General features: G+C 61.0%; 49 protein-coding genes, 1 other RNA gene, 1 pseudogene and 1 other annotated feature. Of the genes and pseudogenes, 28 read left to right on the top strand and 23 right to left on the bottom strand.

Annotated elements, in window-relative coordinates; all coding sequences use genetic code 11:
- Nucleotides 1-2635 (bottom strand): transglycosylase domain-containing protein (locus H6B51_RS07675; protein ID WP_204883124.1); only part of this gene is annotated, 2635 nt, incomplete at its 3' end.
- 226 nt (nucleotides 2636-2861) lie between these two features.
- On the opposite strand from H6B51_RS07675, the gene H6B51_RS07670 reads away from it, so the two are divergent.
- From H6B51_RS07670 to H6B51_RS07645, 6 genes are all read left to right on the top strand, one after another.
- Nucleotides 2862-3179 carry a DUF1292 domain-containing protein gene (locus tag H6B51_RS07670; RefSeq protein ID WP_243421184.1) on the top strand — a complete coding sequence of 106 codons (318 nt, stop codon included), beginning with the start codon at nucleotides 2862-2864 and terminating at the stop codon, nucleotides 3177-3179.
- Between the two features lie 9 nt (nucleotides 3180-3188).
- Nucleotides 3189-3390, top strand: a non-coding RNA gene (ssrS, locus tag H6B51_RS07665) — 6S RNA.
- A 172-nt stretch (nucleotides 3391-3562) separates the two neighbouring features.
- On the top strand, nucleotides 3563-5164 hold the full coding sequence (locus tag H6B51_RS07660) for a peptidylprolyl isomerase (RefSeq protein WP_204883122.1): 1602 nt from the start codon (nucleotides 3563-3565) through the stop codon (nucleotides 5162-5164).
- Between the two features lie 60 nt (nucleotides 5165-5224).
- Nucleotides 5225-5941: a tRNA threonylcarbamoyladenosine dehydratase gene (locus tag H6B51_RS07655; RefSeq protein WP_204883121.1), complete on the top strand. Its 717-nt coding sequence runs from the start codon at nucleotides 5225-5227 to the stop codon at nucleotides 5939-5941.
- 53 nt (nucleotides 5942-5994) lie between these two features.
- Nucleotides 5995-6363, top strand: coding sequence for a TSUP family transporter (locus H6B51_RS07650; protein ID WP_204883120.1), 369 nt, complete (start codon nucleotides 5995-5997; stop codon nucleotides 6361-6363).
- Nucleotides 6360-6728 (top strand): sulfite exporter TauE/SafE family protein, encoded by a 369-nt coding sequence (locus H6B51_RS07645; RefSeq protein ID WP_204883119.1) that lies wholly within the window; start codon nucleotides 6360-6362, stop codon nucleotides 6726-6728. The genes H6B51_RS07650 and H6B51_RS07645 overlap by 4 nt, the downstream gene beginning before the upstream one ends.
- Here H6B51_RS07645 and H6B51_RS07640 read toward each other — a convergent pair.
- The 3 genes from H6B51_RS07640 to ruvX all read right to left on the bottom strand — a co-directional run bounded on the left by H6B51_RS07640 (nucleotide 6679) and on the right by ruvX (nucleotide 8947).
- Nucleotides 6679-8067: a DUF5808 domain-containing protein gene (locus tag H6B51_RS07640; protein ID WP_204883118.1), complete on the bottom strand. Its 1389-nt coding sequence runs from the start codon at nucleotides 8065-8067 to the stop codon at nucleotides 6679-6681. The two genes, H6B51_RS07645 and H6B51_RS07640, sit on opposite strands and share 50 nt — an antisense overlap.
- The gene (locus tag H6B51_RS07635) at nucleotides 8064-8435 is read right to left on the bottom strand and encodes a GntR family transcriptional regulator (protein ID WP_204883117.1); all 372 of its coding nucleotides are present in this window, start codon (nucleotides 8433-8435) and stop codon (nucleotides 8064-8066) included. The genes H6B51_RS07640 and H6B51_RS07635 overlap by 4 nt, the downstream gene beginning before the upstream one ends.
- Before the next feature lie 92 nt (nucleotides 8436-8527).
- A complete protein-coding gene (gene ruvX, locus H6B51_RS07630) occupies nucleotides 8528-8947 on the bottom strand; it encodes a Holliday junction resolvase RuvX (RefSeq protein WP_204883116.1) in 420 nt (139 codons plus the stop codon).
- A 312-nt stretch (nucleotides 8948-9259) separates the two neighbouring features.
- On the opposite strand from ruvX, the gene rpmG reads away from it, so the two are divergent.
- From rpmG to rplL, 7 genes are all read left to right on the top strand, one after another.
- Nucleotides 9260-9424 carry a 50S ribosomal protein L33 gene (gene rpmG, locus H6B51_RS07625; RefSeq protein ID WP_087188137.1) on the top strand — a complete coding sequence of 55 codons (165 nt, stop codon included), beginning with the start codon at nucleotides 9260-9262 and terminating at the stop codon, nucleotides 9422-9424.
- 42 nt (nucleotides 9425-9466) lie between these two features.
- Nucleotides 9467-9754 (top strand): preprotein translocase subunit SecE, encoded by a 288-nt coding sequence (secE, locus tag H6B51_RS07620; protein WP_204883115.1) that lies wholly within the window; start codon nucleotides 9467-9469, stop codon nucleotides 9752-9754.
- Nucleotides 9755-9764: 10 nt separating this feature from the next.
- Nucleotides 9765-10286, top strand: a complete 522-nt coding sequence (gene nusG / locus H6B51_RS07615; RefSeq protein ID WP_204883114.1) for a transcription termination/antitermination protein NusG — start codon at nucleotides 9765-9767, stop codon at nucleotides 10284-10286.
- 94 nt (nucleotides 10287-10380) lie between these two features.
- On the top strand, nucleotides 10381-10806 hold the full coding sequence (gene rplK / locus H6B51_RS07610) for a 50S ribosomal protein L11 (protein ID WP_204883113.1): 426 nt from the start codon (nucleotides 10381-10383) through the stop codon (nucleotides 10804-10806).
- Between the two features lie 19 nt (nucleotides 10807-10825).
- Entirely contained in the window at nucleotides 10826-11518 is a 693-nt protein-coding gene (gene rplA / locus H6B51_RS07605; protein WP_204883112.1) for a 50S ribosomal protein L1, read from the top strand.
- Nucleotides 11519-11634: 116 nt separating this feature from the next.
- Nucleotides 11635-11770, top strand: a sequence feature (ribosomal protein L10 leader region).
- Nucleotides 11771-11815: 45 nt separating this feature from the next.
- Nucleotides 11816-12349: a 50S ribosomal protein L10 gene (rplJ, locus tag H6B51_RS07600; RefSeq protein WP_204883111.1), complete on the top strand. Its 534-nt coding sequence runs from the start codon at nucleotides 11816-11818 to the stop codon at nucleotides 12347-12349.
- A gap of 51 nt (nucleotides 12350-12400) precedes the next feature.
- The gene (gene rplL / locus H6B51_RS07595) at nucleotides 12401-12775 is read left to right on the top strand and encodes a 50S ribosomal protein L7/L12 (RefSeq protein WP_204883110.1); all 375 of its coding nucleotides are present in this window, start codon (nucleotides 12401-12403) and stop codon (nucleotides 12773-12775) included.
- A gap of 591 nt (nucleotides 12776-13366) precedes the next feature.
- On the opposite strand, the gene H6B51_RS07590 is transcribed toward rplL, so the two are convergent.
- Both H6B51_RS07590 and H6B51_RS07585 read right to left on the bottom strand, forming a co-directional pair.
- Nucleotides 13367-13687, bottom strand: a complete 321-nt coding sequence (locus H6B51_RS07590) for an HNH endonuclease (protein ID WP_204883109.1) — start codon at nucleotides 13685-13687, stop codon at nucleotides 13367-13369.
- A gap of 391 nt (nucleotides 13688-14078) precedes the next feature.
- Complete coding sequence (locus H6B51_RS07585) at nucleotides 14079-14471, bottom strand: hypothetical protein (RefSeq protein ID WP_204883108.1); 393 nt, start codon at nucleotides 14469-14471, stop codon at nucleotides 14079-14081.
- 107 nt (nucleotides 14472-14578) lie between these two features.
- Here H6B51_RS07585 and H6B51_RS07580 point away from each other — a divergent pair.
- Nucleotides 14579-14692: pseudogene (locus tag H6B51_RS07580) on the top strand (ribosomal protein L7/L12); the annotation flags it as partial.
- A gap of 122 nt (nucleotides 14693-14814) precedes the next feature.
- Here the strand turns inward: H6B51_RS07580 and H6B51_RS07575 are convergent.
- The 3 genes from H6B51_RS07575 to spoIVB form a co-directional block, all read right to left on the bottom strand.
- Complete coding sequence (locus H6B51_RS07575) at nucleotides 14815-15144, bottom strand: hypothetical protein (protein WP_207753878.1); 330 nt, start codon at nucleotides 15142-15144, stop codon at nucleotides 14815-14817.
- Between the two features lie 16 nt (nucleotides 15145-15160).
- The gene (locus tag H6B51_RS07570) at nucleotides 15161-15931 is read right to left on the bottom strand and encodes an SDR family oxidoreductase (protein ID WP_204883107.1); all 771 of its coding nucleotides are present in this window, start codon (nucleotides 15929-15931) and stop codon (nucleotides 15161-15163) included.
- 256 nt (nucleotides 15932-16187) lie between these two features.
- The gene (gene spoIVB, locus H6B51_RS07565) at nucleotides 16188-17231 is read right to left on the bottom strand and encodes a SpoIVB peptidase (protein WP_204883106.1); all 1044 of its coding nucleotides are present in this window, start codon (nucleotides 17229-17231) and stop codon (nucleotides 16188-16190) included.
- Between the two features lie 265 nt (nucleotides 17232-17496).
- Here spoIVB and H6B51_RS07560 point away from each other — a divergent pair, with 265 nt between their 5' ends.
- Entirely contained in the window at nucleotides 17497-18012 is a 516-nt protein-coding gene (locus tag H6B51_RS07560; protein ID WP_204883105.1) for a DUF6512 family protein, read from the top strand.
- Between the two features lie 171 nt (nucleotides 18013-18183).
- Nucleotides 18184-20400: a bifunctional metallophosphatase/5'-nucleotidase gene (locus H6B51_RS07555; RefSeq protein WP_204883104.1), complete on the top strand. Its 2217-nt coding sequence runs from the start codon at nucleotides 18184-18186 to the stop codon at nucleotides 20398-20400.
- A 64-nt stretch (nucleotides 20401-20464) separates the two neighbouring features.
- Here H6B51_RS07555 and H6B51_RS07550 read toward each other — a convergent pair whose 3' ends face one another.
- A complete protein-coding gene (locus H6B51_RS07550; RefSeq protein ID WP_470382112.1) occupies nucleotides 20465-20794 on the bottom strand; it encodes a TIGR03905 family TSCPD domain-containing protein in 330 nt (109 codons plus the stop codon).
- A gap of 66 nt (nucleotides 20795-20860) precedes the next feature.
- Between H6B51_RS07550 and H6B51_RS07545 the strand changes: the two genes are divergently transcribed.
- Both H6B51_RS07545 and H6B51_RS07540 read left to right on the top strand, forming a co-directional pair.
- Nucleotides 20861-21436, top strand: coding sequence for a TetR/AcrR family transcriptional regulator (locus H6B51_RS07545; protein ID WP_243421183.1), 576 nt, complete (start codon nucleotides 20861-20863; stop codon nucleotides 21434-21436).
- Nucleotides 21437-21626: 190 nt separating this feature from the next.
- Nucleotides 21627-22928 carry a cation:proton antiporter gene (locus H6B51_RS07540; protein ID WP_204883101.1) on the top strand — a complete coding sequence of 434 codons (1302 nt, stop codon included), beginning with the start codon at nucleotides 21627-21629 and terminating at the stop codon, nucleotides 22926-22928.
- Nucleotides 22929-22968: 40 nt separating this feature from the next.
- On the opposite strand, the gene H6B51_RS07535 is transcribed toward H6B51_RS07540, so the two are convergent.
- The 9 genes from H6B51_RS07535 to spoVAC form a co-directional block, all read right to left on the bottom strand.
- Nucleotides 22969-23445, bottom strand: coding sequence for a DUF4358 domain-containing protein (locus H6B51_RS07535; RefSeq protein WP_204883100.1), 477 nt, complete (start codon nucleotides 23443-23445; stop codon nucleotides 22969-22971).
- A gap of 238 nt (nucleotides 23446-23683) precedes the next feature.
- Nucleotides 23684-24139: a phage holin family protein gene (locus H6B51_RS07530; protein ID WP_204883099.1), complete on the bottom strand. Its 456-nt coding sequence runs from the start codon at nucleotides 24137-24139 to the stop codon at nucleotides 23684-23686.
- A 1-nt stretch (nucleotide 24140) separates the two neighbouring features.
- On the bottom strand, nucleotides 24141-24827 hold the full coding sequence (locus tag H6B51_RS07525) for a peptidoglycan recognition protein family protein (protein WP_204883098.1): 687 nt from the start codon (nucleotides 24825-24827) through the stop codon (nucleotides 24141-24143).
- Nucleotides 24828-24842: 15 nt separating this feature from the next.
- Nucleotides 24843-26825, bottom strand: coding sequence for a collagen-like domain-containing protein (locus tag H6B51_RS07520; protein ID WP_243421186.1), 1983 nt, complete (start codon nucleotides 26823-26825; stop codon nucleotides 24843-24845).
- On the bottom strand, nucleotides 26822-27250 hold the full coding sequence (locus H6B51_RS07515; RefSeq protein WP_204883097.1) for a carbohydrate-binding protein: 429 nt from the start codon (nucleotides 27248-27250) through the stop codon (nucleotides 26822-26824). Before H6B51_RS07515 ends, H6B51_RS07520 begins: the two co-directional genes overlap by 4 nt.
- Nucleotides 27247-27513 carry a toxin-antitoxin system toxin subunit gene (locus tag H6B51_RS07510; RefSeq protein ID WP_243421182.1) on the bottom strand — a complete coding sequence of 89 codons (267 nt, stop codon included), beginning with the start codon at nucleotides 27511-27513 and terminating at the stop codon, nucleotides 27247-27249. Before H6B51_RS07510 ends, H6B51_RS07515 begins: the two co-directional genes overlap by 4 nt.
- Nucleotides 27497-28573 (bottom strand): RNA polymerase sigma factor sigma-70 region 4 domain-containing protein, encoded by a 1077-nt coding sequence (locus H6B51_RS07505; RefSeq protein WP_204883096.1) that lies wholly within the window; start codon nucleotides 28571-28573, stop codon nucleotides 27497-27499. The genes H6B51_RS07510 and H6B51_RS07505 overlap by 17 nt, the downstream gene beginning before the upstream one ends.
- Nucleotides 28570-28824 (bottom strand): hypothetical protein, encoded by a 255-nt coding sequence (locus H6B51_RS07500; protein WP_204883095.1) that lies wholly within the window; start codon nucleotides 28822-28824, stop codon nucleotides 28570-28572. The genes H6B51_RS07505 and H6B51_RS07500 overlap by 4 nt, the downstream gene beginning before the upstream one ends.
- Before the next feature lie 704 nt (nucleotides 28825-29528).
- Entirely contained in the window at nucleotides 29529-29972 is a 444-nt protein-coding gene (gene spoVAC / locus H6B51_RS07495) for a stage V sporulation protein AC (RefSeq protein WP_204883094.1), read from the bottom strand.
- A 184-nt stretch (nucleotides 29973-30156) separates the two neighbouring features.
- On the opposite strand from spoVAC, the gene H6B51_RS07490 reads away from it, so the two are divergent.
- From H6B51_RS07490 to H6B51_RS07460, 7 genes are all read left to right on the top strand, one after another.
- Nucleotides 30157-30474, top strand: coding sequence for a YbjQ family protein (locus H6B51_RS07490; protein ID WP_204883093.1), 318 nt, complete (start codon nucleotides 30157-30159; stop codon nucleotides 30472-30474).
- A 2-nt stretch (nucleotides 30475-30476) separates the two neighbouring features.
- Nucleotides 30477-31196 (top strand): ABC transporter ATP-binding protein, encoded by a 720-nt coding sequence (locus H6B51_RS07485; protein ID WP_204883092.1) that lies wholly within the window; start codon nucleotides 30477-30479, stop codon nucleotides 31194-31196.
- On the top strand, nucleotides 31189-32838 hold the full coding sequence (locus tag H6B51_RS07480) for an ABC transporter permease (protein ID WP_204883091.1): 1650 nt from the start codon (nucleotides 31189-31191) through the stop codon (nucleotides 32836-32838). Before H6B51_RS07485 ends, H6B51_RS07480 begins: the two co-directional genes overlap by 8 nt.
- A gap of 37 nt (nucleotides 32839-32875) precedes the next feature.
- Complete coding sequence (locus H6B51_RS07475) at nucleotides 32876-34789, top strand: S41 family peptidase (RefSeq protein WP_204883090.1); 1914 nt, start codon at nucleotides 32876-32878, stop codon at nucleotides 34787-34789.
- Nucleotides 34790-34966: 177 nt separating this feature from the next.
- Complete coding sequence (locus tag H6B51_RS07470) at nucleotides 34967-35689, top strand: WecB/TagA/CpsF family glycosyltransferase (RefSeq protein ID WP_204883089.1); 723 nt, start codon at nucleotides 34967-34969, stop codon at nucleotides 35687-35689.
- A gap of 73 nt (nucleotides 35690-35762) precedes the next feature.
- Nucleotides 35763-36308, top strand: coding sequence for a DJ-1 family glyoxalase III (locus H6B51_RS07465; protein WP_204883088.1), 546 nt, complete (start codon nucleotides 35763-35765; stop codon nucleotides 36306-36308).
- Nucleotides 36286-36888 (top strand): 5-formyltetrahydrofolate cyclo-ligase, encoded by a 603-nt coding sequence (locus H6B51_RS07460; protein WP_204883087.1) that lies wholly within the window; start codon nucleotides 36286-36288, stop codon nucleotides 36886-36888. The genes H6B51_RS07465 and H6B51_RS07460 overlap by 23 nt, the downstream gene beginning before the upstream one ends.
- Nucleotides 36889-36914: 26 nt before the next feature.
- Here H6B51_RS07460 and H6B51_RS07455 read toward each other — a convergent pair whose 3' ends face one another.
- Nucleotides 36915-37076, bottom strand: a complete 162-nt coding sequence (locus H6B51_RS07455; RefSeq protein WP_204883086.1) for a hypothetical protein — start codon at nucleotides 37074-37076, stop codon at nucleotides 36915-36917.
- A 97-nt stretch (nucleotides 37077-37173) separates the two neighbouring features.
- On the opposite strand from H6B51_RS07455, the gene mltG reads away from it, so the two are divergent.
- From mltG to H6B51_RS07440, 3 genes are all read left to right on the top strand, one after another.
- The gene (gene mltG, locus H6B51_RS07450) at nucleotides 37174-38370 is read left to right on the top strand and encodes an endolytic transglycosylase MltG (RefSeq protein WP_204883085.1); all 1197 of its coding nucleotides are present in this window, start codon (nucleotides 37174-37176) and stop codon (nucleotides 38368-38370) included.
- A complete protein-coding gene (locus H6B51_RS07445; RefSeq protein WP_204883084.1) occupies nucleotides 38363-39577 on the top strand; it encodes a peptidase U32 family protein in 1215 nt (404 codons plus the stop codon). The genes mltG and H6B51_RS07445 overlap by 8 nt, the downstream gene beginning before the upstream one ends.
- A gap of 414 nt (nucleotides 39578-39991) precedes the next feature.
- Nucleotides 39992-41149 (top strand): iron-containing alcohol dehydrogenase, encoded by a 1158-nt coding sequence (locus tag H6B51_RS07440; protein WP_204883083.1) that lies wholly within the window; start codon nucleotides 39992-39994, stop codon nucleotides 41147-41149.
- A 118-nt stretch (nucleotides 41150-41267) separates the two neighbouring features.
- Here the strand turns inward: H6B51_RS07440 and H6B51_RS07435 are convergent, their stop codons facing one another.
- From H6B51_RS07435 to H6B51_RS07425, 3 genes are all read right to left on the bottom strand, one after another.
- Nucleotides 41268-42833, bottom strand: coding sequence for an S-layer homology domain-containing protein (locus H6B51_RS07435; RefSeq protein ID WP_204883082.1), 1566 nt, complete (start codon nucleotides 42831-42833; stop codon nucleotides 41268-41270).
- A 155-nt stretch (nucleotides 42834-42988) separates the two neighbouring features.
- Nucleotides 42989-43525, bottom strand: coding sequence for an S-layer homology domain-containing protein (locus H6B51_RS07430; protein WP_204883081.1), 537 nt, complete (start codon nucleotides 43523-43525; stop codon nucleotides 42989-42991).
- A gap of 127 nt (nucleotides 43526-43652) precedes the next feature.
- The coding region (locus tag H6B51_RS07425) for an IS256 family transposase (protein WP_204883080.1) at nucleotides 43653-44239 on the bottom strand (587 nt) is incomplete at its 5' end.

Below are 44239 nucleotides of genomic sequence, written 5' to 3'. Positions count from 1 at the left end.
GCTCAGGCTCGGGCGATGTGGTGGGACTGGGCGTGGGGGTGGGCTCCTCCCCGCCGCCGCTATTGCTGGGAGAGGGCGGCGGCGTGGTGGTTACCTCCGGGGGCACCGTGGGCCAGGTGGCCGGATCGTCCTTGTTGAACCCGGGCCACTGCTCCTCGGTGGGCCAGGTCTCCGGATTATCCGGGTCAAAGATGGCCGGGTCATAGACCTCCGGCTCCACCGGCTCGGGGGCGGAGGTGTGGACGGTACACTTGCCCAAAGCCTCCAGGTACTGCTTGGAATACACTGTGTCACTGGTGGAACCGGTAACCACACCGATGGAGATAACAGTCCCCTTCTCGATGCCCAGCTCCTCATTGGCTTCTGTGGGGCAATACTCCCCAGCCAGGTGATACAGGCCCTCCACAGGCTCCCCATTGGAGTCCAGCACAGGGCACTCGGTGCACACATCCACCATTACGTGGCTGCCACAGCTCTCCACCGGCGCGTCCTCCTGGAAGAGGTACATCTGAATCACCCGGTTGCCTCTGGGATCGCTGGAACAGGCAGAGGTCGCCTTCTGGCCGCTGTCCATGCAGATATTCACCGACACCAGACCGCTAGCCTGGGTAAAGTCCTTGTTCGCCAGTCCCTCGTGGACCTGGCTCATTACCTTCTGCCACATGACGGCGGCGGGGTTGTCGTTGGCATAGATCCGCTCAGGCGTGGGATAGCCCACCCACACAGCGGCAGTATAGTAGGGAGTATAGCCCACAAACCACCGGTCGTTGTTGGCGCTGGTGGAGCCGGTCTTGCCGGCCACCGTCATGCCGGAGATCCGGGCGGCGGTACCGGTACCGCTGGACACCACGTCCTTGAGCATGTCGTTGATATACCATGTGGTCTTGGTGGAGAGGATCACTTCCTCCTCGGAATCGGTGTTATCAAGGAGCACATTATCCACTCCATCCACCTCCTGGGTGACCTTGGTATAGGTGCGGGGCTCGATATACACCCCGTCCCGGGGAAACACGGAGTAGGCCGCCGCCATATCCATGACGCTGACGCCGTGGGTCAGACCGCCCAGGGCCAGCTGACTGGAGCCGTAGTCGTTCTTGATCTCCCCGTTGGACAGGTAGCCGTCCTCCAGATCGATGTGGTACTTCTCCTCCATGAAGCTGAAGGAGGTCTCCGCTCCCATCTCCTCCAGGATGCGTACCGCCACCGGGTTGGAGGAGACCTTCAGGGCCTCAGCCACGGTGATATCGCCCCGGTAGGTCTGGGGATTGTTCAGGGGCCAGTTGTAGCCGTTGAGCACCCGCACCGGCTCGTCGGCGTACACCGAGGCAGGGGTGATCATCCCCAGCTCCAGGGCCACAGAGTACACCGCCAGGGGCTTGATGGAGGAGCCGGGCTGCCGCACGGTGCCGCTGGCCATGTTGAGCACCCGGTTGGCGGTCTTCTCCCCCAAAGCCCCCGCCAGGCCCACCACGTTGCCCTGTGGATCGATGATGACGATGGAGGACTGGATGTCCTGCCCCTTGCTGGAGGTGAGCTGGAGACTGCTGCTGTCGTAATACACCGACTCCACGATCTCCTGAATGCGAGTGTCCACGCAGGCGTAGATCTTCAGGCCGCCGGAATACACCATGTTCTCCGCCAGCTGCTTGGAATAGCCGTATTCCTCCACCAGGTCGTTGATCACGTCGGTAATGACCTGCTCATCATACCAATTATAGATGGTGGAAGGCTTCTCCTCATCCTGCTCCCGGACAAAATGGAGCTCCTCGGCCACAGCGGCGTCATACTCCGCCTGGCTGATCATCCCCAGATCCAGCATTTTCCATAGCACCAGCTCCTGCCGGGCCTTGTTCCGCTCCCGGCCAGTGGTCACCTCGCCGGTCTCGGTGTTGGTGACCCGCACGGTGGAGTTGGGGCCGTACAGGGTGGGGTTGTTGGTGATGCTGATGAGGCTGGCGCACTCGGCCAGGCTCAGCTCGGACACGCTTTTGCCGAAATAGTTCTCGGCAGCGGTGGCCACGCCGTAGCAGTTATCCCCCAGATAGATCAGGTTGAGATACCATTCCATAATCTGGTTTTTGGAATAGGTGGCGTCAAAGTCCAGGGCGGTAAAGATCTCCAGGATCTTCCGCTTGACGGTGACGTCGTCATACTGGGTGGCATTCTTGATGAGCTGCTGGGTAATGGTGGAGCCGCCCTGGATGTCCTGGCCGGTGAACATGAGCAGCACACCGTTGAGGGTGCGCTTCCAGTCCACCCCGTGGTGGGTGAGGAACCGCTCGTCCTCGATGGCGATGGTGGCATTGACCAGGTTCTCGGGGATCTGGTCATAGGTCACCAGCTCCCGGTTCTCCACCCCGTGGAGGGAAAGATGTTCCACGTATTCTCCCGTGTCCGGGTCCATATAGTAGATGGTGCTGGTCAGGTTCATGTCAAAATTGGCCTCCAGATGGGACTGGGGCAGGATGACCGTCTTGATGTAGGCCATGGCAAAGCACGCCAGGATGATCCCGGTGATGAGCATGACCAGCAGGAGCGTCCCAAGCACCTTGCCGGTGATGGCCAGGACGTGGAGCACCGGGTTGCGCCGCCGCTCCCCCTCGGGCCTGGGATTCTGATTGGATCTCTCCGCCAAAAAAGACACCTCCGTGATGATACGCGCATAGATACGGGTATGGCCCGCAATGCAGTATACAAAGAACCGATCATATTATATCACGTTCTGCCCCCTTGTCTACCCCGTTTTCCCCTGTCTTTTCCGCGGGAACGCCGGGTTGCAAAATTTTGACCCTGTGGCTCTTGCATTTTGGCCGCGCTCAGGCTACAATATAGACGAAGAAACGGAAGGTATGGTGCCCGATATGAGCGAAGAATTTGGCCCCGATTTTATCACCGTCACCGATGAGGACGGCAACGAATTTGAGTTGGAGCACATCGACACCCTGGAATTCAACGGCCAGACCTATATGGCTTTCTTCCCCGCCGTTCAGGGGGAGGAAAAGGGGGACGACGTGGAGGAGCTGGACCTGGACGACGAGGAAAGCGGTCTCATCATCCTCAAGGTCGTAGAAGCCGACGGCGAGGAGCAGTTGTCCACCCTGGACAGCGATGAGGAGCTGGAGTTGGTCTACCAGCAGTTCATGGAAGCCCTGTTTGCCGACGAAGAGGACGGCAACTAAATATGGTATGGATTCCTGCTCGGTGCGTGATGGGTCTTATTTAAACCCACATCTCTAAAACGGGACGCCCCCTCATGGCGTGGACTGCAGGCCTCCCGGCGCCCCTTGAGGGACGGCTGGAAGTTGGAAGCAACGAAGCGTCATGGAGGTGACCCACCCTGCCATTACGTGCAGGTTTTAAATGGATCCGCACGGCCAGAGCGGGACCCCCACGAAACTCCGGTTTCGTGGGGTTTCTTTTTTCAAATCCAAACAAAATATGAACACGGGTTTTATGCTTGAAAATACCCCAGCTTTCCTGTATAATACGAATTTGTCTATATGATGGAAACTTCTCCATCCCTGCCACGGCAGGAATATTGACGAGAGGACTGAAACGACACATGAGCGCATCCAGAGAAAAAAAGCAGCGCCGGGGAGACCCCGAACAGGGCCTGACCCAGAAGCAGCGGGCCCAGCGCAAGGAGCAGCAGGCCACCAAGCAGAAGGCAGTGCTGTACACCGCCATCGGCGTGGTGGTGGCCATTCTGGTGGTCATCCTGCTGGTGTGGGATTCCGGCATCTTCCAGCGGGGCGCCACCGCCCTCACCGTAGACGGCCAGCAGTACAGCGTCAACGATGTGAGCTTCTACTACCACACCGCCCTGAACACGGCCTACTCCGAAAGCTACGGCACCGCCTTTGACACCACCCAGGACCTGCGGGAACAGTATGTGGACGAGGAGCAGACCCAGAGCTATCACGACTACTTCATGGAGCAGGCCATCCAGGAGCTGACCCGGGTCACCGCCCTGGAGCGGGCCGCCAACGAGGCCGGCTACACCCTCTCCGAGGAGGACGAGGCTACCCTGGATCAGGATCTGGCCGACCTGAAGAGTTACGCCGACCAGAACTACAATGGCTTTTCCACCTATCTGAGAGCCAACTATGGCAAGTATATGACCGAGGGCGCCTTTACGGCCTGCGTCCAGCGGGATACCCTGGTCAACGCATATGAGCAGGATCACTCCGACAGCTTGGATATCACTGACGAGCAGATCCAGTCCTACTACGACGAGCACAAGGACGAACTTGACAGCTTTACCTTCCGTTCCATCCTCATTGACGGCTCCGCTCCCAGCAGCACTGACGAGGAGGGCAACACTGTAGAGCCCACCGAGGCCGAGTCCGCTGCCGCCATGCAGGCCGCCAAGGCCAAGGCCGATCAGTTCGCCGCCGCCATTGAGGAGGCTGAGGATAAGGAGGCCACTTTTGCCGAGTTGGCTCCAGACTACGTGTCCGAAACCAGCAAGGAGAGCTATGAGAACGATCCCGACTACTCTCTGAACACCGGTCTGTCCGGTTCCAGCATCAGCAGCCGCACCTACGGCGAGTGGATGCTGGACGCGAGCCGGACCGCCGGCGACGTGGGCGTGGTGGAGTACTCCAGCGGCTACTATGTGGTCCTTTTCCTGGACCGCTACCTGGACCAGACCCCCACCGCCGATGTCCGGCACATCCTCATTAAGGCTGAGCTGGACCAGGAGGACGACTTCTCCACCTCCGATGTAGACGAGTCCACCATCCCCTCCGACGCCGCCATGGACGCCGCCAAGGCGGAGGCCGAGGACCTGCTGGCCCAGTGGGAGGCTGGCGATAAGACCGCCGAGTCCTTCGGCGCTCTGGCGGAGGAGTATTCCGATGATACCGGCTCCAGCACCAACGGCGGCCTGTACGAGGCCGTGAAGCCCGGCGAAATGGTGGAAAGCTTCAACGACTGGGTCTTTGCCGAGGGCCGCAAGGCGGGCGACACCGGCCTGGTGGAGAACACCAACACCAACCAGTACGGCTGGCATGTGATCTACTACCAGGGGGACAACGAGCCTGAGTGGAAGCTCACCGCCGACGACGCCCTGCGGGAGGAGGAGACCACCAGCTGGGTGGACGGCCTTACCGAAGGCCTGGAGGTCACCCAGGGTGACGGCATCAAGTACGTCAATTCCTAAAAATCCAACAGACATACGCGGACGGGGCTGGACTCCGTCCGCGTTTTTACAGGAGGCGCTATGGACGAAAAATTCCTGCGGACAGAGATGCTGCTTGGCCCCCAGGCCATGGAACAGCTGGCCGCCAGCCATGTGGCGGTGTTCGGCCTGGGGGGCGTGGGCAGCTGGTGCGCTGAGGCCCTGGCCCGGTCCGGGGTGGGGGCCCTTACCCTTATCGACCATGACGAAGTGGGCCTCACCAACCTGAACCGCCAGGTGGAGGCCACCCTGTCCACCCTGGGCAAGCCCAAGGCCCTGGCCATGGCGGAGCGGATCGCCGACATCAATCCGGACTGCAAGCTCACCGTTCGGGCGGAAAAGTATGAGGCAGCGCGGAGGGAGGCCTTTTTCTCCACTCGGTACGACTATATTGTGGACTGCATCGACCTGGTATCCTGTAAGCTGGACCTGATCGAGACCGCCCTTACCCGGGGCATCCCCATCCTCTCCGCCCTGGGCACCGGCAATAAGCTGGATCCCAGCCAGTTCCGCATCGGGGACATCTCCAAGACCGAGGGCTGTCCCCTGGCCCGGGTGGTGCGTAAGGAGCTGCGGGCCAGGGGCATCCACCGCCATCGGGTACTCTGGTCCCCGGAGGAGCCCAAGTCGGCCATCCAGCACGAGGCCCCGCCACCCGGCCGCCGCTCGGTGCCTGGCAGCGTGGCCTGGGTGCCCCCGGTGGCCGGGCTGATGATGGCAGGGGACGTGATCTGTTCCCTGATCAATACCCAGAGATAGCGCATAAAACATACCCCCCGCCGGCACACTAAGGCCGACGGGGGGTATGTTGTTTGAAGCAAGCAGAACGCAGCTGGCTCCGCCCCGCCCTGGCAGGGGCGGCAGCGGGGGTGGTCAACGGCTTTTTCGGGGGCGGCGGCGGCATGGTGCTGGTGCCCCTGCTGGCGGGCTGGTGCGGTCTGGGACAACGGAAGGCCTTTGCCACCTCGGTGGCCATCATCCTGCCCCTGTGCGTCCTCTCCGCCGCCATCTACCTGTTCCGGGGCGGGGTGGATTTTACTGCCGCCCTACCCTACCTGGCCGGGGGACTGCTGGGAGGGCTGCTGGGAGGCCGGCTGTTCAAGGGGCTGAACATGACCTGGCTCCGCCGGGGATTCGCCCTGCTCATCCTCTACGGCGGCGTGAGGGCCCTGCTGGGATGAGCGGCTGGCTGTTTCCCCTGCTGGCCGGGGCCGCCACTGGCATCCTGTCCGGCTTCGGGGTGGGCGGCGGCACTCTGCTGCTCATCTACCTCACTGCCTTTGCCGGCCTGCCCCAGCAGGAAGCCCAGGGCATCAACCTGCTCTACTTTCTCCCCGCCGCCGGAGCTTCCCTCCCCGCTCACATGAAAAACGGCTATGTGGAAAAGTCTATCCTCCTGCCCGCCATCCTGGCGGGGCTGGCCGCAGCGTCCCTGGCCGCCTGGGGGGCCACCGGCCTGGACACCGGCCTGCTGCGACGATTTTTTGGCGGGTTTCTCATCCTGATTGGCCTGCGGGAGCTATTTGCCCGGCCAAAAGAGCCCTGAGGGCCGCATAGACCTTCCCGGCGCCTCCGTCGCTGCTCCCCACCAACCAGGTGGTCTCCCCGGCCCGTACCAGCAGCCAGGGCCCGGTGCGGGGGTCCAGGCAGGCGGTGAGGGCACCGTACTCGTCACAGCGCCAGCGGCCTTTGTTCACCGTCTCCATAGCGGTGCCCGCCACCCGGCGGATGTGGGGCAGCTCCTCCAGCAGCTCCACGCTGTCCATCTCTTCCAGAGGGATCTCATACCGGGTGCCCGAGTGGGAAGCCACCAGGGCGGTGTCCGTCAAGGCAAGGGTCACCGGGGCTCGCTCCTCCCCCATGAGCCACACCCCCACCAGAGGCATGAACAGCAGCAGGGCTGCGGTAAGTGCCATAATGACTTTGCCCGCCGGTCTGGCCATATTGACGGTGGCGTTCAGTCCCACCCGGGCGTTGACCATCAGGTGGCTGTCATTGGGGTCATAGTAGAACATGCCCCAGAGCCACTTGTCGTCCTCATCCACATAGAAGTCCCGGCCACTTTGAGCCGTGAGTCTTTCCTGAAGCTTTCGCAGCCGGAACTCCAGGCCCACCAGAAACCCCGTCAGCAGCACCGCCAGCAGGAGCAGCAGCAGCAGTCCCGCCAGAGGATGCACAAAGCTGAGGGCCAGGGCCAGGTTGAACAGCGCCATGAACCAGGCCCCCCATACCCAGCACCGCCGCCAGGCCCGGCGGCGCAGACGGGTGAGGGCGGCGGTCAGGTCCTCGTTTTCGTCCACCACCTCCGCCTTCCGGCGGAAGGCCCAGCGGTAGCAGGCCCAGAACAGGAGCACACAGGCGGGACCAGTAAGAAGGATTAACCCCTCCAGGGTATCTCCCCAGCCCAGGGCCCACCAGACAGGTAGGGCGCTCACCACCAGGGCCAGCACAAAGATAACTGGAGAGGCCCGTTTCTCCGGCTGGGCCGCCACGGTCAGGTCGGCCACCGTCTGCTGCCGCCGGGGATCGCTCCATCCCCGCTCCCGTTTCAGGGCCTTCAAGGCCCGGTTGCACCTGACGTAGGGCACCACCGGCAGTACCACACACAAGTCCACCCAGACGAGCCAAATGGTCAGCATCAGACCGAAGGACACCGGTAGGAGCATCAGCGCCACCGCCAGAATCAGCAAGGCCAGGCAGACCCGGCCCAGCTCCTTTTTGAACCGGACAAGCAGGGCCAGAATATCCGGGTGGGTACGGCCCTCATAGGGGAAGGTTACCCCCACGGCGATGTTTTTCTTGAACTTGGCCTCGTTTTTCAGGAAGAAATACATCAGCGGAACCAGCCAGATGACGCTCAACCATAAAATCAGCTTGCCGATCATACGCTCCCCTCCTCGTCGTACAGCCTGGCGCAAAGCGCCAGGGCCTTCTCCTTGTCCAGCCCCGCCAGCCGCAGCTCGGACAGGCTCACCCGCAGCGCCCGCAGGGTGGCTCCTGATGGACCGGTCGTCTGGCCTGGGCAAACCACTGTGCCGCTCCGCCGGTCAGTCTGGATATACCCCTCCTGTTTCAGCAGCTGATAGGCCTTGCTCACCGTCATGGTGTTGACCCCGCTCTCCTCCGCCAGAGCCCGGACGGTGGCCAGCCGCGCTCCGGGAGACAGCCGCCCGTCGGCGATACCCACCACGATCTGGTCCCGGATCTGCTGGTAAATGGGGATATCGCTGCCAAAGTCCAAGCGCAGAAGCATGGTCCCGCCTCCTTGTATTGTTTGTATTATATATTATAATACAAATTTCATAAAAAGCAAGAGCCGAAGGAAATTCCCCTCCGGCTCCGGCCTCAGCTTCTGGCCCTTTTAAAGGTCAGATAGCCCTCCAGGATCAGGGTGGCGGCTACCGCGTCCACAGTTTTTTTATGGTTTTTCATTTTCTTCCCCGAAGCGTGGAGGATATTGTGTGCCTCCACGGTGGTGCGCCGCTCGTCCCACAGCACCGGACGCAGGCCGCAGGCCTCCTCCACCCGGGCGGCAAAGGCTTTGTACAGCTCGGCCCGGGGACCCTCGGTGCCGTCCATGTTCCGGGGAAAGCCCATCACCAGCTCCTCCACCTGGTGCTCCTCCACCAGCCGGGCCAGCTCGGCCGCCACCTGCTCCGGCTTGCGGCTGTGGATCACAGTGGTGAATCCGGCCAGCAGGCCGGTGGGGTCGGAAATGGCCACCCCTGTCCGGGCGTCGCCATAGTCAATGGCCATGATACGCAAGCAGATCCCTCCTTCCGGTCCACTATACAGAAGTTTCCCCCAAAAAACAAGAGAAAAGTTCTTGACTTGGGCGGCCACCTGTGGTATAGTTCAATTACCTATGAAAAAGGGCTCTTTTTTTGTGCGCATTTTTACGGTGTGATGACGCGCGAAACCCTTTCCTCCGCGCGAGACATAGGGAGGCAAATGTGCCGAATCCCCCACCGTGACGATGAAACGCGCGCTTACGCGCCGGTACGTTGCTGGATTCGGCCTGCGGCCGTGTCCAGCATTTTTGCTGTTCACGGTCAAACATTGAAGGAGGTGCCGAACATGGCGAAGGCCGGCAACCGGGTGAAGATCACCCTGCGCTGCTCCGAGTGTAAGCAGCGGAACTATAACACCAACAAGAACAAGAAGAATACTCCCGACCGTCTGGAATTGAAGAAGTACTGCCCCTTCTGCAGAAAGCACACGGTCCACAACGAGACCAAGTAATGAGTGCTGCATTAGGCTCAGAAGAAAGAAGGGTTGAACGGAATGTCTGAAAACGAGAAGCTCGAGCAGACCAAGCCCGCCAAAGCGGACAAGAAGAAGGACGCCGCCAAGGCCGACAAGAAGCCCGGCTTCTTCGCCCGCATCGGCAAGTGGTTCAAGGAACTCAAGAGCGAGCTGAAGAAGGTCCAGTGGCCCACCAAGAAACAGACCATCAACAACACCGTGATCGTCATCCTCTGCTGCATCGTCGTTGGGATCTGCATCTGTGTGTTCGACGCCCTCGCCGGCTCCGTGATCCGCGCCCTGTTGGACCTGTTTGGCAAGGGTTAAGGTGTAGCAAATGGCTGAAAACGCGAAATGGTATGTGGTGCATACCTATTCCGGCTATGAAAACACCGTGGCCGCCAGCATCGAGAAGGCAGTGGAAAACCGCGGCCTGCGGGAGCTGATCCACGAGGTCAGCATTCCCCTGGAGACCGTCACCGAGATCACCGACAACGGCCCCAAGACTGTGGAGCGCAAGGTTTTCCCCGGCTACGTTCTGGTCAAGATGGTTTTGACCGATGAGACCTGGCATCTGGTGCGCAACGTGCGCGGCGTCACCGGGTTCGTAGGCTCGGGCAACAAGCCCATCCCCCTCACCGACGAGGAGATCTCCGCCCTGGGCGTGGAAAAGCGCGAGGTGGTGGTCAACTACCAGGTGGGCGACAACGTCAAGATCATCAACGGCGCTCTGGAGTCCTTCCTGGGCACCGTGGAGGAGATCGACCTGGACCGCAGCAAGGTCCGTGTGGTGGTCTCCATGTTTGGCCGCGAGACTCCCGTGGAGCTGGAGCTGGACGAGATCGAGCCAGTGGAATAAGCTCCGGGTCCCGGCCCCCTTTCCCCCGCACGTGGGAGGGACTGCAAAGCAGTTCCGCTTCCAACCACATTTATCGTAGGAGGTGCTGTTTCAAATGGCACAGAAAATTACTGGTTATGTGAAACTTCAGATCCCCGCGGGCAAGGCGACTCCCGCCCCCCCTGTGGGTCCCGCCCTTGGTCAGCACGGCATCAACATCGCCGCCTTCACCAAGGAGTTCAATGAGCGCACCAAGAACGACGTGGGCCTGATCATCCCCGTGGTGATCACCGTCTACGCCGACCGTTCCTTCTCCTTCATCACCAAAACTCCCCCCGCCGCCGTCCTCATCAAGAAGGCCTGCAACATCGAGTCCGGCTCCGGTGTGCCCAACAAGACCAAGGTGGCCACCATCAGCAAGGAAGATGTGCGCAAGATCGCCGAGACCAAGATGCCTGACCTGAACGCGGCCAGCGTCGAGGCGGCCATGAGCATGATCGCCGGCACCGCCCGCTCCATGGGCGTCGTGGTGGGCGACTGAGCGAAGGAGGGAATAGAGCATGTTTAGAGGCAAGAAATATCAGGAGAGCGCCAAGCTGGTCGACAAGGCCGCTCTGTACGATACCGCTGAGGCCATGGAGCTGGTGGTCAAGACCGCTCCCGCCAAGTTCGACGAGACCGTGGAGCTCCACGTGAAGCTGGGCGTCGACTCCCGTCACGCTGACCAGCAGGTCCGCGGCGCCATCGTCCTGCCCCACGGCACCGGCCGCACCCAGCGGGTGCTGGTCTTCGCCAAGGGCGACAAGGCCGAGGCCGCCCGCGCCGCCGGCGCCGACTTCGTGGGCGAGATGGACCTGGTGGAGAAGATCCAGAAGGAGAACTGGTTCGACTACGACGTGGTGGTCGCTTCTCCCGACATGATGGGCGTTGTGGGCCGTCTGGGTAAGGTTCTGGGCCCCAAGGGCCTGATGCCCTCCCCCAAGGCCGGCACCGTCACCCCCGACGTGGCCAAGGCCGTCACCGAGATCAAAGCCGGTAAGGTGGAGTATCGTCTGGACAAGACCAACATCATCCACTGCCCCATCGGCAAGGTCTCCTTCGGCGCTGAGAAGCTGACCGAGAACTTCAACGCTCTGATCGGCGCCATCATCAAGGCCAAGCCCGCTGCCGCCAAGGGCCAGTACATTCGCTCCTGCGTTTGTGCTTCCACCATGGGCCCCGGCGTGAAGATCAACGGCGCTAAGCTCATGTAACTGTTCATGCGGAGCAGGATATCCTGCTCCGCATGTTTTTTCTTCCTGATTTTACGGTATTTCTTTCAAAATAGCAATTTTCTTTGAAATACACTTGACAACTTTCACCTTGTACGGTATACTATCTGTCGTGTTCAAAGACAGCAGGGGGCGCAAGCCGTAAATCCTGCCGAGAATGCAGCCACAACGGAATGTGATTGTTTGTGCTGTTTTCGCTGCTTTGAATGCGGAAACAGCTTTTTTGTTGCGTGACTGCATCGGAAAAGTTGAACTCAAATTCAACGGAGGTGAATCCAAATGCCTAACGCAAAGGTTCTCAGCGAGAAGCAGGCCATCGTGGCTGAGCTGACCGAGAAGCTGCAGACCGCCGCCAGCGGCGTGCTTGTGGACTACAAGGGCATCACCGTGGCCGAGGACACCGCTCTGCGTGCCGAGTGCCGCAAGAACGAGCTGGACTACGCCGTGGTGAAGAACACCCTGGTGCGTTTTGCCATCAACAACGTTGGTCTGAATGAGATGGATGACGTGCTCAACGGCACCACTTCTCTGGCCCTGTCCCACGGCGACCCCATTGCTCCCATGCGGGTGATCAACAAGTTCGCCAAGCAGTTCAACGGCGCCAAGTTTACCATCAAGGCCGGCTTCATGGACGGCAAGGTGCTGTCCATGGACGAGATCATGGCTCTGGCCGAGCTGCCCTCCAAGGAGGTCCTGCAGGCTCAGGTCCTGGGCACCATGCTGGCTCCCATCACCAGCCTGGCCATCGTCATCAAGGCCATCTGCGAGCAGAAGGGCGGCTCTGTGGAGAGCACCGAAGCTGCCGCCGAGTAATTCCCCGCATCACTCTATATCAATCATAATTTATTTAGGAGGTTACCTATCATGGCTTCTGAGAAAATCACTGCCCTCATTGAAGAGGTTAAGGGTCTGACTGTTCTGGAGCTCTCCGAGCTCGTCCACGCTCTGGAGGAGGAGTTTGGTGTTTCCGCCGCCGCTATGGCCGCTCCCGCCGCTGGTGGCGCTGCCGCTCCTGCCGCTGAGGAGAAGACCGAGTTCGACGTCGTTCTGGCTGAGATCGGCGCCGAGAAGATCAAGGTCATCAAGGCTGTCCGTGAGATCACCGGCCTGGGCCTGGCTGAGGCTAAGGCTGCCGTCGAGGCTGCCCCCAAGGCCATCAAGGAGGGCGTGTCCAAGGACGAGGCCGAGGAGCTCAAGAAGAAGCTGGAGGAAGTCGGCGCCAAGGTGGAGCTGAAGTAAGTTCTCCTGCCAACTACCGAAACCACAAGATAAGGCCCTCCGGCGCAAGCCGGGGGGCCTTATCTTGTGTTCCTCCGTCTCCCGCCCGGCGGCACCGCTCTGGCAAAAAGTACCACGCCTACCCGGGCGGAACCACCAACCCACCGAGGGGCGGGGGGATGCCTCGGGCCGGGGGGTGCGGATAGCGAGCCTGCGAAGCGTGGCCCCCCGGCGCCGGGGCGCCCACCCGACCGGGCACCACCCATTGCGCAACGATCACCGCCCCGCCACAGCATATGGCGCCAGGCCACGACACCACCTGGCAGCCGGGAACGAAAAGGGGGGGCCGAGGGGCCGCCGATAGGCCAAGGGGGCCAGCCCCACCGGCCCCCGCAGCCCGGACGCACGGCGGGGCGGCGCCGCAGCCGGGGCCGCCGACCCCCGCAAGGCGAGACCCGGACCGGCGGCGGGCCGACGGGCGGGCCGGGGCGCCCCGGGCGGCCACGGGCAGACCACGGAACACAACCACCCCCCGACGAGGGGCGGGCACCACTAAACCCCCGTATCGTTCCCGGCGGCCTCCCCCCTCCCCGGATATGGGAAGGGGGGTCCTTACGGCTCCCCCCTCCATGGCTCCTCTCCCTTCCTCCAGGGGTTCCAGTCCGGGGCGTAGTAGTCCGCCAGGTACTCCACCACCGCCTGCTCCACGTCCTTCTGAGTGGCGTCCCAGCCGTTTAGGTTGGTGCCGTGGGCCAGGGCGTGGCAGTCTGCGCAGAGGGTGATCAGGTTCTCCGGGCTGCTGGTGCCCCCCTTGCTGCGCTTGATGCAGTGATGGATCTGGAGGTACTTTGTGCTGTCGCACAGGGCGCACCGGTATCCGTCCCGGCGGTAAACCGCCTTCCTGGTCTCGTTGCTGATGTTGGCGCTGATCATGTGTGGCGCCCTCCTTTCCGGCCGCTCGGGCCACCTGGCGGCGCACCAGGGCTGTCAAGGGCGGCCGTCCCCCGCAAGGCCGCTTGCCTTGCCCTTGACGGGCCTGGTACACAATGAGAGGGTCGAGCGGCCGCTTGCACCCACGCTTCGATTACGGCGCTGGCGCCCACCTCCCCCTCTCCCGCCGCCGGGCAATGGTACGCCCGGTGGCCGGGGCTCTTCGACCCGCTCCAGGGCACCCTATCCGGCGGGCCAGCCAGTACGCCCGCCGGATCGGTACCCGGGCACTTTTCCGCCCTCCACCCGGGCGCTTTTCGACCCCCCACCCGGGCGCTTTTCCGCCCACTAACCAACTGAGGAAACCAACTGACACAACCACCTCCTTCAGCTGCTACCGGAAATTGAGTAGAACATCCGTTTCATTGCAGGCCGCCTCCACGGCTTCCATGACGAAGGCATAGACGCTGAGGCCCTGGGCCTGGGCGCACCGCCGCACCCTGTCCGCCATGCCGATGGGCATCTGCGCCCCCACCAGCCTGCGGCGCCTGCCCTCGTAGTCTGCGTTTGTATGGCGCCGCCTGGCCGCCCTGGCGCCCGCCTGGGCCACTTTCTCCAGGGCCTCCATGATCCTGGCCCGCTCCGGCTCCGGCAGGCTCCTGGCCGCCTCCAGGGCCTGGGCCATGGCCTCCCGCTCGTAACTGCGGATTTCCGGCATTTGGGCGTATTCCCTGATGTTTTCCACCATTCCCCGGGCTTTCCCCAGGTTTTCCACTGTGTTTTCCACTTGGTTCACCTCCAGCCGTATGTTATACCAGAACGTTTGTTCTAGTCAACCAGGTAACACCTCGCCTCCCAGCCACCGATTGGTGATGGCCGTCTCTGTGGCCCTATGCGAAGCATATGCCGCATGGGGCCAAGGCCATCAAGGAGGGCGTGTCCAAGGACGAGGCCGAGGAGCTCAAGAAGAAGCTGGAGGAAGTCGGCGCCAAGGTGGAGCTGAAGTAAGCTTCTTTTATCAACACGACAAGAGTGCCCGGGATGTTTATCCCGGGCACTTTTTGTATAAGGAAACCGCCGCGGAAATGCTATTCCGCGGCGGTTTTTTTACTAAACAGATCGGTGGCAGATCAGGCCGGTCGGATGACCAGTTCCCGGATCAGGCCGCTCTCAGGCTCCCAGCTCTCAATGGTAGCCAGGGCATGGTTGACCTGCCCACCGTAGCTGATATACAGATTGATGGTGCGCTCATCCTGAATGCGGGGATCCAGGAAGGACAGGCCGCCCAGAATAAATTTGTTGTGGTAAAACATCTCCACAGCCCAGCGGCCATAGATGTAATAGTTCTCGTTCTTGATACGCAGAGGGCAGTAGTCAAACAGGCGGCACTCCTCCGCAAAGCAGCTGGCCATAGCTTTGTAGTCCTTCTCCTGAAGGGCTTGCACCAGTTTTTGGATCATAATCTGTCCCTCCTTCTCAGTAAACCTTTTCCGAATTGAGCAGCGCGTCAGTTCCCCCGTCCACAAAAAGTACCACACCATTGACACCGTGTGCCTGGGGACTTGCCAGGAATACGATGGCGTTAGCCAGATCGTTGGGATCCATCAGCGCCCCGCTGCCGTAGTTGATGGGTACCGGCAGGGCGTCCACCGCTACCCGCTCCTGTGGACCCAGTTGGTCGGTCATGGCAGTTCGGACGTTGCCGGGGGCTACCGCGTTGATCCGCACGCCCTGAGCGCCCCAGCTGGCGCTCATCCGTCTGGCCCACCGGGCCAAGGCATACTTGGTAGCGGCATAAAAGGTATGAGCAGTCCTGCGGTCGTAATCCTTCACCAGGGCCAGAATGCGCTCCTCATCCGCCTGGTTGTTCAGCATGCCCACCACATCCATTCGGGCGGCGCCCTGAGCAATGGTATTGGAGGACACCACCACACAGCTGCCACCCCGTTTTTTCAGCAGGTCAAATACACCCATGGCCATCTGGGTGGCTCCAAAATAGTTCAGAGAAATGATGAGGGGAATGTTTCGATTGACTCCGGCGTTGCAGATCATGGCGTCAATCCCATCGGGATAGCGTCGGTGCAGCTCGTCAATGGCGGCCTGACGGCCCTCCTTGGTGGCCAGGTTGGCGTTGATATCGCCACCGTTCAGGTCGATGTTTACCGTTTCGTGTCCGCATTCCTTCAGCAATTCCACCGTCTTGGCGCCGATGCCGCTGGAGCCGCCGGTGACCACATAGATGCTCATAAGGGTGACCTCCTTCATGTTTTTGTTTTCTGACTACGAGTTTAGTGTCAAAAGGCTAAAAAGTAAACTATGCAGTTTAAATAATGATTTTATGTTTTATTTTTGTTTGATTGTAAAATATGCACAATTTTATTTTGGAAAATGCCGTTAGTTTTTTAACATATCGTCTAATTTATTTTTTCACAAAGAAAGGAGGTCCAGCGGGCCGGAGCAAATGCTCCGGCCCGCTGGACCTATGGGCTGCTTAGGCTCAGACTCAAACACTTCCCGCCACGTCCAGCATGGTTTCCATCAGGATACCATATCCCTGGGTGGGATCGTTGACCAAAACGTGGGTGACCGCCCCCACCACTTTGCCGTCCTGAAGGATGGGGCTGCCGCTCATACCCTGAACGATGCCGCCGGTGGTCTCCAGCAGCCTGGGATCGGTAACTTTCAGCATGAGATTGCGGGTATCTCCCTCTTTTTCGGGAAAGATACGGGTGATCTCAATTTCATAGTCCTCTACCTGATCTCCCGTCACATTGGTGCGCACCACGGCTGCCCCAGTTTTTACCTCGCTCCGGCTGGCCACCGGCATTGGCTCCAGTCCGGCGGTAAGGGCGTCATCCTCCATCTGGCCAAACACACCACCACCGGTGTTGGCCCATAGGGTACCCAGATCCCGCTCCACCTGGAAGGTCCCCTGGAGCTGTCCGGGCGTTCCCGCCTCGCCCTTCTGCACGTCAGCCACCTGGGCATACAGGATGGAACCAGCCTGGAGAGGCATGAGCCTGGCAGTATCCACATCGTTGATGCCGTGGCCCAGCGCCCCAAACATGCCGCTCTCCGGCTCCCAGAAGGTAACAGTCCCGATCCCCGCCATGGAGTCCCGGATCCAGGCCCCCAGCTTATACTGGCCGTCGTCGGCACACTTGACCGCGTTGGCGGTGAACTGGATCTGCTGATCCTCCCGCACCGCTCGGATACTCATGGCGGAGTCTCCCGCCTGCTGGAGGACCGCCTGGACCTCCTCGATGCTGTCCACCTCTTCCTGATTGATGTGAGTGATGATGTCCCCCTCTCTCAGACCGCAGTCCTTGGCCGGAGAGGAACTGCCCTGGCCGTCGCTGACCTGGCCCAGACCCACAACCAGCACACCGTCGGAAAACAGCTTGATGCCCACCGTCCGCCCGATGGGCACCACCTCTGTCACCTGCTCCGCCGCTCCGGCGGACGGAAGGCTGGCCATCCACCATACCAGTACCGCCGCTGCCAGCAGCGCCACCCAGGGCCTGAGCTTGGGTTCCTCGTTTGCCATGGCCGTGTTCACGCTCCTTTCTAAAGCAAGACGCATTTTTTGCGCCTGGCCTTAATATGGCCCACCTGATCCGGCCTCACCCTGGCAATCAAACGCTCCATTGGATTGGTCATCGCACCCACTGCCCAATAACAGTAGCTTTCCTATTCTATTCCCCCATTTTTACCCCATCCTGCCCCCTTTTTCTGCGCAGGTCGGATTTCCCAGGTCTGAATTTTCGTCCTTCGCATATCCTGTTACCACCAAAAACAAAGGAGTGTGGGCAATGTCACGCCAAAACAGGACAGAACTGTTGGTTTTTGTGCTGGCTGCCGCCGTGGGCACCGGCCTCCACTTTCTCTACCAGCTGTTTCCCTGCGTGTTCACCGCGCTGATCGCCCCGGTGAACGAAAGCCTTTGGGAACATGTCAAGCTGCTGTATTGGCCCTGCCTCATTTCCGGGCTTTTTCTCCACCGCCGACAGCCCCATCTGCTGGGGCAGCGGGCCTTTGCCCTGCTGGTCGCCGCCGCTGGTATGCTGGCCATCGCCTATGTCTACCACATCCTCCTTTCAGGAGATTCTCTGGTCTTTGATATCTGCCTATATCTTGCCATGACGGCACTCTTTTTCCTGCTGCCTCATCTGCTGCGCCAGCCCTGCTGGCAGACCTTTCAGGAACTGCTGGTCCTTCTGGTGCTGGCTCTGGGACTTGCCACCTTGCTGTTCACCTTTTTCCCGCCGCCCGGAGCTCTTTTTACCGATCTGTCCGGCTCACCTACCTGGATCACCCTGCCCTGTTGATAAGTACCGCCAGAGCTTCACCTGATTTTCCCTAATATTTCCCTTTTCCCAGGCTATATCCATCTTTTACACAGGAGCATCTTGCGCACCAACCGCCTGTTTGGTACTATTAGAGATGCCCCATGCCGTTCCCTTTACCCGGGGCATATTATAGGAAAGGTGGAAAGAGCCATGAAGAAAAAAACGCGCAAAATCTTGTCCCTGTTCCTATCCCTGACCATGGCCAGCACCCTGTGCCTCCCTGCCATGGCCGTCGAAGAAGAGCCCACGCCGGCAGATGACGGTATTGTCGTGCTGTACACCAACGACGTCCATTGCACCAGCGATGACGGCACGGCCTACGCCGCCATTGCCTCATACAAGGCTGAGATGGAGGCGAGCTACGGCGTCAGCAATGTAACCCTGGTAGATAACGGCGACGCTATTCAGGGTGCCGCCCTGGGCGCCCTGTCCGAGGGCGGCTGGATCGTGGACATTATGAATCAGGTGGGCTATGATCTTGCCATCCCCGGCAACCACGAATTTGACTTTGGCATGGATACCTTCCTGGATATCGTGGCCAATCAGGCAGACTATTCTTACCTGAGCTGCAACTTCCTGGACGCTGAGGGCCAGCCCGTGCTGGACGCCTGGACAATGATCACCTACGGGGACGTGGACGTGGCCTATGTGGGCATCTCCACCCCGGAGACCATGACCAAGGCCGCCCCCGCTTACTTCCAGAACGAGGACGGGGAGTACATCTACAGCTTCTGTCAGGGTAACGAGGGCCAGGACCTGTACGACCAGGTACAGGCCACGGTAGACTCCGCCCGGGAAGCTGGGGCCGACTATGTGGTAGCTATGGCCCACCTGGGCGAGGACGCCCAGAGCTCTCCCTGGATGTCCACCGAGGTCATTGCCAACACCACCGGTATCGACGTGGTGCTGGACGGTCACTCCCATACCGTGGAGCCCTCCAAACTGGTGGAGAATGCCGACGGGGAGCAGGTCCTGCTAAGCCAGACCGGCACCAAAGCCGAATCCATTGGCAAGCTGGTCATTGGGAAGGACGGCACCATGACCACCGAGCTGGTGCCCCTGGCTGATGTGGACACCACCTCTCAGGCTTACGCCGATGCCGATACCTTTATCAAGAGTATCCAGGAGCAGTACAAGTCCAAAACCGAGGAAGTGGTGGCTACCTCCCAGGTGGATCTCACTGTCAACGACCCCGTCACCGGCCAGCGTGCGGTCCGCTCCGCCGAGACCAATCTGGGCGACCTGTGCGCCGATGCCTACCGGATCATGCTGGGCGCTGATATCGGCTGGGTCAACGGCGGCGGCGTCCGGGCTGACATTGCCGCTGGAGACGTAACCTACGGCGACATCATCGCCGTCCACCCCTTCGGTAACATGGCCTGCCTGGTGGAGGTCACCGGCCAACAGATCCTGGACGCTCTGGAGCTGGGCTCCATGTACGTGGGCACCGCTGAGAACGGCGGCTTCCTGCAGGTGTCCGGCCTGAAGTACACCATTGACACCTCCATTCCCTCCTCTGTGGAGCTGGATGACGCTGGCAACTTTGTCCAGGTGGCCGGCGACCGCCGGGTAAGCGACGTTCAGGTGCTGGACAGCGAGACCGGAGCATACGCCCCCATCGATCCCGAGGCCACCTATTCCCTGGCCTCTCACAATTACATGCTCAAAGACGGCGGCGATGGCTACGCCATGTTCGGCGCCAAGAACATCACCATCCTCCAGGATGAGGTCATGGTGGACAACGAGGTCCTCATCAACTACATCAAGGACGAGTTGGGCGGCGTCATTGGGGAAGCCTACGCTGACCCCTGCGGCCAGGGCCGTATCACCATCCTGTACGCCGACGCTGACTTTTCCTCTTGGTATGGCGACGCCGCCCGCTTCGCCATCCGCAGCGGCATCATGAGCACCACCAACGGCTCTGATTTCAGCCCCAGCCAGGAGATCAGCCTGGCTACCCTGTATCAGGTGCTGTACAACCTGGCAGATACGCCAGAGGTGGGGACTGACACCGTGACCGATACCGCCGGGCAGTGGTACGACGAATGCGTGAACTGGGCCGCCTCTGTGGGCCTGTATGAGGGCGATACGTTCGGAGAGGACAGGGCCGTTACCCGGGCCCAGACCGCCCACATCATTGCTACCGCCGCCACCTACCTGGGCTTCCCTGCCCCAGAGACCGGCACCGGTCTGGCAGATGCCCCTGACTACGCCGACATACCCGCCGAGTATCTGGCGGGTGTGACCTACTGCTACTACGCCGGGATCATGGTAGGTAACGACCTGGGGCAGCAGATGCCCAATAACGTGCTCACTCGGGCGGAATTTGCCCAAATCCTTCTCAACCTCAGCAGCTTGATTCAGTGATCCCCTGACAGGCAAATAAATACCGGGGCGCGCCACACGGCGCGCCCCGGTATTTATTTGTTTGTCAGTCCTGTTTGTACTGCTTCAGCGCCTGGGCCAACTGATCCGGGCAGGAGGTGGACTTGAAGCCGCAGCGGATGCCCTCCAGCCGCCGAATGGCCTCAGACACCTCCATTCCCTCCACCAGGCGGGAAATCCCCTGGAGGTTACCACTGCACCCCCCCTGGACCTGGAGAGACTGAATCACTCCGTCCTCCACCTCCACTCGCATGTGGGCAGAACACACCCCTCTGGGCCGGTAATTTATGGTCATCTTTGCTCTCTCCTTTTTCTTCCTGGTAACGGGTCGTAACGGGTCAAAGCATACCACATTTTTGCCAGGATTGCAATTCATGACGGCCTTGTGGTATAATAATCGGGAATAACCCCCATTTCCTTGAGCAGAAGGGAGGCGTACCCATTGACGTCCAGTACCAAGCTGGCTCTGGCTACTTCGCTGAAGCGGCTGCTGCAGAAAAAATTCCTGGACGATATCACGGTGAAGGAGCTGGTGGAGGACTGCGAGGTAAACCGTCAGACTTTCTATTATCACTTTCAGGACATCTACGATCTGCTCCACTGGTTTTTGGAGCATGAGACCCAGCAGGCACTCCAGGGCACAGATCAGTGGCAGGACGCCTTGATTGCCGCCTTTCACTACATTAAGGACAATCATATTATTATTTTCCATATTTTCCGTTCCAACGGCCGTGACCACCTGGACTGCCACTTTTTTACCCTGGCCCGTGCCCTCTGCGTCTCCCTTCTGAAGGAGGCCTCTTCAGAACAGGTGCTGACTGACAAGGACATGGAATTTCTCATCGACTTCTATATGTATGCCGTATCTGGCCTGATGCTGGGTTGGCTGGCTGACGATATGAAGGAACCGCCGGACCAGCTGGCCGCCCGCATTTCCTTTTTACTGGAGGACGAACTGCCCCGAGTGGTGCGGCGATTCTCCAGCCATCCGCCCCTGGGCGCACAAACAGCTCCCTGACAGCCCGTCTGCATTGACGGCAGTCAGGGAGTTTCCATTTTTGGGATACGCTGTCATTATTTCGTATCTGTTTGTCAGAAAAGTTGGCTTGGGACATTTTATTTCTGGCCAAGTTGACTGTTGACTTTTTTACCAAACAGAAATACCATTTATAGTATATTTTAACCATAGTACAGGAAGGAGTGTTCCTATGACCCACCATTTTCTCTTTGAGATCGCCCTGATCCTCCTGAGCACCAAGGTGCTGGGTATACTGACAAAACGGTTTGCCCTGCCCCAAGTAGTAGGCGCTCTGCTGGCCGGGTTGGTCATGGGCCCCGCCATGCTGGGCATTCTTCAGGAGACCACCCTGATGGATCAGCTGGCTGAGCTGGGCGTTATCGTTCTGATGTTCAACGCCGGACTGGAAACCGACCTGGGAGAACTAAAAAAAGCGGGACGATCCGCGTTCATCATTGCTGTGATCGGGGTATTGATCCCCCTGGTGGGCGGATTTTTCCTGGCCACCGCCTTTAATCAGGGGCCTGACACCATGCTTCAGAACTGGTTCATTGGCGTCATCCTTACCGCCACCTCGGTGAGCATCACCGTGGAAACTTTAAAGGAAATCGGTAAGCTGTCCACCCGCTCGGGCAACGCCATCCTGGGCGCCGCTATCATCGACGACGTGCTGGGCATCGTGGCCCTCACCATCATCACCAGTCTATCTGGCACCGGCACCAATCTCTGGGTGGTTCTGCTGAAAATTGTGGTATTCTTTGCCACCAGCGTGGTGATGTGGATCGTCCTCCACCGGGCGGTGGAGTGGTGGTTTGCCCGATACAACCGGGACAAACGCCGGTTCGTGGTACTCTCTTTCGCCTTTTGCCTGATGTATGCCTACCTGGCCGAGGAGCTTTTCGGAGTGGCCGACATCACCGGTGCGTACATCGCCGGTCTGATTTTTGCCAATACCCCCCGGGTCGCCTACCTCCAGGACCGGTTTGAAACTCTGTCTTATACCCTGCTCTCCCCTATCTTCTTTGCCAACATCGGACTGAAAGTGGTGCTGCCGGAGATGAGCGGCGCCATTATCCTCTTTTCTGTCCTGTTGGTGCTGTGGGCCGTGGTGTCCAAAGTCATCGGCTGTGGCCTGGGTTCGAAGTTGTGCGGCTATAACGGTCAGGATTCCCTACGGATCGGTGTGGGCATGATCTCCCGTGGCGAGGTAGCCCTGATTGTAGCCAACAACGGCATTGCCGCAGGCCTGATGCCGGAGGTCTTCTTCGGTCCGGTGGTACTGATGGTCATTGCTACCACCATCCTTACTCCTATTTTGCTGAAGCTCGTCTATCGTGGCAAGGAAAAGGACTACAGCGACCTTCAGGAAAGCGAGCTGGTCAACCGGTACGAGGACGCGGAGGCCTTCGATCTGGCCGCCCAGGCCCTGCTGGAGGACCACGAGCGTCTGCGCAACGCCCATCAGAAACAGCACAGGCAGAATGGAATATGAAAAAACGGGGCTGCGGCGCAGCCCCATTTTTTTACGATATTCATCCCTTCAGGCGGCTGTCGTACAACTCCGCCAGCTCATCCTGGTAGGGAGACATGATGAGACGGACATATACCCCATCCCGCTTTACCTCGCTCTTCTCCACCACGGCATACTGATCGGGCAGATAGTTCTTAAACTCATTGCGCCGGGCATCCAGCCGGTTTTGCAGCTTGGTCTCTACCGTCTTGGCGCTCTCCTCATCCTTGGCTTTGACCAGCACCACCTCATTGGCGGTGATACCGTCGGCGGCCATCTCTGCGGAATAGGACTCCAAAGTATCGGTATCAATGCCATAGAAATTCAGCATATCTGTATCGGTGAGCTGGAGGCTCCCCTGGATGGGATGAGCCTCGCGCATCTCCTCCATCACCTGAGCCACATCCACCTCGGCCGTCTTGACTCCGCCGCAGGCGGTGATGCCCAACAGCAACAATACGCTCATGGCCAGCAGCAGACCCCGCATCTTTCGTTTCATGTTTCGCTCCTTCCGGCGGTCATGCCGCCTGATTATCAAGGGATGATCCCGGCCGGTCCGGACAGCCCCGCCATCCCCCGATCCGCATACACATTCTTCCATCCCTTCAGTGTGGCTTCAGTGTATCAGATTTTTTCTGTTCCGTCCAGTGGATGGCTTCTTTTTATCCTGTCCATCCCTTGTTTTTTCATTCCGGGATCAGCTCTTAATTGCAGGAAAATGGAGTCGTCTCCTTCTGCTATTTCCCCTGACCCGCCTGATTCGCCTTCTGGCTCAGGCTCTCCACCGTTTTGGCCAGCCAGTCCGGAACAGGCGCCCCCAGCTCTCCTGCGTTTTCGATGATGGAGCCGGCCTCGGTGAGGATGTACCACATGACCACCAGGGGGCAGAGGAGCACCGAGTAGGCGAAGGGCAGCTCCACCGCCGGCATGTTGGCCAGCAGGTGGCCGATGACCACGTCCAGGATGGCCGAGACGATGACGGCCACCACGCTGCCCAGCTTGTGCCAGATGCCGTCCCGGGCGGTCTTGCTGGACCATTTCCCCGCCCGGAGGGCGGCGGCGGAGCCGGTGATGTAGTCGATGACCATCAGCCCGATCCAGGCCAGCACCACCCAGCCAAACCACCCCCACAGGGCGGTGAGGGCGGCACCAAGGGCGGCCACAGCGGCCTTGAAGGCGTTGACGTTCTCCATATCAGCTCCCCCCTTCCAGCAGTCCCAGCCGGTCCAGCACCAGGGCGGCCTGCTCCCGGGTCATGGGGCCTTGCGGGTCGGTTCCGTCGAAGATCCCCAGGTTGGCCGCCTTCTGCCAGGCTTCCTGTGCCCACTCCGAGGCGGGCTCCACATTGACGGACAGCCTGGCGTTGACCTGGGCGGCGATGTCGGCCATTTTGCCCAGCAGGTAGGGCCCCGGGCAGGCGGTGGCGGCAAAGTCCTGGTGCACCGTCATGTTGGCCCCGTTCCTGTGGTCCACCCGGTCGCTCTTGGAGGTTGCCCACACCAGCTTGGAGATGCCGTTGCGGCGGCAGATGTCAGTACACAGGTCGATGAGGGCGGTGTAGGCTTTCTCAGACACAGGCCAGTTGGGCTCGCCGTCGCTGTTGGCCACCTCGATGGTCACCGCCCGGTGGTCGTTGGCGCCGTTGGAGCTGGCCCAGGACCGGTCGGCCTCGTCCACGTACAGGGCGATCCGCCCGTCGCTGCCGATGCCGTAGTTGGCGGAGGCCTGCCGGGAGCTTTGGGCGAACCCGGCCCCGCAGGCCTCGATGGTGGCGTTCACCGCCGCCATGTGGTGGATGGTGATGGTGTCGATCTTGTGGTTCCTGGGGCTGTTCTTGTTGGGAGACAGCTTGGTGTAGGAAATCAAAGTACTGTTGGACATTGCCTTTCCCTCCTGCTACGAAAAGAATGTAATGGAGCCGTCATAGGGGGTATCACTGGTGAGCACCACGTTCCCGGTGGATGCCTGATAGGACACACTGGTACCCACCGTGGCCCAGGTGCCGGTCTTCAGCGTTCCGGATACCTGATGCCGCAGTACAAACCCGAACGCAGCGCTGGTCATACCGTGACTGGAGGCAGGGATCTGTAAGCTACCGCCGGACCATTGGCTGCTGGTAAAGGTCACGGTCTTGCGCACACAGCCGCCGGCTGTCACCAAATTCCCATAAAATGTACTCTCTGTTCCCTGATATCCCGCATTTACCGCTCCCTGATAGGCTGACAGGCCGGAGTCTCCCGTATCGCCCTTGGGGCCCTGGGGGCCGGTCTCACCCTGGATGCCCTGAGGACCTTGCTCACCAGGCGGGCCCTGCTCACCCTGGGGGCCGGTATCACCGGTATCTCCCTTGGGACCCTGGGGGCCGGTATCACCGGTATCACCCTTGAGACCCTGGGGTCCGGTCTCGCCTGTGTCGCCCTTGGGACCCTGGGGGCCGGTATCACCAGTATCACCCTTTGGGCCCTGGGGACCGGTCTCACCCTGGATGCCCTGAGGACCTTGCTCGCCGGGCGGGCCCTGCTCACCCTGGGGGCCGGTTTCACCGGTATCGCCCTTGGGACCCTGAGGGCCAGTCTCGCCTGTGTCGCCCTTGGGACCCTGAGGGCCAGTCTCGCCTGTGTCGCCCTTGGGGCCCTGGGGGCCGGTATCACCGGTATCACCCTTGGGGCCCTGGGGGCCGGTATCACCGGTATCACCCTTGGGGCCCTGGGGGCCGGTATCACCGGTATCACCCTTGGGACCCTGAGGGCCGGTCTCACCCTGGATGCCCTGAGGGCCTTGGTCACCGGGCGGGCCCTGCTCACCCTGGGGGCCGGTCTCGCCTGTGTCGCCCTTGGGACCTTGCGGGCCGGTATCACCGGTATCACCTTTAGGACCTTGCGGGCCAGTTTCACCGGTATCGCCCTTGGGACCCTGGGGGCCGGTCTCGCCCGTGTCACCCTTGGGGCCCTGGGGGCCGGTCTCGCCTGTGTCGCCCTTGGGGCCCTGGGGGCCGGTTTCACCGGTATCGCCTTTGGGACCCTGAGGGCCAGTCTCGCCCTGGATGCCCTGAGGACCCTGCTCACCGGGCGGACCTTGTTCGCCCTGGGGGCCAGGGTCCCCCGTTTCGCCTTTGGGACCTTGGGGGCCGGTTTCTCCCGTGTCGCCTTTAGGACCCTGAGGGCCAGTCTCGCCCTGGATGCCCTGAGGGCCCTGCTCACCGGGCGGACCTTGTTCGCCCTGGGGGCCAGGGTCTCCGGTATCGCCTTTGGGACCCTGAGGGCCAGTCTCGCCCTGGATGCCCTGAGGACCTTGCTCGCCGGGCGGGCCCTGCTCACCCTGGGGGCCGGTCTCACCCTGGATGCCCTGGGGACCCTGTTCGCCGGGCGGGCCTTGTTCGCCCTGCGGGCCGGGCGGTCCCATAGACACGTCCGGCAGCGGCAACTCCGAGTCAAAATACCGCTCCTCTTCCACATCCCAGATCTGCCACACGCCCTCCTCCCCGGGGATGGGCGGGTGTTCATACAGCGCCCGGATCTCCTTTTCTGCCTGGGAAAACGCATTGGGCAGCTCCGGCCATTGGGCGTCCCCGGACAGGCTGGGACTGATATAGGCCTGCACCGTATTGGTGTGCCGGGTCTTTTCCCCCTGCGTCCCCCGCAGCTGGAGCACGTAGTAGCCCGACAGGGCCAGCATATCCGCCGTCAGAGCCACATACAGCCCGTCCTCCCCCTCTTCCAGCCGGATCACGTCCAGGTACTTCCCCACCTGGACCAGCAGATCCCAGGTCCACCCCTGAGGAATGTCCCCCGCTACCCGCAGCTCCCGGGTCAGGTTATCATACTGGCGCGCCACAGTTCCCCCATCGTGGGTGATGCTCCAGTCTTCAAACCAGATCAAGCAGTGTACACCTCCCACCCAGCCGGGTAGGCGTCAGGGGCCCAGGTATTCCCGTCAATGAGGGAGCGGTACAGCGTGCCGTTGTAGTCCACAATGTCTCCCTTGTTGTAAGCGTCATGGGCCCCGGTGGGCTGGCTCCACACCGGATAGCCCGCCTGGTTCAGCCCGAAGGCGTCGTACAGGCTGTCGGTGCCCTGGCCGGGCAGCCAGTCGGCCTGGCTGGTGTGGGCCTGCACCACCTTGTACAGCTGGGGGTCCCCCACCTGGTTGGTGCCGTAGGAAAGGATATCCCCCACGGCGTAGCTTTTGCCCGCCTCCCAGGCCGGGTAGACCGCCGCTACCTCCAGGGCCTGCTCCTCGCTCAACGTATTGGCAAACAGCTGCAAGGCCCGCCGCAGCTGCTCCGCCGCCTGCATTCTGGTCATACGCTCACCCCCAGCAAAGTATTCAGCACGTCGGTATCCGTGGGCTCCGGGGCGGGGGGCTCCGGCACCTCACCGGGGGTCAGCCCCACCAGCACCCCGTCCTGGATGTCCAGGGTACAGTACCCCCGGCAGTCCCAGGCCGCCTGCTCCAGCTCCGCCGGCACGGCGATCCAGCCCTCCAGCCAGCACTCGGTGCGGTGGCTCTGGCTCTGCAGGCCGTGGCCGCCGTCCGCTCTGGCCTCGATCTCAATGATGGTCAACATACAGCTCCCTCCTGATACATGAAAATAGATGATACAGCAGCCGCCGGAACAGGGAATGCTTCTCCCGCCGGCCCGCCCCCTGTTGTTCCAGCCAGGCCAGCAGCTTTCCGCTGCCCCACCGGGGCTCCTGAGGGGCGGAGACCCCCTCCCCCAGGGCCACGCAGCGCTCCGCGTCCCCTCGGAAAAACCGCAGCAGCCGGGGGACCAGGGACACAGGCCGCGTGATCCGGGCGGGGGCATTGCGCTTCTGATAGGTCCTTTTCTCCCGGGGCTCCTCCGCCGGAGGCAGGTCGTTGAAGTGGGCCATCAGCCGCTCCTCCAGGCTGTCCAGCCCCCGCACCTCGATCTGTTCCCCCAGGGCCAGGCCCTCCAGGCGGCGCAGGCCGCACCGGATGGACCGCAGCACCGAGGCGTGGTCCACCCCCAGCAGGGTCCCGATCTCCCGCAGACTGAGCCACTCCCCGTAGTAGAGGTAGAGATAGGTCTGCTGCCGGGTGGTGAGCCGCTCCAGCACCGCTTTCAGCACCTCCGGCTCCCCCAGGTCCACCACCAGGGGCCCGCCCTCCCGGCAGCCCAGCAGCTGGTACAGGGCCTGGGCGTCGGCGGCCAGCCGGGACCGCCCCCGCTTCAGGGTCCGGCACACGGTGGACCGATTCTTGCCGTTCTCCCGGGCCACCTGGGCCGGGCGCTTTTGGCCGGTCTGGTCCAGATAGGCCGCCTGGGCGGCGGTGAGGCCGCTCCTGGCCCCCGCCAGAGCCAGGCGCATCTTGTCGTGCTCCGTGGGGCCCTCCGGGTCCTCGGCCCCCTCCAGCTCCGCCCAGGTCTGGTACTGGAGCTGGTCCCACCGCCAGCCGTCCACCCCCGCCCAGGTGGTCCCCCGGCTGATCTTGTGGCCGGGCATCAGCTCCCGCAGCCGCCGGGCGCAGTCCACCAGATCCTCCTCCACCTGAGCCAGCTCCAGACGCACGCTCCGGTCCCCCTCCGCCAGCCTGGCCTGGAGGGCGGCCTTCTCCTCCCGCAGCGCTTTGATCCGGACCCGGACCTCCGCCGCCCCGGTCATCGTTTGGTGGCGTCCACCCGGGGGGCATGGAGGGTGGAGGTAGTGTAGTGCCCGTCTCGGGGCCGGGTGTAATATCCCTCGGTCAGCTGCCGCAGGTCTCGCATTTCCCCCAGCATCTGCCGCAGCAGGGCCAGCTCCCGCCGGGCCACCGCGTCCCCCGCCTCCGCCCGGACCTGACGGTCCTCCATGGCCAACCGCAGCCTGACGGCCGCCTCACGGTATGCTTCTGACAGCTCCGCCAATTTGCTCACACCGATCCCTCCCCTCTCGGCTGCCGGATCAGGCCCCCTGCCGCTCCTTTTCACACCTCCTTTCCCCGGAGCCACAGACAGCCTTCACCTATAGGCTGCCATGCCCCAAAAGTTGCACGTTTGCGTACACCCAGTGAAAATATTTTTTAAAAAACGCAAAAAGAGGGACCCGCCCCAGCCAAACAAAGCTTGGGCAAGCCCCTCTGAAAAAAAAGAACCGCCCTGTCCACATCGGACAGCAGCGGAGTAACTTCTGATCAGGACAGCACAACCCCCCGGCCATCCAACGTGACCGGGGGGCTACTTTTCGACCTGGGGTTCGATCATAGATTAACCTCGACTTTCTACAGATTTGCCACGCTCCGGAAGAGATTGTACAATCAGATTTCAGGAATCACTTGTCTCCTGCAACATGCTTGCCCTTGATTTCCGTCTTCAGCGAACTTCGCATCAGAGGTTTCCTGGGTCTTCTCGCTTCACTGAGTTTGTTGGGAACATGTGCTTTGCTGAAACTTTATATATTCAACACTTCCGCAGCGCCTAGGCACTTGATAGGATGAGCCTTGCTAGCCCATGGGGTTCACCTCTTTCTTTTCTGGCTTAAGTATACTAAATACTCGTCAGTTTGTCAAGCAGTTTTTATGTATTTTTCATAATTTTCTTGCCTGTCCGGGGAGTAGTCTCCCCTCCCCGGACAGGCCCATTCACAGCCGCTGAAGCACCACCAGCACCAGTCCGTAGACCACGCTGGCGCCCACGCCGTACACCAGCACCGGCCCGGCGATGGTGAACATCCGGGCCCCCACGCCCAGCACCAGTCCTTCGCTTCGGAACTCCACCGCAGGAGAGGCCACCGCGTTGGCGAAGCCGGTAATGGGCACCAGAGTACCGGCCCCCGCATGCTTGGCGATGGAGTCGAACCACCCCAGGCCGGTGAGCAGGGCGGCCAGAAAAATCAAGGTCACCGAAACGGCTGAGCCGGCGGTATCCTTGTCCAGCCCCAGACCTTGGTATAACTCGCCCATGGCTTGTCCCAAGGTACAAATCAGTCCGCCCACCACAAAGGCCCACACCAGATCCTTTCCCATGGGGGAAGGTTTTGCCATGCCCGAGACATAGCGGCTGTATTCCTCATTGGTCATGTCCACAAGAATCCCTCCTTTTTCTCCAGTATGTCCCAGCCTGAAAGAAATATGCGCCATTTTTCAGGTTCCCTCTTGACTTTCCCGCCGCCGCAAGGTATACCCTGTACCACAGAGGTAATCCCCGGGAGACAGCGTCACTGGCACCTGTCGGCATACGTCCAACCAATTTTATGAAGGAGGAACTCATATGCTGCTGCTCAATCTTGATTACGTACCCGACAAAAAGATCCAGGCCCTTGGGGTGGTCACAGGCAGTGTGGTACAATCCAAGCATTTCGGCAGGGATTTCATGGCGGGGATGAAAACCCTGGTGGGGGGCGAGATCGTGGGTTATACCGAGATGCTGGCCGAGGCCCGTGAAATTGCCACCAAGCGGATGGTGGACGAGGCGGCGGCCATGGGAGCCGACGGGGTCATCGGCCTGCGGTACACCACCTCCGCGGTGATGCAGGGTGCGGCGGAGGTCACCGCCTACGGTACCGCCGTCCGGATCCTGGGGGGCTGATCATGCTGCGGATTGAGCACTTTTCCAAAACCTATTCCAAGGGTGTCAAGGCGGTGGATGATCTGAGCCTCCACATTGCCCCCGGCGAGATCTTCGGCTTCATCGGCCACAACGGGGCGGGTAAGACCACCACCCTTCGGGCGGTGGCCGGGGTGATGGATTTTGACCAGGGCACCATCATCATTGACGGCCACGACATCCGCACCGACACCCTGGCCGCCAAGAAGGCCACCGCCTTCCTGCCGGACAACCCCGACCTGTACGACTTCCTCACCGGCATCCAGTTTCTTAATTTCATCGGGGACATCTACCAGATCCCCGGGGACGCCCGGCGGAACCTGATCGAGAAATACGCCGGGGCCTTCCAGCTCACCGGCAACCTGGGCAGCCCCATCGGCAGCTATTCCCACGGCATGAAGCAGAAGCTGGCCCTGATCTCCGCCCTTATCCGCCGGCCCCGGCTGCTGCTGCTGGACGAGCCCTTTGTGGGCCTGGACCCCACGGCGGCCCATCTGCTCAAGCAGTTCTGGGCGGAGCTGTGCCAAGAGGGGGGCTCGGTGTTCTTCTCCACCCACGTGCTGGAGGTGGCCGAAAAGCTGTGCCACCGCATCGCCATCATCAAGCAGGGCAGGCTCATCCGCATGGGCAGCACCGCCGAGCTGGTGGGGGACTCCACCCTGGAGGACCTGTTCCTGGAGCTGGAGGGGGATGGCCATGGCTAATTTCCGGGCTCTGCTGTGGCTTAACTTCAGGTCCCTGCTGTCCACCATGCGGGTGGGCCGCAAAAAGCGGTCCTACTCCGGCCTGGGCGCTCTGGCCTTAGTGGCCGGGCTGTCCGTGTATATCTCTGGGGTGTACAGCTCCCTGCTGGCCAGACAGCTTGCCCCGGTGGGGGCGCTCCCCCTGCTGCTGGTATTCATGTCCCTGGTGGCAGTCGTCCTGGGCTTTTTCTTCTCTCTCTTCGCCGCCCAGGGGGTGATCTTCGGCGCTAAGGACAATGACCTGATGCTCTCCCTGCCCATTTCCCCCTTCGCCCTCATGCTCTCCCGCACCCTGGCCCTCTACCTGGAGAACCTGGTGTCCACCGTCTTTGTGCTCCTGCCCGCCGGAGTGATCTATCTGTGGTACGGCGGACCGGGAGGCTGGGCGGTGCTCCCTCTGCTGCTGGTAAGCGCCCTCTTTCTCAACCTGCTGCCTACTCTGCTTACTCTGATTATCGGATTTGCGCTGGCCTGGCTGTCCAGCCGGTTCCCCCGGAAAACCCTGGCCACCTCTCTGCTCCAGCTGCTCCTGCTGGCTCTGATTCTGGTAGGCTCCTTCTGGCTGGGTAGTTCCATCAACAACGTGGGAAACGCCGTCCCCGCCATTCTGGCCTTCTTCCAGGGCTGGGGCCGGCCCTTCCTCATGCTAGCCAACGGGGTAAGCGACGGGGACCCGCTCCAGCTGCTGGGGCTGTGGGCTCTGTGCCTGATCCCCTTTCTGATGGTGACGTGGCTCTTTGCCTGGCAGTACAAGGCCATTATCACCCGTATGTCCACCCACCGCTCCCGCTCGGACTACAAGCTGGGCAAGCTGACCGCCGCCGGACAGCGGGGGGCTCTGCTGCGCAAGGAGGCCCGCCGGTGGATCGGCACCCCCGTCTATGTGTTCAACACCGGCATCGGCCTGCTGCTGATCCCTGGGGCGGGCGTAGCCGCCCTACTCAACCGGGCCGCCATTGCCCGGTTTCAGGTCATGGCCGGCGGACTGGAGCTGGCCCCCCTGATCCTGGTGTGCATGGGCTTCTGCCTGTCCACTATTTCCATCACCGCCTCCTCCATCAGCCTGGAGGGCAAACAGATTTGGCTCCTCCAGTGCGCCCCCGTCCCCGCTTCCACGATCCTGGGCATAAAGATGGCCTTCCAGCTGCTGGTCACCCTGCCCTGCCTGCTGGTGGGTTGGCTGCTGCTCTCCCTGTCCTTCGCGCTCTCTCCCGCGGAGTGGGGTGTTGCTGCTGGCAGACGGCCTGCTCTTCGCCCTGCTGTGCGCCCCTCTGGGGCTGTGGCTCAACCTGCGCTTCCCCAAGCTGGACGCCGTCAACGACGCGGTGGTGGTCAAGCAGTCCATGGCCGCCGTGCTGGCCACCTTCCTGCCCATGGTGTTGCTCATTCCCTTCTTCCTGGCCTGGCTCTTTCTCTTGGACACCCTGGGCTCCCCGGGGATCCTGGGGCTCTATGCCGCCGTGCTGGCGCTGGCCGCCAGCGGGGCCTTCGCCCTGGTGCGGCGGCAGGGGCCGGTACTCTTCCGGCAGCTTTCAGAATAGTGACAAATTGCTACAATTTGGGGGTGGGCCTTGCGCCAACCCCCAAATTTGCTTTACAATAGAGACGCTATTAGGTAACATAATGCCAGGAGGCTCTCTATGAAACGATTTTTCCGCCTGCCCGCCCTCGGGCTGGCTTTTACTTTGCTATTTTCCACCGCCGCTCAGGCCCTCACGCCCGATCAATGCAGAGATCTGTTGCAGCAGTACTATATTGACGACATCCCCCAAACCGTATTGGACCAGGAGACCATCCAGCAGATGCTGGAGGCCCTGGGGGATCCCTACACCCAGTACTTCACCCCGGAGGAGTATAAGCTCTTCACCTCCTCCATGGAGGACACCGTGCTGGTGGGAGTGGGGGGCACCTTCTCCCTGACAGAGGGGGGACTGCTTACCGAGCGGGTCTTTGAAGGCTCCGCAGCCGACAAGGGCGGGCTCCAGGTGGGAGACATCGTGACCCACGCCGATGGCAAGCCCCTGTCCGGGCTCACCCTGGATGAAGCGGGCCAGCTCCTCCGGGGGGAGGAGGGCTCCTCTATCACTCTGACCTACCTGCGAGAGGGAAAGAAACACACCGCCAAGCTCACCCGTACCGCCTTCCTGGTACCCACGGTATACAGCCAGCTGGTGGATGGGCACATCGGATACCTGGACTGCGACACCTATGGGGTGGACACCCTCACCCACTTTGTGGACGACATGACAGCGTTCAGCGGCCTGGCCACCAGCTGGATCGTGGACCTGCGGGACAACCCCGGCGGGGATTACTACGCTTCCATGGGCACGGTGGGCTGCTTTGCCGGGGAGGACGCCCTGTCCTACCTGTTGGATAACCAGGGCAAATATTCCGCCTACCGGACCGCTGTGGAGTCCAGGACCATGTACCCCGCCCTGGTACTCACCAATGAAAACTCCGCCAGCGCCGCCGAGCTCTTCGCCTCCAGCATCCGGGACACCGGGACCGGCATTCTGCTGGGGGAGCGCACCTACGGCAAGGGGGTAGCCCAGAGCGTTCTGGACCAGACCACCCTGCCCGACTATTTTCCCGATGGAGACGCCATCAAGATCACCTCCTACCGTTTTTACAGCCCCGGCGGCGCCACCAATGACACCGTGGGCGTGATCCCTCACCTGCTGTTGGACGACGACCTGGCCGACGAGGCCGCCCTGCTTCTCTCCACCCCCGCGCCCGCCGGAGATACCACCGGATACCTCCGCGTCGACCTGGAGTGGCGGTGGTATATCGACCTGGACCAGGCCCTGAGCCCGGAATATCAAGAGGCCTTTGTGGCCCTGCTGGAGGCGCTGCCCGACCAGGTGAAGGTATGGCAAGGCACTGGCGGCGCCGACGGCTGGACCCAAACCTCTGCCGCCGCCCTGGCGGAAGCCCACGGCCTCACCGACTATACCCGCCGGGGCTTCACTGACAGCGCCGACTCTCCGTACCGCGCCTCCATCGACCTGCTGGCCACCTACGGCATTCTCCAGGGTACTGGGGATGGCACCTTCCAGCCTGAGACTCCCCTTACCCGGGCTCAGCTGTGCGCCCTGCTGGCCCAAGCCCTCAACTGCAAGATGCCCTCGGGCGAGAGCCAATTCACCGACGTGGATATGAATGCCTGGTATGGTCCCGCCGTCAACGCCCTGGCCTCTATGGGGCTGGTCAACGGAGTGGGAGGCGGCCGGTTTGATCCCGACGCTCCGGTGAGCCACGAGCAGTTTGTCACCATCATGGGCCGGCTGGCTCAACGTCTGAGCATGGTGATGGACCTGGCATGGCAGAACCGGCCGGACACGGCGGGTGATTCCTTTGTCGGCTGGTCCGACTGGGCGGCAGAGGAGGCCTGGCTGCTGGCGGAGGGACAGACCGGCCTGCTGGGCAACTCCATCAACCTTCTGTGGGATCTCCCCCAGGATATCGATCCCGACGCTGTCACCACCCGGGAGGAAGCCGCCGCACTCACCTGCACACTGCTGCAATGGGTGGGTATTCTGCCCGAATTATCCTGAGTCCAGCGGGGCTGCCGCCATCCGGCAGCCCCGTTTTATGTCTCCCTTTTCCGGCTATCTTCACAGAATCTTTATAGATTCTACCCCGCTTTCCCGCTCTTTTCGCATAGACTTTTTTTCATACCTATGGTAGAATGGTGTGAATTTATGGACATGATCCAATGGAGGTCATTGCATTTGAGGACTGATGTATTGGGCGTGGGCTTTGACAATCTGACTCTGACGGAGGCCGCCGCTACCGGGGCCGCGCTGGCGGACGCCGACGGATTTCACTACGCTGTCACCCCCAATCCCGAGTTTATCCTGGCCGCCCGGAAGGACCCCCAGTTTCGCCAGGTCCTGCAGCAGGCTCATCTGGTGCTCCCCGACGGAGTCGGCGTGATTCACTCTGCCAAGATCCTGGGCCGGCCGCTGAAGGGCCGGGTCCCCGGCATCGAGTTTGCCCAGGCCCTGATGGCCTGGATGGCAAGCCACGGCAAGCGGCTCTTTCTCCTGGGTGCCAAGCCCGGTGTGGCCGAGTTGGCCGCCGCCCGGCTGAAAAGCGCCTACCCTGGGCTCATCGTCTGCGGCACCCATGATGGCTACTTCAAGGAGGACGGCCCGGTAGTAGAGGAGATCCGCGCCGCCGCCGCCGACGTGGTGTTTGTCTGTCTGGGCGCCCCCAAGCAAGAATTCTGGATGGTGAAAAACGGTCCCGCTACCGGAGCCCATCTGATGGTGGGCCTGGGCGGCTCCCTGGACGTGTTTGCCGGGGTAGTGGAGCGGGCCCCCAAGGCTTTTCAAAAGCTGGGCCTGGAGTGGCTCCACCGGCTCATGAAAGAGCCCAAGCGCATCGGTCGTATGGCCAAGCTGCCCTTGGTGCTGTGGTACGCCGCCGGAGCCCGCATCCGTGGAAAGTGACCCCTTTCTCCGGCGGAAGTTCTGTGTGTCCTGGGCCGGAAGGGCCCAAATGATAAAATGAGGTGTAATTTACATGGTTGCCATTTTACTGGGTGAAGGTTTTGAGGAAAGTGAGGCTCTGGTACCCGCCGACCTGCTGCGGCGGGCCGGGCTCAAGGTGTGCCTGGTGGGTCTGAACAGCCTCCAGGTCACTGGCGGACACGGTATTACCGTTACCGCCGATACCACTCTGGATCAGCTCTCTCCTGAGGATCTGAAAATGCTGGTGCTCCCTGGCGGGCTGGGCGGCGTGGAGGCCATCCACAGCTCCACCCCAGCCCTGACCCTGATCCAGCGGTGCAGTGATCACGGCTGCTGGCTGGCGGCCATCTGCGCCGCCCCCACCATTTTGGCCAATTTGGGGATTCTGGACCGCCGTCGCGCGGTGTGCTATCCCGGCATGGAGGATATGATGGGCTCCGCCGTAGTACAGAAGGGGACCCCCGTGGTGGTGGACGGCCATATCGTCACCGGCGAGGCCGCCGGTTCCGCGTTTGCCTTCGGCCTGACCCTGGTAGAGGTGCTGAAGGGTACGGAAGCTGCCCATCAGGTCAAGCATGCCGTCCACTATCACGGCTGAGAAGACCGCCCTGCGCGCCGCCGCCCTGGCTACCCTGGAGGGTCTGTCCTCTCAGGACCGGCAGGACAGCGACCGAGCTCTTTTCCGCCGTTTTCTGGCCCTGCCCCAGGTAGGGCAGGCCTCCACCCTGCTGCTCTACTACGGCATGGGGGTAGAGCCGGACACCAAAACGCTCTTTTCTTCCCTGTGGAAGGCCGGGAAGGCGCTCTGTCTGCCCCGGTGCCTGCCAGGGAACCAAATGGAGGCCCGGCTCGTCCAAAGGACAGAGTCTCTGATCCGTCATCCCTATGGGATGCTGGAGCCGGGGGAGGACTGTCCCCGGCTGGAGCCCGCACAGATCGATCTTGCCCTGGTGCCTGGCCTGGCATTTGACCGGGCGGGAGGCCGCTTGGGTCGGGGCGGCGGGTATTATGACCGCTGGTTGGCTGGTTTCTCCGGGGTGACTGTGGCCCTGTGCCGACAGGCTGTTTTCTTCAACGCCCTGCCCCGTCTTCCTCACGACCTGGGAGTGGATCTGGTGGTCACCGAGACCGGCCTGTACGGCCCGTCCCATTCCGTCCCATTGGAAAGCGGGGCGTAGCCCCGCCTTCCAACGCTAGGTACGGCTCAGCAGCAGCCGTCGTTGCAGCCGCAGTTGTTGCCACAGCCGCAGTTATTGCCGCCGCAGCCGCAGCTGTTGCCACCGCCGCAGCAGCAGCACAGCAGGATGATGATCAGGATGATCCACAGGCAGCTGTTGCCGCCAAACCCGTTGTTGCCAAAACACATTGTCATCTCACCTCACTTGCCTGAACTGACCCATACTATGCCTTGAGGTGAGCACAGGTTCCGGCTGTACGCTGGTTTTGTTAGGAGTTGAACTTCCATGTCTCAAGAGGAATACCGTAACCAGGACGGGATGGAGAATCCCTCCCGGGCCAGTCATCCCGGCAAACGGCTGGCACCCTCCGGCAAATCCGAGGGCTCCCGAACCGAAAAAGCCTCCCGCCCCCGGAAAAAGCGCAAACGACTGGGTGCCTGGGGCGTGCTCATCTATGTGGTGTGCGTGCTGGGCGTCTCCGCCCTGCTGGCCGGGGTGAGCTGGATGTGGGCCAACGATGTGCTGGCCCTGAACAAGGCCGAGCACTCCGCCGTGGTGGAGGTGGCGGAGGGTGACACCGTGGATCAGGTCGCCGACAAACTAAAAGAGAACGGCCTGATCGAGTATCCCTTTGTTTTCAAGCTGTTCTGCGCCTTTACCCACGTCAGCGGCGCCGCCGGAGAGGAAGATGCCAAGATCACCCCGGGCACCTATGAGTTGAACACCGATATGGACTATCGGGCCCTTGTCTCCAGCATGGGCTCCAGCTCCTCCAGCCGTCTGACCACCACGGTCACCATTCCTGAGGGTACCACCCTGGCGCAAATTTTCCAGATGCTAGAGAATGCCGGTGTGTCCACCGTGGAGCACCTCACCGAGACTGCCGCCAACTATGACTTCAAGTTCTCCTTCCTTCAGGGCGAGCTGCCTCTGGGAGACGCCACCCGCCTGGAGGGTTATCTCTTCCCCGACACCTATGAGTTCTATATGGGTGAAAATCCGGTAAGCGTGCTCAACAAGATGATCCTCCGCTTTGACGAGATCTTTACCGATGAGATGCGCCAGGCCATGACCGACAAGGGCATGACAGTCAACGACGCGGTGATCATCGCCTCCCTCATTGAAAAGGAGACCGACGGCACCGATCAGGGAAAGATCTCCTCGGTAATCTATAACCGCCTGCTCAACCCCACCAGCGAGACGGCTGGCTATCTGAACATCGACGCCTCTATCCTGTATGCCACTGGCGGCACCGAGGTGGATCTGAACGCCGATACCCCCTACAACACCTCCACCCACACCGGCCTGCCCCCCACTGCCATCTGCTGCCCCGGCGTGGACGCCCTGAAGGCAGCTGTGTCGCCTGAGTCTACCTCTTACTACTTCTACGCCCTGGGGGATGACGGAGTCCACCACTTCTTCAACTCCTACAGCCAGCACCAGGCCTTTGTGGCCAGTCAGGAGCTGTACCAGAATGGCTGATAAAATTGAACTGCTTTCCCCCGCCGGGGACATGGAACGGCTGCGGATGTCGCTGGCCTACGGCGCGGACGCGGTCTATCTGGCGGGCAGCGACTTCGGTATGCGAGCCTTCGCCGGTAATTTCACCCCCGACCAGATGCGCCAGGCGGTGGAGCTCTGCCACAGTCGGGACGTATCCGTCCACGTCACCTGCAACACCATGCCCCGCAACCGGGAGGTGGACAGGCTGCCGGAGTGGCTGGAATACCTCCAGGACCTGGAGGTGGACGCCGCTATCGTGGCCGACGTGGGGGTGCTCTCTCTGCTCAAACGCTACGCCCCCAAGGTGAAGGCCCACATCTCCACCCAGGCCAGCATCTCCAACTACCAGGCTGCCCGGGCCTGGTACGAGCTGGGGGCCAGCCGGGTGATCCTGGCCAGGGAGCTCTCCCTGGAAGAGGTGCGGGAGATCAGGGCCAAAGCCCCCAGGGAACTGGAGATCGAGGCCTTTGTCCACGGCGCCATGTGTGTTAGCTACTCCGGCCGATGCCTCCTGTCCAACTATATGACCGGACGGGACGCCAACCGGGGAGCCTGTGCTCAGCCCTGCCGCTACAAGTACGCCCTGGTCGAGGAAAAGCGCCCTGGGGAATACTTCCCCATTGGGGAGGACGAGGGGGGCGCCTATATCATGAACTCCCGGGACATGTGTATGATCGACCACATCCCGGAGCTGATGGAAGCCGGAGTAGACTCTCTGAAGATCGAAGGCCGTGCCAAAAGCGCCTATTATGCCGCTGCCGTTACCGCTGCCTACCGCCATGCCATTGATGCGGCGGCGGAAGGCCATGCTCTGGACCCGGTGTGGCGGGCGGAGGTGGACAAGGTGAGCCACCGGCCCTACTCCACCGGCTTCTGGTTTGGCCAGCCCGGACAGTACACCGGCGATGCCCGGTATATTCGGGACTGGCAAGTGGTTGCTGTGGTGGAGTCCTGCGGCCCCGACCGCCGGGCCCTGTGCTCCCTGCGTAACAAGTTTGCCGTTGGAGATGAGCTGGAGCTCATTGGCCCCGGCCTGAAACCGGTGACTCTCACCGCTCCCCTGATGGCGGACACTGACGGCTTTCCCCTTCAGGAGCCCCGTATCCCTCAGATGAAATTTTATATGGATCTCCCTGTCCAGGCCCCACCCCTGTCCATTCTTCGTGCTTGCCGGGAAAATTCATAAGAGAACGCCAGGCTGTTTTTGGCCTGGCGTTTTTATGACCAAAAGCTCTTTGTTCCCAGGTCCAACGCAGTCTCTCCATTCGCTATGGTGTACTTAAGACGACAGGCGGGTAAGGCTCGGCACAGCTCCTACCGCACCCCCTGCCGCTTCTAACAAAAAATATTTTGCCCTCCGGATTTTTCCGGCGGGCAATTTTATTGCTTAAATAAAGTTATGTATCTCAAACGCTTTATAATTTATACCATTTAGTTTAACCAAAAAAGTTACAGTTATATTTTTAACTATATTGTCACAAAAATCACTATAATTAGTTAAAAAATAAACTTTTTTAAACTTATTGACAAGTTTCCTTTTTATGCTATACTTGCCTCAAACAAAGCGGACGACCTGCCCGCCAGAAGGAGGAACTATATTATGTCTACTTACTACTTCCTGCCCACCCGCAACGTTTTTGGTGAAGGAGCCGTCAACGAAGCTGGCGCGCTGCTGGGCAGTCTGAATGTAAGCCGCGCCATGATCGTCACTGACAAGTTCCTGGCCCAGTCCGGCATGGCCGCCAACATCCAGGAGATCCTGTCCGCCTCTGGCATCCACTCCGTGGTCTTTGACGGAGCAGAGCCCAACCCCACCGACAAGAACGTAGAGGCAGGAGTAGACTTCTTCCATGCCAACCAGTGCGATTCCATCATCTCTCTGGGCGGTGGTTCTTCCCATGACTGCGCCAAGGGTATCGGCCTGGTGGCCAGCAACGGCGGACGCATCCACGACTACGAGGGCGTGGACAAGGCCACCAAGGATGTGGTCCCCCTGATGGCCATCAACACTACCGCCGGTACCGCCTCCGAAATCACCCGCTTCTGCATCATCACTGATACCAGTCGGAAGGTAAAGATGGCCATCGTGGATTGGCGGGTTACCCCCAAGATCGCCGTCAACGACCCCGTGCTCATGAAGGGTATGCCCGCCTCCCTCACTGCCGCTACCGGTATGGATGCCATGACCCACGCCATTGAGGCCTATGTATCCACCGCCGCCAACGTGCTCACCGACTCCGCCGCCCTCATGGCCGTGAAGATGATCTACCAGTACCTGCCCAAGGCGGTTGCCAACGGCGATTACATGTGGGCCCGCGACAAGATGGCCTATGCCCAGTATCTGGCCGGCATCGCCTTCAACAACGCCTCCCTGGGCTATGTCCACGCCATGGCCCACCAGCTGGGCGGCTACTACAACCTGCCCCACGGCGTGTGCAACGCCATTTTGCTGCCCTACGTGGAGGAGTTCAACCTCATCGGCAACCTGAACCGGTTCCGTGATCTGGCAGAGGCCATGGGCGAGAAGGTAGACGGCCTGTCCACCGGGGACGCCGCCGCCAAGGCCATCCAGGCCATTCGCACCATCAGCAAGCAGGTGGGTATCCCCGCCAACCTGAAGGTGCTGGGGGTCAAGCCGGAGGACTTCGAGGTCATGGCTGAAAACGCCATGAAGGATGTCTGCTGTCTGACTAATCCCCGCAAAGCCACCAAGGAACAGGTCATTGAGATCTACCGCCGGGCCTACGAGGGCGAATAAGCATACTCCGCATCCACGTCAATGCTCATACAACCGCAAGCGGGACTGTTGCGAAAGCAACAGTCCCGCTTTTGTTGTCATGAGCAATCAGTTTGACCTATTGCGCCTTTGTCCAGGCTTACAGCTCCAGATATTCATAGAGGTTGAGCATGGTGGTAATGCTCTGCTCCCGGCTGTAGCTCTGAGCCGGATCAAACCGGCCTCCGCCCACGCCGTTCATGATCTTACCCCCCTGGACCTGTCCCACGGCCTCCAGAGCCCAGGAAGAAATGGAGGCGCTGTCCACAAAGTCCGTCGGTGTCAGGGGCAGAGGCTGATCCAGTGCCTCGGCCAGTCGAGCCAGCATGACGGCGGCCTGCTCCCGGTTCAGGGGATCGTTGGGATGGAAGCTGCCATCCCCCACGCCGTTTACCACCCCCAAGTAGGCGGCTTTCTGTACGTTCACATCGTTGGTATCGGTAAATGTGAGTCGTCCGGCCACCGTGGTCCCGGTGACCGTTTCATAGAACTGGACCGCCAGGGCGCAGAACTCGCCCCGGGTGGTGGCCTGCGTGAAGCTGCTCTGAAGGGCAGAGGGCACCAGCCCCAGAGCCACCGCCTCAGACACATCGGCCTGGGCCCAGCCGGAGGGGAGCTCATAGGAGTTGGCGGCAAAGAAGTCCACCTGATAGGTAAAATCTACCGCAGCACCGTCCTTGGACTTCAGCCCATCGATAGTGACCTGATAGACCCCTTCATAGCTCTCCACTCCGTCGGGGCGGAAAATGATGCAGTTGGAAACACCGTAGCCGCCGGTATCCACGTTGAGATAGAGGCCGGAGGAAGCCATCTTATAGCTCTGGCTACCGCTTAGGGTCCAGGTCTTGCCGTCGCTCTGGCGGGTAATGGTCACCGTCAGGTCGGACATTCTGGGGATCGTGTAATTCTGGGGATTAAGGGTAACGCTCCAGGCGGTATTCTTGGTAAAGCCCAGGGTATCGCTGGGGAAATTCCCCGAGGCAGGCCAACTGATGAAGTCATAATCACAGCCGCTGCCGCTCCGGTCAAACACCTTTTCCACCACATAGCCGTTGTATCTGCTGCCTGGATTCTCAGCATAGCCGAATCCCACCTTGCCCAAGGTGGGATTGAGCTGCCACCGCCGGTGGCCCAGCCGGCTGACGTTGCTGGCGTCGCTGTCATCCATAAAGCCGTCGGGAGAATTGCCCAGATGCCGGCCGACATACAGGTTACTGGAAGAGACCGCCTCATAGGCCTGCTCATAGAAGCTGTCGCTCATGTCCTCAGGCTGGCCGGGATAGTGGCTCAGAACACCGTTGTGGGCGGTAAGTACCGCGCCGTACTGGGCATTCTCCGACAGAGCCTGGTCCAGGGTCACCGCAGGCAGGCCAGCGATCCGCCGCAGTACGTTGAGCCGGTTCACCGCAGTCATCAGCGCCTCCTGGCTCACCTTGCCGGTGGCATAGGGGGCGTTGACCACGGGCTCCACATCAAAGACATGGTCTGGCATAGTGGTTGGAGTGCCCTGGATCAGCTGGGCAATCTCCCCTTTGGACAGCTTGGCCATCTCGGTGGAGCCGCTGCTCCGCAGACCGGATGCCGACGCGGCCGGCAGTGCCGTCACCAGGGCAGCCAGCACACACAGGGACGCCAAAGTCCGTCTCAGGCGACTGTTTAATCTCATATCCGTCATTCCTTTCTCTTCCGCGTCTCCGGCAATGGGTACCGGAGCTGTTCTAAACTTTATGATAGCACCCAGCCGCTACCGCTGTCAACGGCCCCCAAAAGACAAGGCAGGGGCCCGCTGTTCCCAGCGGGCCCCTGCCCTCTTCGGTTAGATCAGGTTTCCTGGAGCGCCTGGATCAGATTGGTGAAAATCTGAGCGGCCTCCGCCCGGGTAAGCTGGCCCTGAGGATCCAGCAGATTCCCGTCCTTGCCGTTGAGTACTCCGGCATCCACCGCCCAGGCCATGGCCTGGGCGGCCCAGTCAGACACAGTATCCCCGTCGGGATAGTCTGCAAGGGCGTTTTCCGCGGCGGCCACATCATAGCCCTGGAGCTGGGCATAGCGGTAAGCCAGCACCACCAGCTGCTCCCGGGTTACCACCTCTTCGGGGCCGAAGGTCTGGCCGTTGCCCTCCATCACACCGTGAACCACAGCCCAGCTCACCCCGGCGCTGTACCACTGTCCGGCAGCCACATCGGCAAAGGAGAGGTCCTCCTCCTCCGGGGAACCGGCCAAACGGTAAAGAATGGTGGCTACCATGCCTCGGGTGGTGGTCTCGTCAGGAGAGAAGGTGGTGACGCCGGTGCCGGTCATCAGGCCCTGTTCCGCCATAAAGGATACAGCCTCATAGTACCAGCTGCCCTGAGACACATCGGTAAATCCGGTCTGAACGGCGGTATTCCCCTTCCTGACCGGCTTCCCGGGAGGGTGGGCGGTATGCGCGCCGCTTGCGGCGTGAATGCCGTCCCGCCCTCCTGGGAATTCTAAGGGAAGGGGATCAGCCCACGCCGCGGTCGGCGAAAAGAAGCTGCAGCTGGCTGAGTACCAGATCCCAATTCTGACATCTGGCGTGCCAGTGCTTTACGATCCGCTGGGACGCCAGATAGAGCATCCTCCTCAGAGAATCGTCGTTGGTAAAGCTGGGTTTATTTTTCGTGATCTGCCGGAACTGCCGGTTCAGGCCCTCGATGATGTTGGTCGTGTATATGATTTTCCGAATCTCCGGCGGGTATTCAAAGAAGGTACTCAGGACCTCCCAGTTGTCCTCCCAGCTCTTGACGCAGGAGGGGTACTGCTTGTGCCAGGCATCGGAGAACCGGCGCAGGTTCTCTTCCGCCTCGTCCAGGGTAACGGCGGTGTAGATCTTCTTCAGGTCGGCAATGACCTTCTTGATGTCCTTATAGCTGACATACCGGGTGGAGCTGCGGATCTGGTGGACGATACACCGCTGTAGACGGCTCTTGGGATAGACCGCCCGGATGGCATCCATCATGCCGCAAAGACCGTCAGTGCAGAACAGATAGACGTCCAAAACACCCCGGCTTTTGAGGTCATTCAGCACATTCAGCCAAAATTTGCTGCTCT

The sequence above is a fragment of the Pseudoflavonifractor phocaeensis genome (assembly GCF_016901955.1).
GTDB classification, from domain to species: Bacteria; Bacillota; Clostridia; order Oscillospirales; family Oscillospiraceae; genus Flavonifractor; species Flavonifractor phocaeensis_A.
Note: the sequence above shows the minus strand (reverse complement) of the source record. Positions and strands in the feature narration are given on the sequence as shown.

Bases quoted from the DNA above. Each gene is read 5' to 3' on its own strand.
- H6B51_RS07670 (WP_243421184.1), top strand. From the start codon at position 2,862: ATGAGCGAAGAATTTGGCCCCGATTTTATCACCGTCACCGATGAGGAC.
- H6B51_RS07660 (WP_204883122.1), top strand. From the start codon at position 3,563: ATGAGCGCATCCAGAGAAAAAAAGCAGCGCCGGGGAGACCCCGAACAG.
- H6B51_RS07655 (WP_204883121.1), top strand. From the start codon at position 5,225: ATGGACGAAAAATTCCTGCGGACAGAGATGCTGCTTGGCCCCCAGGCC.
- H6B51_RS07645 (WP_204883119.1), top strand. From the start codon at position 6,360: ATGAGCGGCTGGCTGTTTCCCCTGCTGGCCGGGGCCGCCACTGGCATC.
- H6B51_RS07640 (WP_204883118.1), bottom strand. From the start codon at position 8,067: ATGATCGGCAAGCTGATTTTATGGTTGAGCGTCATCTGGCTGGTTCCG.
- H6B51_RS07635 (WP_204883117.1), bottom strand. From the start codon at position 8,435: ATGCTTCTGCGCTTGGACTTTGGCAGCGATATCCCCATTTACCAGCAG.
- rpmG (WP_087188137.1), top strand. From the start codon at position 9,260: ATGGCGAAGGCCGGCAACCGGGTGAAGATCACCCTGCGCTGCTCCGAG.
- secE (WP_204883115.1), top strand. From the start codon at position 9,467: ATGTCTGAAAACGAGAAGCTCGAGCAGACCAAGCCCGCCAAAGCGGAC.
- nusG (WP_204883114.1), top strand. From the start codon at position 9,765: ATGGCTGAAAACGCGAAATGGTATGTGGTGCATACCTATTCCGGCTAT.
- rplK (WP_204883113.1), top strand. From the start codon at position 10,381: ATGGCACAGAAAATTACTGGTTATGTGAAACTTCAGATCCCCGCGGGC.
- rplA (WP_204883112.1), top strand. From the start codon at position 10,826: ATGTTTAGAGGCAAGAAATATCAGGAGAGCGCCAAGCTGGTCGACAAG.
- rplJ (WP_204883111.1), top strand. From the start codon at position 11,816: ATGCCTAACGCAAAGGTTCTCAGCGAGAAGCAGGCCATCGTGGCTGAG.
- rplL (WP_204883110.1), top strand. From the start codon at position 12,401: ATGGCTTCTGAGAAAATCACTGCCCTCATTGAAGAGGTTAAGGGTCTG.
- H6B51_RS07590 (WP_204883109.1), bottom strand. From the start codon at position 13,687: ATGATCAGCGCCAACATCAGCAACGAGACCAGGAAGGCGGTTTACCGC.
- H6B51_RS07575 (WP_207753878.1), bottom strand. From the start codon at position 15,144: ATGATCCAAAAACTGGTGCAAGCCCTTCAGGAGAAGGACTACAAAGCT.
- H6B51_RS07570 (WP_204883107.1), bottom strand. From the start codon at position 15,931: ATGAGCATCTATGTGGTCACCGGCGGCTCCAGCGGCATCGGCGCCAAG.
- spoIVB (WP_204883106.1), bottom strand. From the start codon at position 17,231: ATGGCAAACGAGGAACCCAAGCTCAGGCCCTGGGTGGCGCTGCTGGCA.
- H6B51_RS07560 (WP_204883105.1), top strand. From the start codon at position 17,497: ATGTCACGCCAAAACAGGACAGAACTGTTGGTTTTTGTGCTGGCTGCC.
- H6B51_RS07555 (WP_204883104.1), top strand. From the start codon at position 18,184: ATGAAGAAAAAAACGCGCAAAATCTTGTCCCTGTTCCTATCCCTGACC.
- H6B51_RS07550 (WP_470382112.1), bottom strand. From the start codon at position 20,794: ATGAATTGCAATCCTGGCAAAAATGTGGTATGCTTTGACCCGTTACGA.
- H6B51_RS07540 (WP_204883101.1), top strand. From the start codon at position 21,627: ATGACCCACCATTTTCTCTTTGAGATCGCCCTGATCCTCCTGAGCACC.
- H6B51_RS07535 (WP_204883100.1), bottom strand. From the start codon at position 23,445: ATGAAACGAAAGATGCGGGGTCTGCTGCTGGCCATGAGCGTATTGTTG.
- H6B51_RS07530 (WP_204883099.1), bottom strand. From the start codon at position 24,139: ATGGAGAACGTCAACGCCTTCAAGGCCGCTGTGGCCGCCCTTGGTGCC.
- H6B51_RS07525 (WP_204883098.1), bottom strand. From the start codon at position 24,827: ATGTCCAACAGTACTTTGATTTCCTACACCAAGCTGTCTCCCAACAAG.
- H6B51_RS07515 (WP_204883097.1), bottom strand. From the start codon at position 27,250: ATGACCAGAATGCAGGCGGCGGAGCAGCTGCGGCGGGCCTTGCAGCTG.
- H6B51_RS07510 (WP_243421182.1), bottom strand. From the start codon at position 27,513: ATGTTGACCATCATTGAGATCGAGGCCAGAGCGGACGGCGGCCACGGC.
- H6B51_RS07505 (WP_204883096.1), bottom strand. From the start codon at position 28,573: ATGACCGGGGCGGCGGAGGTCCGGGTCCGGATCAAAGCGCTGCGGGAG.
- H6B51_RS07490 (WP_204883093.1), top strand. From the start codon at position 30,157: ATGCTGCTGCTCAATCTTGATTACGTACCCGACAAAAAGATCCAGGCC.
- H6B51_RS07485 (WP_204883092.1), top strand. From the start codon at position 30,477: ATGCTGCGGATTGAGCACTTTTCCAAAACCTATTCCAAGGGTGTCAAG.
- H6B51_RS07480 (WP_204883091.1), top strand. From the start codon at position 31,189: ATGGCTAATTTCCGGGCTCTGCTGTGGCTTAACTTCAGGTCCCTGCTG.
- H6B51_RS07475 (WP_204883090.1), top strand. From the start codon at position 32,876: ATGAAACGATTTTTCCGCCTGCCCGCCCTCGGGCTGGCTTTTACTTTG.
- H6B51_RS07465 (WP_204883088.1), top strand. From the start codon at position 35,763: ATGGTTGCCATTTTACTGGGTGAAGGTTTTGAGGAAAGTGAGGCTCTG.
- H6B51_RS07460 (WP_204883087.1), top strand. From the start codon at position 36,286: ATGCCGTCCACTATCACGGCTGAGAAGACCGCCCTGCGCGCCGCCGCC.
- H6B51_RS07455 (WP_204883086.1), bottom strand. From the start codon at position 37,076: ATGTGTTTTGGCAACAACGGGTTTGGCGGCAACAGCTGCCTGTGGATC.
- mltG (WP_204883085.1), top strand. From the start codon at position 37,174: ATGTCTCAAGAGGAATACCGTAACCAGGACGGGATGGAGAATCCCTCC.
- H6B51_RS07445 (WP_204883084.1), top strand. From the start codon at position 38,363: ATGGCTGATAAAATTGAACTGCTTTCCCCCGCCGGGGACATGGAACGG.
- H6B51_RS07440 (WP_204883083.1), top strand. From the start codon at position 39,992: ATGTCTACTTACTACTTCCTGCCCACCCGCAACGTTTTTGGTGAAGGA.
- H6B51_RS07435 (WP_204883082.1), bottom strand. From the start codon at position 42,833: ATGAGATTAAACAGTCGCCTGAGACGGACTTTGGCGTCCCTGTGTGTG.